Below are 57150 nucleotides of genomic sequence, written 5' to 3' on the forward strand. Positions count from 1 at the left end.
TTATTTATACAGTAAAGCACGCGAACGGGAACGATTCTAGAGCCCCACGTTGAAACCGGAGGTGTCACGGTGGTGTAGAAAATGGAGGGGCGGACGTGATGCTGCGGTGGTCGGCCTGCAGGACGCGGGGGATATTTCAGGAGGAGGAGTGTTTAGGTTCGGGTGTCTGTTCAGTTCATACGGAGTCTGCGAAAAACTACAAACAGACACCTTAACAGACACCAAGTTGAAGCGAGGAAGGCTGGAAGCCTTGAAAATAGTGGAGCGGGTGAAGGGAATCGAACCCTCGTTATCAGCTTGGGAAGCTGGAGTAATGCCATTATACGACACCCGCTCAGAGCGGCTGACTTTGTACCAGATGTGCGCCGGGATTTGAAGTTTTTCTTCGAAAAATGTGCAGGTTGCGTGTGTTTGCGTAGGCAACGCGCCGACCGACTGTAGGAGCGGGCATGCTCGCTCCTGCAGTCGGTTGTGTTTCAGAGTGCAAAGGCATGCTGCGTCTGGCCCTGGTGATAGCGCAATCGGCTGGTCTGCCGCGCAGGCTTCAGAAAGCCCACCACGGCGTCCCGGCTGTCGCGGCAGGCGGCTTTGTGTTCCATGTCCAGAAAATGCCCGGTCGCCTGGATTGTGCTGAAGCTGCTGTTCGCCACGTATTGCCCGAACAACTGGGCATCCTCGGCGCTGGTGTATTCGTCCCATTCGCCGTTCAAAAACAGCACCGGCACGCTGATCTGGCGCGCGGCCTTGAGGTAGCACAGCCGGTCGCTGTTGAGGACGTGGCTGATGTGGAAGTGCATCTGCCCGTACTCGTGCTCGGCCAGGCTGCTGACGTGGCGGTAGTTGAAGCGCTTGAACAGCGACGGCAGGTGTTTGCCGATGGTGCTGTTGACGAGGTGGCCGACGCGGTCGCGGTCGAGCTTGCCGAGGTAGTCGACGCCGCGTTCGAGGTAGTCGCGCATGGGCGCGTTGATCACCGGCGAGAACGAGCTGATCACGGCCTTTTCCACGCGGCGCGGGCGCTGGGCGAGGGCGACCAGGGTGGCGGCGCCGCCCCAGGAGAACGACAGCACGTGTTCGGCGGCGAAGTGGTCGATGAGTTCCAGGAGGATCTGGCCTTCGACTTCCTTCGTCAGCATTTGCTCGTGGCGGTTATGGATTTTGGAGCGACCGGCGTAGGGCTGGTCGTACAAAACCACATTGAACTGCGGGTACAGGCTTTTCACGGTTTGGGCGAAGGACGCCGTGGTGGCCATGGAGCCGTTGACCAGGATGATGGTCTTTTCGGCCGCGTCCGCGCGATAGAACTCCGTGTAAACCCGATACTGACCCTGTATATCCAACACAGCGATTTCTGGCCTCATGTCGTAAGACTCCTGGCAAGCGGGTAGTGCGCGCAGATCACTCTGCACGAGCTTTATGACAGGTAGGCATACGCCTGGAAGATGAGTGCCCATGTCGCGCCGATGACGGCTGGCCGACGGGTGTTACCAGGGCGGGCTGTTTGCCGGGGAGGCCCGTGGATCAAGCGCGGGCGGGGCAAGGTGTTTCTTGGAGGTTATAGGTGACTCGCCAGTCATAATGGGGCTGACGGTTTGATTCAAGCAGCACAGGCGCCAGCCTGCAAGGCGCCAAACGGGTTTTTAGCCATCCCCGGCCGAACGGTCATCAGACCAACGAAATTTCATCGGCGCTCAACGCTCGATACTCGCCGGGCGCCAGCGCGTCATCCAACGCCAGCGGCCCCATGCGTTCCCGATGCAAGCGCAGCACCTTGTTGTCGAAGTGCCCGAACATGCGCTTCACCTGGTGATAGCGACCTTCGATGATGCTCAAGCGGGCCAGGCGCGGTGCCAACAGTTCCAGCTCGGCCGGTTGAGTCGTCAGGTCTTCAAACGCAAAATACACCCCCGCCGCGAAGGTGGCGGCGTATTCCGGACCGATCTCCTGCTCGGTCTCCACACGGTAGACCTTGGGCAGTTTGGTCGTCGGTTGCGTCAGGCGCCGCGACCACTGGCCGTCGTTGGTGATCAACATCAGCCCGGTGGTGTTGAAGTCCAGGCGACCGGCGATATGCAGCTCGTCCTTGTCCGGTTCATCCAGCCAGTCCAGCACCGTCGGGTGCTGGGGGTCACAGGTGGCGCTGACGCAGCCCTGCGGTTTGTGCAGCATGAAATAGCGCGCCGGTTTACCCGCCTGCAGCACTTCATCGTCCACGCACACCCGGCTGAATTCGCGCACCTCGTGGTGAGGATCGCTGACGGGGACGCCGTCGACGCTCACCCGCCGTTCCACCAACAACAGGCGGACTTGCTGGCGATTGAAACGCGGCAGGTTGCTGAGGAATCGATCAACCCGCATTACAACGGCTCAGCCCCACGCAACTGCGCGTCCACCTGGGCACAGCGCGGGCACAGGCAGGCCTGGTTGCGTAATGCATCGGGCAGGGCTTCGAGCACCGCCGGGTCGATGGTGACGCTGTAGCACCAGCAGGCCTGGTCGGCGGTACGTGGGTCGGCCAGGGTGCAGTCGTTGCGGGCGCCGCAGGCGGGGCAGAGGGTGGCTGTGGTCATTGCTCGGTTCAGGCTGGATCGGGCAGGGTGCCGAAGGTCCCTGCACGATACAGCGCCGCTCAGTCGCGTTCCAGCACCACGACCCGCTGGCCGGCGCCAATCGCGCTGCCGGGCTGCACCGGGATTTCCCGCACCACGCCGGCAAACGGCGCCAGCAGTGGAATCTCCATTTTCATCGACTCCAGCACCACCAACACATCGCCGGCCGCGACACGTTCACCCGCAGCTACCTGGACCTGCCAGAGATTGCCCGCGATATGGCTGTCGATGCTGTACTCATTGGCCTTCAGCGGCGTGTCCTGCCCCAGCGGCGCTGGCGGTTCCTCGCTGTCGAAGTGCGCCTGGCCGCTGGCGATCCAGCGTTCGCGCTCGGCATTGAACGCCTGTTGCTGGTGCTCCCGAAACGCCTCGATACCGGTGGCTTCACGCGCCAGAAAATCCTGGTAATCCGCCAGGTTCAACACGCTGTCCTCGATGTTCAGCGCAAAGCGCCCCAGCGGAAAATCCCGACGAATCTTTACCAGCTCTTCGGCACTCACCGGGTAGAAGCGGATCTGGTCGAAAAACCGCAGCAGCCACGGCTTGCCGTCGAAGGCCGCGACTTCGCGATAGCGGTTCCACATCTGCAACGTGCGCCCGACAAACTGATAACCGCCGGGGCCTTCCATGCCGTACACGCACAAATACGCGCCGCCGATGCCCACCGAGTTCTCGGCGGTCCAGGTGCGGGCCGGGTTGTATTTGGTGGTCACCAGCCGATGACGCGGATCCAGCGGTGTGGCCACCGGGGCGCCGAGGTAGACGTCGCCCAGGCCCATCACCAGATAGCTCGCCTCGAACACGCAGTGGCGCACCGCGTCGACGTTGGTCAGGTCGTTGATGCGGCGGATGAACTCCAGGTTGCTCGGGCACCACGGCGCGTCCTTGCGCACGGTGGTCATGTATTTTTCGATGGCCAGTTGGCACGCCGGGTCATCCCAGGACAACGGCAAGTGGACGATGCGCGAAGGCACTTGCAGGTTGGGCGTGGCGCATACGGCCGTCCATTCGCCGCTGATCAGCGCCAGCAGGTCGGCCAGGGGCAACTGTTCCGGCTGGTAGTGGACCTGCAACGAGCGGATGCCCGGCGTCAGGTCGATCACGCCATGCAGTGCGCGGGTTTCGAGGGCCTGCATCAGCGCGTGGCCACGAAAACGCAGCACCAGGTCGAGCTCGGGCGCGCCGATTTCCAGCAGCAGGTGGGTGTCGCCGGCCAATCGGGCAACCAGACGCGTATCTTCCTGGCCGATATCCAACACCACAGGCGACGCGGGCCAATGTGGGAGCGGGCTTGCTCGCGATGGCATCTCCCCGGTGTTGCTGTGAGACCGCGTCGCCTGCACCGCGGGCAAGCCCGGCGCCCACAGTTGATCCCATTTCAGCGCGAGATCGCGGGCGGTCTTGAGGTCCACCGGTTCGAAGCGCAGCTTGTCGCCGGCCTTGAGTTGCCCAAGTTGCCACAGGTCGGCTTCGATCACCGTCACCGGGCACACGAACCCACCCAGGCTCGGCCCGTCCGGCCCGAGGATCACCGGCATGTCTCCAGTAAAATCTACCGCGCCGATTGCATAGGGGTTGTCGTGGATATTCGACGGATGCAGCCCGGCTTCGCCGCCATCGGTGCGTGCCCACACGGGCTTGGGGCCGATCAACCGCACGCCGGTGCGGCTGGAGTTGAAATGCACTTCCCACTGCGTGGCGAAGAACGTGTCGATGTACTCCGGCTGGAAGTATTCCGGCGCGCCGTGGGGGCCATAAATCACCCGCAGCGTGCGCACCTGCGCCAGCGGTTCAGCGAGCAACTGCTGGCCCGCGTTGACGTCGACCAGCGGCAACAGATGCAGCACGTCGCCTGCGCGCAAAGCCCGCCCGCCGTGCCCGCCGAACTGGCCCAGGGTGAAGGTGCTTTGGCTGCCCAGATAGTCCGGCACTTGCAGCCCGCCGCGCAGGCACAGGTAACTGCGCGCGCCGGCTCCGGCGAGGGCGCCGAGGCTCAGCACCGACCCGGCTTCGATCCGCAGCGCGGTGTTCATCGGCACGGGTTGATCGTTGAGCAGCAGCGCAATATCCGCGCCCGTCACCGCCACCACGGCGGCGCAATTGAAGCGCAACAGCGGCCCGCTCATGGTGATTTCCAACGCGGCGGCGCCTTCGCGATTGCCCAGCAGACGATTGCCCAGGCGCAGTGCGCGGCTGTCCATCGGCCCGGAAGGCGGTACGCCCACGGCCCAATAACCGAGGCGTCCGGGATAGTCCTGCACGCTGGTTTGCGTGCCCGCGCTGAGCACTTCGAACGTGTGGGCGACGTAGACCAGATCTTCCAGGCAGCGCGTCCACGGATGGCCACCGGCAAAGGGCGCGGCCAGCAGGATCTGGCGCAGGTAATCGCGGTTGGTTTCCACGCCGTAGAGCTGGCTGTCGCTCAGGGCGCGATGCAAATCCAGGCGCGCCTGTTCGCGGCTGGGCGCCCAGGTGATGAGCTTGGCGATCAGCGGGTCGAAGTACGGCGGGATCTCGCAACCGGCCTCGACCCACGTGTCGATGCGCAAGCCCTCGGCCAGTGGAAAGTCCACGTGGGTCAACAGGCCCGGGCTCGGCTGGAAATCGCGGCCAGGGTCTTCGGCATACAAGCGTGCCTGGATCGCATGGCCCTGGGGCTGCAAAGCCAGTTCACTCAACGGCGGCATTTCTCCCGCCGCCAGTTGCACCATCCAGCGCACCAGGTCCACGCCCCACACCTGTTCGGTGACGCCGTGTTCCACCTGCAACCGCGTGTTCACTTCGAGGAAGTAGAAGCGACTGTCTGCGCTATCGAAGATGAATTCCACGGTGCCGGCGCTGCGGTAATTGACCGCCTTGGCCAGGGTGATGGCGGCCGCGCACAGGGCCTCGGCCATGCCTTCCGGCAGGTTCGGCGCCGGGGTTTCTTCGAGGACTTTCTGGTTGCGCCGCTGCACCGAACAGTCGCGCACGCCGAGGGCGATCACCGCGCCCGCGCCGTCGCCGAACACCTGCACCTCCAGGTGGCGAGCGTGCTCGATGTACTTCTCGATAAACACCCCGGCATCGCTGAAATTGTTCTGCCCCAGGCGTTTGACGGCCTCGAAGCACTCGTTCAACTCCGCGACATGGCGGCACACGCGCATGCCGATGCCGCCACCGCCGGCGGTACTCTTGAGCATCACCGGGTAGCCCACACGGTCGGCGGCGAGCAAGGCGGCGTCGAGGCTGTCGAGCAGTTCGCTGCCTTCGAGCAAGGGAATCTGCTGTTGCTTGGCCAGCGCCCGGGCGGTGTGCTTGAGGCCGAATACGCGCAGCTGGTGCGGGGTCGGCCCGATAAAGGCGATGCCGGCGTTTTCGCAGGCTTGCGCGAAGGCGGCGTTTTCCGAGAGAAAACCGTAGCCGGGATGAATCGCCGTGGCGCCGCTGGCCTTGGCGATGGCGAGGATTTTGTCCACCGCCAGGTAGGTGCCGGCCGCCGCGCCTTCACCGAGGCTGTAGGCTTCGTCGGCGTGTTGGATGTGCAGGCTGGCCGCATCGGCTTCGGCGTACACGGCGACGCCCTTGACGTGCAGTTCGCGCAAGGTGCGCAGGATGCGGCAGGCGATGGCGCCACGGTTGGCAATCAGTAGTTTTTCGAACATGGCAAAACCCTGCGGGCCGTCCCGCAAAGTGAAGGAGCACTACGGTCGTCCGCAGTGCATGTCGTGAGTGTGGGAGGGGGGCTCCCGATGGTGGTGAGCCAGTGGGTGCGTGTTTGGCTGACTTGCCGCCATCGGGGGCAAGCCCCCTCCCACAGGGTTCAGCGGTTTTGAAGACACTGCCCGGCTCGGGCCTGGCAGAGTGCAAATAACCAACTGCGCAAGCGCTTGAGTGTCAGTTCCATACGAGTAACTCCGCCGGGGTCGGGTTGTAGGCGTTGCACGGGTTGTTCAATTGCGGGCAGTTGGAGATCAGCACGATCACGTCCATCTCGGCGCGCAGGTCGACGTATTTGCCGGGGGCGGAAATGCCGTCTTCGAAGGTCAGCCCGCCGTCGGCCGTGACCGGCACATTCATGAAGAAATTGATGTTCGGCCCGATGTCGCGTTTGCCCAGGCGACCGTCGTGGGCGCAGGCTCGCAGGTAGTTGTCGCGGCAGCTGTGCATGTAGCGTTTTTCCAGGGCGTAGCGCACGGCGTTGCTCTCTTGGGCGCAGGCGCCGCCGAGGGTGTCGTGGCGCTCGCAGGTGTCTGCGACGAGGGTCAGCATCGGCTGGCCGAGGTTGGAATAGAGCACGCTGCCGGTGCCCAGGTACACGTTGTTCTGGCGGCGCAAGGTGCGTTGCACGTCGTAGCGCTCGCGCGGGTTTTTTGCGCTGTAGAACAGCGTATCGACTGCCTGGTTGCCCTCCAGATCAAGGATGCGCAGGGTCTGTCCGGCCTTGACCTCCATCAGCCACGGCTCGCCGGCGGGGATGGTGGCGCGGTACACCGCCGTGTCGGGTTGTTTCAGTACGATAGACATGGCAGCTCCTCAGGCGAACAGGCGGTCGGTGTTGATAAAACCGCGCGCGTTTTCCGGGCGCGAGGTGCGGCAGTGTTCGGCGACGCTTGGGTCGGCGTTCATCCAGCTCAGTTTCAGCGGTTGTGGGGCGTATGCGGGGTTGGGGTCCATCGGGTGTTGCAGGGCGGTGAGCACCACCAGGGTGTCCATCGGCGCGTAGAGTTCGATGTAGTCGCCAGCCTTGGAGTTGCCCGGCACGAAGTGCAGGCCGCCGTCGTCGTCCACGCTGACTTTGCTGAACAGGTTGAGGGTCATCAGCAGGTCGGACAGGCCCAGGCCCCACTTGCCCAATTCCACCAGCAGGTTGTCGGTGCCGTTGCGGTAGAAGCCGTTGCGCAGTTCCTGGTAGCGGCCCTGGCCGTACTTCTCGGCCACCTCGGTCGCGCACAGCACGCCGCCGAGGCTGTCACTCCAACCGCAGGTGTCGGCGGTAATCGCCGCCAGTACGCGGCCCATGTCCGAGTACAGGCAATGGCCGCGGGTGAGCTTGGCGGTGTGTTGGCATTTGAGGCTGTCGGGCAGGTTCAGGCGTTCGGTTTTTTCGTTGGCGTTGAGCAGGGTCAGGCTGACGTTGGCGCCACCGCGCAGGTCGGTGAGGCGCAGCAGTTGACCGCGCTTGAGCACGAAGGAACGGTGGCCGCCGCCGGGCAGCATTTCTTCGGCGAACGGCGGGAACAGTTGAGTCGAATCGGTCATTGGGAAGTCGCTCCAAGTTTGGCAGCGAGCGCCTTGCGGCGTGCGCTGTTCAAAGGGATGTCGTAGGTGATACGCGCGCCATAGGCGCCGGGGGCGTGGGGGTCGACGCGGACTTTGTCGAACACCAGCAGGCGCGTGCCGAGGCTGAAGCCTTCGCTGAGGTCGTGGGTGACCATGAACACCGTCAGCCGGGTTTCGCGCCACAGCTCCAGCAGCAACTGGTGCATGTCTTTGCGAATGCCGGGGTCGAGGGCGCCGAAGGGTTCGTCCAGCAGCAATACGCGCGGTTTCATGATCAAGGCCTGGGCGATGGCCAGGCGTTGTTGCATGCCGCCGGAGAGTTGCGCCGGGTACTTGTCGAGGGCGTGGCCGAGGCCGACTGTGTGCAGCAGCGCGGCGGCCTGTTCGCGGGCGGCTTTTTTGGCCTTGCCGAACAACCGTCCGAGCAACGGCGAGCGCGGTAGCTCAAGGCCGAGGGTGACGTTGTCGAGCACGCTCAGGTGCGGGAACACCGAGTAGCGCTGGAACACCACGCCACGGCTGGCATCCGGTTCGCCGGCCAGCGGTTGGCCGTCCAGCAGGATCTGGCCCTTGCTCGCGGTTTCCTGGCCCAGCAGCAGGCGCAGAAACGTCGACTTGCCACAGCCCGAGGTGCCGACCAGGGTGCAAAATTCGCCCTCGGCGACCTGCAGATTCAAACCCTCCAGCACCACCTGATCGCCATAGCGCTGCCACACGTTGTTGACGCTGATAAAGCTCATGCTCGCGCTCCTTCGTACCAGGGGAACGCGCGCCGGGTCAGGGCCTTGAGGCCCCAGTCCATCAGCCAGGCGAGCAGGGTGATCCACACCACGTAGGGCAAGATCACGTCCATCGCCAGGTAGCGGCGCACCAGGAAGATCCGGTAGCCCAAGCCGTCGGTGGAGGCGATGGCTTCGGCGGCGATCAGGAACAGCCACGCCGAGCCCAGCATCAGCCGCAGCGAGATCAGCAGGCGCGGCAGCAATTGCGGCAACACCACGCGCAGCATCAGGGTCCAGGTCGAGGCGCCGAGGGTCTGTGCCTTCACCAGCAACTCCAGCGGAATCTCGCGTGCGCGCTGTTCCAGGTCGCGGGCCAGGCACGGGGTGACGCCGATGACGATGAGCATCACTTTGGACAATTCCCCCAGGCCAAACACGATGAACAGGATCGGCAGGATCGCCAGCGGCGGCACCATCGACAGTACCGTCAGCAACGGCGACAACGGCGCGCCGAACAATGGCAACGTCCCGGCGGCGATGCCCAGGCACAGGCCGGCGAGGGCACTGATGCCCAGGCCGAGCGCGAGGCGGCGCAGGCTCGACGCGCTGTCCTGCCACAGCACGTAGTCGCCGGTGCGGCTGTCGGCGCTGAATGCCAGGCGCTTGACCGCCTCGAACATTTGCCCGGCACTGGGCAGCAGCTTGTCGTTGGGGTTATCCGCCAGGCGCTCGGCCGAGCCCACGAAGTAGGCGAACAGCAGCAGGGCGAACGGCAGCAGCACCAACAACAGGCGGCTGGAGCGGTCCGGGTGACGGTTGATCAGGCGCATGGCCGGGTCCTCTTACAACGTGCCGTCGGCGGCCATCTGCACGTAGCGGGGGTCGAATTGCAGCTTGAGGTTGGCCTTGTCGCCGCTGGTCACGCCATTGGCGAAGCTCATGCCCACGGCGCTGGTGTCCTTGGCCCCTTCGCCGAGCAGGCCGTGTTCAAACGAGAACTCGGCGACCTTGCGCATGGTCGCGGGTAGCTGCGCGCTGGTGGCGAAGGCCAGGGCTTCCTTGGGGGTGGCGAACAGCTTGGTGGTGTCCAGTTGCGACTGGAAGCCCTTGAGGTCGGTGCCCGAGGCCTTGGCCATGTGTTCCAGGGCTTCGCTGCTGGCGGCGCCTTTGGCGTTCATCAGCGCGACCACTTCGAACCAGGCGCCGGTGAGGGCTTTGCCCAGGGCCGGGTTGTCTTTGAGGGTCTGGGTGTTGACCACCATCATGTCCATGATTTCGCCGGGCACTTTGCTGGAGTCGAACACTTGGGTGACGCCGGGTTTGGCGTTGATCGCGGAGAGCATCGGGTTCCAGGTCGTCACCGCTTGCACCTGGTCGGTGTTGAAGGCAGCGGCGATGTCGGCGTCGGAGGTGTTGACCACTTTCAGGTCTTTTTCCGTCAGGTCCGCCGACTCCAGCGCACGGGCCAGCAGGTAGTGCGACACCGACAGTTCCACCAGGTTGACGTTCATGCCCTTGAGGTCGGCCACGGTCTTGCCGCTGCCTTTGAGCACCACGCCGTCGTTGCCGTTGGAGAAGTCGCTGACGATCAGTGCGGTGCTGTCGACGCCACCGGCGGCGGGGATGGTCAGGGCGTCCATGTTGGTCATGGTGCAGCCGTCGAACTGGCCGGCGGTGTACTGGTTGATGGATTCGACGTAGTCATTGAGCTGCACCACGTCGATGCTGATGCCGTACTTCTTGGCCCACTTGTCGAGGATGCCTTGGCTGCCGGCGTACTCCCATGGCATCCAGCCGGCATAGATCGTCCAGCACACGCTGAAGTGGTCTTTGACGGCGGCTTGGGTCTGGACGCTCAGCACAGCGGCAAAGGCGGCGGCGAGCAGGGCGGGTAAACGGATTGCGGGCATGGGGCTTCTCCAGTTGATCGAGGGCGAGCAGGAGCAACGCGGCACCGTGAACGGTGGCTTGTCTCCCGGGCTTTTATCCCGCCGTGTAACCTCAACTGGAGGTCGCCAACTCTCGGACCAGCCACTCGCGTTTCGCGAGCCGGAACCCTAGTCGGCCATTGCAAATTGTGGTGCCGCGAACCTGTGATGAATCCTGCACGCAAGAGGCAAAGCGAGAGTCGTGCCAAGTAGGACGCGGGCGTGTAGATCGCGGGTTTGCGCGAAACGCCCCACGCCTGAGTGCGGGCGGGTGCGTTGCACTGGTGCGTCGCCGCACTGCAATGAGGCGCTTGGTTTGTCCGAAACAGATGTTTCAGTCTGTGTCGAAATCGCACCAGTTTCGCTTTTTGATGTCAGATGTTTCGTCATTCAGCAAAAGCTGAATGCCGCCCCCCAGCGTCGCTGGCGGTGCTCTTTCGCGGTCCAGGAGGCCGCCATGTATCGACGACTGTTTCTTATTGCTGTGCTCGGTCTGACCCTTTCTGCGTGCGTGCCCTATTACGATGGAGGCCAAAGTTATTACCGTTCCGAGGTCTATACCGCGCCCGCGCCGGTGTATTACTACGGCGGCGGCCCGGCGTATCAATATCGGCGTGACTATTACCCGGCGCCGCGTTACTACGCGCCGGCGCCGCGTTATTACCAGCCAGCACCGCGTTACTATCCAGGGCCCCGCATGGGTTACCGGCCTTATCCAAACCAGGGCTGGGGTGATCGCTGGGGCAATGGCGGGCGTGGTCGCGGTGGCGATCATGGCGGAGGCCGCGGTGGCCATCGTTGACAGGGCTTGAAGGTAAGCGGCGCAGGCAGCGCCGCTTTTTCGTAGCGTTTAGCGCTACTGTCAGATTTAACAGCTATTGTTTGGGGTTCTTGTGTATTTAACTGGGGGAGGCCGTTGCGCCTTTTCGATTGCCCAGTGAGCGAATGGAGCCCAGATGATCAGACAATTGGCGTGCGTTTTACTCCTGATGGTCGGTGGTGTTGCACACGTGCAAGCGGAGCAAGGCTGCCCTTATCCCTCGGCAATCAAATATGTCGACGGCTATTTCCAGGCGACGGCTGGAACATTGGTGTGGCAAAGCCCGAAGATCGGTCATCGGGCGTTTGTCGACCAGTTTATTGGCGCCATTTTTACCCCGGGCAGGGAGCAGGACCGGGACGGCGGCTATATCGACAAGTGCAGCTACCTCACCAACGAAGGGCAGAGGGTGGACTTGCGATACGGCAGATCGGGGGAGGTGGAGACGATGTCGCTGACCGGTACGTTGCATTGGCGCCTTGCCAACGACCCCTTCGACCTGCCGGTGTATATCTGCCAGGACAGTCAGCCGGACAATTGTTCATTCAGCGTTAAAAAGCCAAAAACCTGACTGTCAAAAGTAGGAGAAATCCGCAAGCGGATGGCGGCCTTCCCAGGCTTTGGTGAAGTGGGCCTGCACCACGGCCTGCGGAATGGCATTGATATCCGGCCAATGCCAATGAGGCTTCTGGTCTTTGTCGATCAACCGCGCGCGGACCCCTTCGCTGAATTCCGGGTGGCGGCAGCAATTCAGGCTCAGGGTGTAGTCCATCTGGAACACCTCGGCCAGCGACAGGTGACGGACGCGCTGCTGTTGTTCCCACACCAGGTGCGCGGTCAGCGGGCAGCCTTCGCTGAGGGTCGTGCCGGCGCGGCTGAACAATGGGTCTGCGTGGTCGCGCAACAGGCTCAAGGCACGCCAGGCACAGCGCACGTCACTGACATCCAGCCATTCATCGATCTGCGCTCGGCGTGGCAGCCATTGCGCCTCGGGTTGCTGGTCGATGGCTTCCTGGGCCAAGGCCTTGAGCAGGCTGTTGAGCTGCATCGCGCTCTGTTCCTGCCAGTTCAGTTGCAGCAGGCCTTCGAGCAGTTCGTCTTGCTGGTCCTCACGCAGGAAACGGTCGGCCAGGCCCAAATCCAGCGCGTCGCGGCCGTTGATGTGTGCGCCGGTCAGGCCGAGGAACATCCCCAGCTTGCCCGGCAGGCGCGACAGGAACCAACTGGCGCCCACGTCCGGGTACAGGCCGATGCTGATCTCGGGCATGGCCAAGCGACTGCTGGGGGTGACGATGCGCACCGAGGCGCTTTGCAGCAAGCCCATGCCGCCGCCCAGCACATAACCGTGGCCCCAGCAGATCAACGGTTTGGGGTAAGTGTGCAGGCGATAGTCGAGACGATATTCCGCGGCAAAAAACTGCGCGGCCAGCTCCGGCACCACGCCGGGTTGTTCGCGGCAGGCCTGGGCCAGGCTGCGCACTTCGCCGCCGGCGCAGAACGCTTTGGGCCCATTGCCGCGCAATAGCACGCAGACGATGTTCGGGTCTTTGGCCCAGACGTCCAGGCGTTCGCCCAGGGCCAGGATCATCGGCAGGGAGAGGGCGTTGAGGGACTTTTCGGCGTCCAGGCTGGCGATGCCGATGCGCGCGCCGCCGCTGCCGGTCAGCTCTTCGAAGTGCAGGTTCATCGTGACCTCAATCGGGAAGGTGAACGTTGAGTATGATCCCTTCATGGGAAAGCGCCGGTTGTGTGTCAGATCAATTGACAAGCGGGGTCGGCTTTCCTAGGGTTCGCCTCATTCTTTTTTACAAGACCAGTCAATCATGACCGAAGGCGACCGTATCAAACTCGAACCCAGCTGGAAACACGCCCTGCGCGATGAGTTCGAGCAGCCCTACATGGCCCAACTGCGTGAGTTCCTGCGCCAGGAACACGCGGCCGGCAAGGAGATTTACCCGCCTGGCCCGTTGATCTTCAACGCGCTCAATTCCACGCCGCTGGACAAGGTCAAGGTGGTGATCCTCGGCCAGGACCCCTACCACGGCCCCGGCCAGGCCCACGGTTTGTGCTTCTCGGTGCAACCGGGCGTGCCGACGCCGCCGTCGCTGGTCAATATCTATAAAGAGCTCAAGCGCGACCTGAACATCGACATCCCCAATCATGGCTGCCTGCAAAGCTGGGCCGACCAGGGCGTGTTGCTGCTCAACACCACCATGACCGTGGAGCGCGCCAACGCCAACGCCCATGCGGGCAAGGGCTGGCAGTTCTTTACCGACCGGATTATCGAGGTGGTCAGCGAACACCAGCCGCATCTGGTGTTCCTGTTGTGGGGCGCCCATGCGCAGAGCAAGCAGAAGCTGATCGATGCGACCAAGCACCTGGTGCTGACGTCGGTCCACCCGTCGCCGTTGTCGGCGTATCGCGGGTTTCTGGGCTGCGGGCATTTCAGCCGCACCAATAAGTTTCTTGAGCAGAATGGCGAGACGCCTATCGAGTGGCGGCTGCCGCCGCTCTAATCATTAGGGCAACCTGTTACTTTCGACAGTATCCAGAGGGTGTTTTTGCGCATTAAATGATCCACCTGGCTTTGTCGGTTGGGTGCGCTCCAGTCGGTGGTCAATGGCCAGTCATTGATCAATTGCACTAGGAGAGTGGACATGCCCAAGAACAAAGCCCCAACCCCTCGGATGCTGGATGCGCCCTGGATTCCAGCAGCCCTGCCATTTCTGGATGATGAGGTGGCTTACAAGATACACCGGTTGGATCAACTCGCCCCGTTGGCAGTGGAAGTGTCTGTACTTTGGCCAGGTGTAGATCTGCTTGACCCCGGTGAGGTGACACGTATTACCTGGCTATGGGATAACCAGCCGGTCGGCGATGTGAAGCAATTGGAAGCCCCCTATAATGAACTTGATCTACCGAAAGTGGCTACGGAGATACCGATCATCCTTCTGGACGTGCCCGGCTTGCACAGTTTGCAATACATCGTTGAGCTGGTCCCTGGCAACGATGCAGACCCTTCATTTCCGATCCAGGTTGACTTGGACAAGTTCGCGCCTAATCAAGGGCAGCAACCTAGCAGGTTGATGTTTGACGACTACATTCAAAATAACGGCGTCACTGATGAGTATTTAGCCGACCCCGCCAACAATGACGAAGTCGTGGCAATTGTGCCGCGATGGCCCGATATGCGCCTGGAGGATCGCGTTGACGGTAAGTTGACGCTGTTGCCGGCGCTCCGAGGCCCACATTCGCGCAACGACGACATAGTGGCATCGGTGGAAATCACTCAGGCTCATAAAAACGGTGCTCCCATCGAACTGGCATTTAGAGGCGAAACGTTTCGCTTACTGCCCAGCAATCGAGAGCTCTCCGCCCAATACTATTTGACTGACCGCACCGGTTGGCAGGGGCCAGCGTCGCGTACGTCCGTGGTGCTGAATGCCATCACGCCCTCGCCAATAGCTTTTCCCGCGCCAGAGGTGCCACAAGCCTTCGGCTTGGGAGCGAACGGGCTGATTGATCTGGAAGATGCCCGTGAAACTGGTGGCGTCTACATGAATATCCTAGAAATCGTTGGCGCAGATGAGGGCGACGTGGTGACGCCTTCCTGGAACTTGATTCCCCTTCCACAGATCATCGTGGGTCCTTTCCAGGTGTGGCCAGTGCGTGTGCCAATCCCTTGGCTGACCCTGGCCCAAGGCGGCTTCGAGCTGGCAGGCGGGATCATCCGGGCCAGCTACACCTGGCAGCGAGGAATCGGTGCTGCCCGGCCATCCGTCGTCAGGTTCGTCCCCGTAGACCTGACTGCAGTGGGCGAACTTAACCCGGAGAACCCCAATTTCATCAACCCTCTGCTTCTGCTTCCAACCGTCAAAGGTGTGACGGGCGATGATGTATTGACCATCCTCGACCGAGATAAGCCCGCTAATGTGGAATTGGTGTTGGGCGTTGACTTCAATGTGGGTGATCTGCTGGAGCTGATTTGGAATGACAACCCCGTGCCGGTGGATACCCACTCTGTAGCTATCGGTGAGAATCCGGGAGCGGTCATCCCGTTCCAGATTCCCTGGGCGCTCATCGACCCGGTTGGCAATGCACTGACCAATCTCTTCTACCGCACGTTCAATGGCGTGAATCGCCAGCGCTCAAACAACAAAGTCATCACTGTGGTGGTTTCGCCGATTTTGGGGCTAAAGTCCACCCGATACCCGGACGTGAACTACGCTCCAGGACCCGATTCCGGGTTTATTGGTTGCGCGCTCACTCCTCACCCCTCTTATGGCGTTCAGGTGTTTGTCCCGGGGGACGATACGCGCCTTCGGGTAGGCGATGTGTTGCGATTGAGCTGGGTGGGCTATGCCAGCCCCAATGGCAACCTCAGTCATGTGATCAGCGGCTCTGAAGGCGAGTGGGATTCTCCGCCCTTGACCTTGGAATGGGTGAAAAACGGTTACCCGTTCACGGTGCCGTTCAATCCCCATGTGTCGTTACCTGGGTTGGTCAAACCAGACGACTATCCCCATAAGCCGATCTACGGCTCAGCCACTACAAGTTACAAGGTGATTCGTGGTGGGGTGACAGTCGGCGGGTCGAATCCTAGCTTGGTGCTGGTCACTTTGATTCGCCCAAACAATGCACCGCCTTGTATTGCACCTGACTGAGTTAGCGTACGAAGGGGAAGGGCGCAATGCCCTTCCCCTTTGATCGGAACGCAGTTGAAAGCACTTTCTGATAGAACCATTTGTGCTTTTCAAAGCCTGGTAAATGCGCGCAGGTAGTGAAAAAAAGAAGGCTCACTGTTTTTAGCTGTTGATTGCGCAGCAGCATACTTTTTTGTCTTTGACAAGTTGTGAGTCTTGACAGTTACGCAATCACTGAGACCCCTGTTTAATGAGCCTACCGTCGTCAGGTTGTACTGATCTGCGGTGATGAAAAGCGATATCTCCAATAACAGGGTCGCAGGTCTGAGGGTGAAATGCCGTTGTCCGATCCTGATCCGTCCATTGATGCAAGGAGCTTAGGATCATGTCAAACAAACAGTCTTCAATGAGTGCCAAACCGCTCGCCGATGAGGGGGCGCGGCGTTCGCGTTACCGTCGAGTCGCCGACGACCCGTTGGCCCCCCCGCCTATTATTTTGAATGCGCTTCCTGATGTAGCAGGGGACGATCAACACAATGTGCTTTCCAGATCCGTTCAGCTCTTGGGTATGAAGATATCTATAGATCGATGGTTTCCTCTTGCTGATCCGGGTGAAGTCGATACCGCTTTTTTCTACGCCAATGGCAAGCTGGTCGGGTTCTACACCTATGACGGTGATGATCCTGCCCCACCTGATCCGGTCGAGATCACCCTTAACTCCGTCGCGGAGCTTCGCACCCACGGTATCAAGGAAATCACCTTTAAGATTGAGCATGCCAACGGCAATACCGCGTTCTCAGAGATAGAGACGGTGTTTGTCGACACTATCGATCCTAACTACAACAACCAGCCGCCTGCGATTGGTCTACCTGTCGATTTGACAGGAGACATCACGCCGGCATATTTGACCGGTAAGCCCGGGCTGATCTGCTCCATTCCACGGTTGGCAGACACCCGGCCGGGAGACACGTGGCAAGCGTTTTTCGGAGATGCCGATGAAATCGGCGTCAGCGGTGTTTTTCCCGACACTGGCAATGCCAGCTGTACGTTCATCACCGCTAATATCATGTCTGCCGGGCCTGGCGATTACGCTATCAGGTTTATCGCGACTGATCGTGCGGGTAACGCCACGCAGTTCTCCTTTCCCAGGACGGTCACTGTCAGAGTCAGCGAGCCGCCGGTGCTCGGTACGCTGTCAGTCGTGGAAGGGCCTTTGGTGAACAAGGAAGAGGCGCGTAACGGTGTTACGGTGCAGCTTTCGACGATTACAGATTTTTTGTCGGACGATATTGTTCGGGTGTTCTGGGAAGGCACGCCGGTCGCTTCAAGGCCGGTCGGATTGTTTCCGATTTTTCCTTTCGAGTTCCCTGTTTTGTTCGCCCAAATCGCCGAGCCCGGCGAGCTCTATACAGCCAATATTGAGTGTACGGTAAGCCGTGCAACTGCTCCCGTTACCACGACCGTGGAGGTGGACCTGGTTGAGCCCGGTACCGGCAACCCAGGCCCGGGGCCGGTGGATGACTTGCTTGATAAACCGGTTGTTCGCGGCGGCGTTGAAATGCTCGAAAACCAATTGGTGGAAAGTGATCGCAACACCGCCGCCACCGCCACTTTCACGATTCCAGAAAACCTGGGGGTCGGCGATTTCATTGACATTATTTACGGCACCATGGGAGGGATGGCGGGCTCCACCTATACTGTAACGGGAACCGAACTTCCGGATTTTGAGGTCGTACTGCCTATTGCTTGGTCGATTATCGAGCTGTACGGCAATGGAGATATCCCGTGTTATTACAGGATCCGCAACGCGAACAACTACAAGCATTCACCTAGTCAAGAGGTAGAAGTCAGCATCTACAGCCTCAATGGCCTGGCGGATGCAGAGTTCACGGTGAAAAGCCCGACACGAGGTACGCTCAATTGTGAAGCGGGGCTTAGCCCGCGGCCTTGGGTGGGGGTCCCTATCTTTATCAAAGACACCGTCACGCTGGCATTGAATGACGTGGTTACTGTTCATGCGGTCCGCTATGCCTTTGCCGATAACACCACACCGGTAGGCGATCCCATAGAGTCGCCGGAGCAAGAGGTCTCGTTCAACGATATCCAGAGTGGCTTCACTGTAACGCTCGACCTTGGGGCGTGGTTCAGGGCTCACACCGCCAGTGGGGGGCGCGGGTGGGTGGGCGTCACTTGGAGCATTTTCCGACCAAGTACAGGCGATCGAGGCACCTCGGACGAAGTGCAAATCCAGTGGGATTTCCGTGTCGCGGCTCCACCGCTGAACACGTGTGTACCTGGTGCGACGCGGGCCGGTACGCTTTGATCGACCCGTTGACCCTGTGACCCGCCTCGGCAGCCACAGGGTTAATGAGATGGTCACCCCTTACACCCTGTGATGGCTACGCCTTCACAGGGTGTTTTTGTTTTCGCAGGTCATCATCATGAGCAAGTCAGCACTGATCGGTATCAGCAACCGATGTCAGCGCGATTCAGGTTGAAAAGGAGCAGTTAAGGAAAGTCCTACATAACGCGGTAACTCCAGTCTTTAGTCTTCGCGCCGTGGAAAACGGAAGCCTAGTCGGTAGGGCCTCCGGGTTCGAACTGGTACTTTTACTGAGGTTAACTGGACATGCATACGCCTGACTCTTCCCGTTTTAAATACTCTCGTTTATCGACAGCGATTAAGCTGATCGCCGTCGCACCCCTCTACTTCATGAGCTCCCAGGCCATGGCGCTGGAGGATCTTGATGGTAAAACCAAAAACGTCTACGCCGGCGACTTTGCGGACTCTTTCACGCTGAGAAACAATGCCACGCTGAATCTTTATGAAGGCGCATTGGCACGTGGTGTTGTGGCGGCCAACTCGACCTTGAACATGGAGGGTGCGCGGGTTGCGTCGACCACCGCTGGCACCGCGGTCGTGTTGACCAACAGCAAGGCGCAGATCAACAACTCGCTGATCACCAGCTCCGTGGCGGGCGGCCTGGATGTCGTGCGCAATTCGACTACCTCTACGGGCAGCGAAGCGTACCTTAACTTCAGCGAAGTACGTGGTGCCACCTACGGCGCCAATGTGACCTCGCACAGCACGCTGTATCTCAACGACTCGAAACTGTTCGGCGGTAGCCAGGCCGGTCTGATCTTGCGCGGTGGTGCGGCTGAGGCGTTCAACAGCGAAATCACCGGTGCTACCAACGGCATCCGCATGACTCGCGAACACAGCACTGTACCCAACTCTCCGCAATTGCGCTTGGAAGGTACACGCGTAGAAGGGCTTGCAGGTGCTGCGATCAGGGTCGATACGCCGATCACTGCTGAAATCGATGTGAATAACGGCTCCACGCTTATTGGCAGTGACGGCACGATGGTCGAACTGGCCAATAGCGGCAACGCCAACATGCGTGTTAACAGCAGCATGCTGGCCGGTAACATCCTGGTCGGTATGGACAGCACACTGGACCTGAGCCTTGACCGCGCCATCATGAACGGCGACGTGATCAACACTGGCGGCAACGCGAGTGTCGGTCTCAACAACGGCTCGATCCTCACCGGCCGCCTGGAGAACGTCGACAAACTGGCGATCAACAGCGACGCCACCTGGGTGATGGTCGACCACCAGCAGGTCGGCGACTTGTCCCTGAGCGGCGGTAACGTCAAGTTCGGCGAGACCGGTACGTTCTACCAGTTGGACGTGGCCAACCTGTCGGGTAACGGCACCTTCATCATGAGCGCGGACTTTGCCACCCTGGCCGGCGATTTCCTTAACGTGACCGGCACCTCGTCGGGCGACCACAAACTGCTGATCGCCAGCAGCGGCGCTGACCCGTTGAGCGATGACCGCCTGCACGTGGTACACACCGCCGACGGTGGCGCCCAGTTCAGCCTGATCGGCGACCGCGTGGATGTGGGTACCTACTCCTACAGCCTGATCAATGAAAACGACGGCCAGGATTGGCTGCTCGATCCGGACAGCAAGGTGATCAGCCCGAGCACCAACTCGGTGTTGGCATTGTTCAACGCAGCCCCCACTGTGCTCTTGGGTGAAATGACCACCCTGCGTACCCGCATGGGCGAACTGCGCTTCAGCGAAGGCCAGTCGGCCGGGTTCTGGACCCGCGCCTATGGCAACAAGTATGAGGTGTCCAACGACAAGACCGGCCTGGGCTACAACCAGTCGCAACGCGGCTTTACCCTCGGTGCCGACGCGCCGGTGTCGGGCGGCGATGGCCAGTGGTTGATCGGTGCAATGGTCGGTCACAGCACCTCGGACCTGGACTTGAACCGTGGCAGCAGTGCAACCGTCAACAGCTACTATGTCGGCGGTTACGCCACCTGGCTGGATGCCGAGAGCGGCTTCTACTTCGACGGCGTGCTCAAGTTCAACCGCTTGCACAACGAGTCCAATGTGGCCATGAGCGACGGCAAGAAAGCCAAGGGCAACTACACGCAAAACGCGGTGGGCGCGTCGGCAGAAGTCGGTCGCCACATCACGCTGGACGACGGTTTCTTCGTTGAACCGTATGGTCAACTTGCTGCTGTGATCACCCAGGCGCAGAGCTACACGCTGGACAATGGCCTGGATGCCAAGGGTGACCGCTCCAGCACGGTGATCGGTGAGCTCGGTACCACCGTGGGGCGCACTATCCAGCTGGAAAGCGGCGGTGTATTGCAGCCGTACTTGAAGGCGGCGGTGGCCCACGAGTTCGACCAGAGCAACAAAGTGTTCGTCAACGACAACGCGTTCAACAACGACTTGTCGGGTTCGCGCCTGAAGCTGGGTGCGGGTGTGGCGATGTCGGTGTCGCAGAACGTGAAGCTGCATGCGGATCTGGAACACAGCACGGGCAAGAACATCAAACAGCCGTTTGGGATGAATGTGGGGTTGCGGTATGATTTTTAAGCCGCTTCACAGGCTTGTTATTCAGGTTGGCGATTGTGCATGAATAAACATAAGGCCGGTTTCAAAAGAAACCGGCCTTATGGTTTGGGCGCGCATTAAATATAATCGCGTAAGCGTCTTTTATAGCGCTATAACGGACACTTTGTTACTGCCTGAATTGCAAACATAAGCGAAGGCGCCGTTCTTGCTTACACCAATGCCTTCGGGGGCGTTGAAGCCACTGATGCTGCTGATAACAGTGTCCGTGCTGGTGTCAATAATGTGCACCCTGTTACCAGTGGCTTCAGATATGTAGGCTCTCTCTGTAATCGGATTCATTGCAACTCCATTGGGTGCGTTGAAGCCGGTCAGTATTTTGCTGATTGTATTGGTGACCATATTTAGCACTAGAACAGTGGTGCCAGCGTTGTTTAGCCCGCGGTTGGTAATATAAGCTTTTGGTGCGTGGAAGTTATGCGGGCTGGTGGCGATATCTCTTGGGTAAGAGGTGCCTGGAATGTCGCCAATGAGACTTCCATTGCCTACCGGGTTGATCATCGTAATGACACTTTGGGAGGGAGCATACAGTCGAGTATATTCAGGGTTGAATGCTAGTCCAGTGGGGTAGATGACTTTCAGGCTGTTCAGGCGTGCTCCTGTTTGGGCATTGTGAACATATACAAATGCATCGTAATTGCAGGAAAGGTATACTTTTGTTCCGTCTTCGTTGAAAGCTATCCCAAAAATACGGTTAAAGCCGGTTATGGTCTGGATGATGGTGTTTGTCGCGAGGTTGACGACCGAAGCGGTTTTTGTGCCCAGGTTGCCCACGAAGAGGCGTGCGCCATCAGGGTGAATGGCAAGCCTGTAGGGGTTTGAGAACCCTGAGATGGTGTCAATCACTGTGTTGGTACGAGTGTTGATAACGGATACTGTGTGCGAGGTATAATTCGTTACATAGGCACGAGCGCCATCTGCACTCAGTGCAATGTGATGCGGGGAAGTGCCGACAGTGATCTCTTTTATTACGCCTGTTTCTCTTTTAACAATATAGCGAGGTATTTTTAGCTCAGTTGCAGTATTGAACAGGTTGGTGCCATCAAGAGAAACCCTGACTTTGACATCTAGCGTCGTCCCAGCGGACAGTGGCAGTTGATAGTCAAGTGGAATAGGCTCGTTGATCTCTTTCGCATTTGCCTCTGCTATCGTTACGCGTCTTCCATCGGCCAATTCAGTGTCGTTCTCACCGTCCAACGCGATCCATAGGCTTTGGCCCGAGCTCATGAATGGATAGCCCAGAATCCGCACAGTGTTATTCGTATGCGTATCGAATTGATTTTCGACTGCCTCGGGTACTGATACGACGTCCACGGACGCGTCTGGAAGTGGCTGCACCTCTAGGTCCAGTATATTGGAAGGTATAGTGGAACTCGCACGTTCCACTGTGTACCCCACTTGCGCATGTTGATTGAGGGTGGCAGCAATAGCGCTGTTGGTGACCTGAAAATCGACGAATCCCGCATTGGCGTTACCGCTTTTCGGCGAAATTGATGGGGTACCCGCGCCAGACGGTCCTCTGAAGTAAGGTTTGATCAAATCGGTGTTGAGCATGTCGTACCTCACACGAAGCGTAAACACCGGCGGGTTTAGCACGTGTGTGGGGTTTATCGTAGCGCTTTGCCCGGGCACTATGACGGTCGCCTCAAGAATTTCCGGAACATCAAGATTCAGTGGTGCGCCGACCCGCATATCCACCGGGAAGGAAAGGCGATCACGCTGGCCATCTTTCTTCAGTATGTAATATATTTTCGCCGAGTAGTTGAGGTTTGCTAAGACAATAGTTCGAGGGACGTCGAAATAGAGGTCTTGGTTTAACCATAGATCTGTCATAGGGAATGGTTTGTTGTAGCTGCCGCCCGCTGCAGATCCTTCGAAGTACAGGGTGATGGTGGAGCCAGCGACGAACGCCGCATTCCGTGGGACGATAATAGTTGCTCCGAAGTGACTGACTTCCGGATTGAATACATGATCCGGTGGTGGAGCTTCTTCGATCCGTACTATCGGCATTGACTCGACAAGGTTACCGACATTGAAGTTGGCAATCTGGGAGTGACGAGTACCTTCAGAGTTTGTTACTTCATAACTGACATCCAATGTGCCGCCTTCCAGTTGAGCAATCTCTCCATTGGGGCCATTTGTAATATTGAAGGTTATATTACCGTCGCCGGCCGGCCGGGGACCGATGGGTCGGTAGTAGTTGCCGCCAGTGGGATAGGTACCAATCAGATGTACCAGTACCGCGTCAAAATAATCTTGACCGGTATAGGCGTTGATTTTGATGGTTACGTTTAAAGACTCCGCTGGTATATTGCCGTCGGGTGCCTGAAGTATATATGCGGGAGGTAGCTCGACTGGAGTGGAGTTGCCGATCACCTCCAGTACATTGACTCGTGAACGGCGATTGGGTGTAACGCCGGTACGCACACGTTCGAAGCGCACGCGCCAGGAGCCTCCAACCACTTCCTGCAGGTCTGCGAACGGAATGGTGATATGTAAATTTACGAAAATTGAGTTGATGGTGCCGAAGTATTCTTTAACCACAACCGAGCCTCCGGCAGTGTGTCCTTCGGCGCGAACTTTGATTTCATCGAATTTCAAGTAATCCTTACCGGGGACGTTGATGACAAGTGTCGCGGGTTCCCCCTCGAGCAAATTAATGTCTACGCGGCCATTATCGTCAACCTCAGCAATAAAGGGCTTGTCCAGCAGTGGATGTGGGTTACCGATCAGCGATTGAATGATTGTGACGGGGGAAGCACCGTCCATTCTGTTTCCTGCCTCGTCAATCACAAAGTACTGAGAGACGATATCGCCGTAGCCGACGTTGATCCAGGTACTGTTGTAAACCATTATGACGATAGGCTCCGTGCCCGCCGCTTCACCTTCCGTTACCGAATGCTTGACGACATGACCGTTGAGAAGGAGCCATATAACGTCTCGAGCGGCCCAGTTATAGCGAGGTGAAAGACCTGTTCGATTAGGGTACCTGTTGATGCTGACGGCGACACCTGTTCCTGCATCTTCATCAGTAACGCCGTCGTCAATAATGTGCTGTTCAAATTGGGGCGCATCGACATTCTGATTATACGAAAGATCCTGATCCGGGTCCGGTCCGCCAGGCTTGAAATCGTCGACAAAAAATCTGAAGTGCGCTGTCTCGTCAGTTCCGCCGCCTGCTCGGGTAACCCTAAAGAAACAAGGGGCTACCGCACCATAGTCCAGCCAGGCCTGAGATACATACAGCGGTATTGATAGTCCCCGATCCGCCTGAATATCGGTAACCGTCGTTGAGTCTGCCGGGATTTCACTTTTTCCAAAAAAGAGCTCAATGAAGTCAAACTCTTGCATGAGTAGGTAGGGGCGCAGAATGCAGAGCAAACCTTTTTCCGGGTTGAGGTTTTTCGCCGATTCATTGATGGCCCCGTCATAACCGATATAGGGCTGCCTGAGGCCCGGAATATCGAGGACCAGGTCGGAGAAGGGGATCGGGGTTCGAACCTCGGGGTTTTCAAGGTCGAATTCATAGATGTTCCCTGTTTCAGGCGAGGGGCGAGGTGTCGGTCCGGGCGTTGGCACAGATATAGGCACAATCTCCGGACATTGGCAGTCGTACTCACTTTGGAAGGGGGCGTTGGGTACGTTTGGCATGGTCGTGGTCCTTGAGTGGAAGATGAAGGCCTCGCCACCATCACTAAATGAGACCTCATATCCATTCAATGCCAAAGAAAAGTACGGCGACAGCTGTGAGAATTGACAGTGCCGACTAACGGTCAGGGCTGGCGGTTCCAATGCCTGAACAGCGGCTCCGCCAGAAACAACACGAACAACAAGCGCATCACCTGCATCGCCGTCACCAACGGCACTGACAGTTGCAGGGTTTCAGCGGTCAAACTCATCTCGGCAATACCGCCGGGCATCATGCCCAGGGTCAATGAGCGCAGGTCCAGTTGGGTCAGCGCACTCAAGCCCACGGCGGCCAGCGTCGCCAGCACCATGGTCAAGGCTGTGCCGATCAAGGTGCGCGCCATGAACGACGGCGCACTGCGAAAGAACTGACGATTGAAGTGGCAACCCAAGCCGCTGCCGATCAGCCACTGGCCGAGCTGGCTGCCACCGTCGGGCAGGCCGATGTGCAGGTCCCACACCACACTGGCGGTGGCACTCACCAGCAGCGGCCCGAACAACCATGGGTTCGGCTGACGCAAGCGCTGCCAGCCCCAGGCCACCAGCGCGCCGGCGGGAAACAGCAGCGCCAGCCAGGCCCAGCTCACGGGTGCTGGATGAAACTGCGGCGCGCCACCGTCGAGCACATACTTGAAGATCGCCGGTACGCACAGCACCACCACCAACACTCGCAGACTCTGCCCCGCCGCGACCCGGCTGAGCACCGCGCCATTGCGCGCGCCGAGGTTGACCATCTCGCCGGAACCGCCCGGCATGCTGGAGAAAAACGCGGTGGCGCGGTCTTCACCGCTGCGGCGCATCAACCACACGCCGACCACGCTCGACAGGCTGGTAACCAGCGCGCCGAAGAAGATCAAACCGAAGTGGCTCATCACCTGTTCGATCACCAGCGGGGTGAAGTGCAGGCCGATGCCGATGCCCACCACCCATTGCCCGCATTTGCGCCCGCCGGGAATCTCCGCCAACTGCCACGGCGTGAGGCAACGCACGAGGATGATCGCCAGCAATGAACCGACCATATACGGCAATGGCCAGCCGATCAGGCTGGCCAGGTAACCGCCGGCCAGACCGACCAGCGGTGTTCCCCACCAATGTTTAAAGGTGACTTCAGACATCGGCCACGGCACGCCGCTGCAGCGCACGTTTGCGGTAGATGCGTACCAGCGGCAACAGCAGCATCACGGCGGTCAATACCCAGACGCCGAAGGTGATCGGGCTCGACCACAGGATCTCCAGCGCACCGTTGGAGATCGACAGCGCACGGCGCAGGTTCTGTTCCATCAGGCCGCCGAGGATAAAGCCCAGCAACACCGGCGACAGCGGGAAGTCGAGCTTGCGCAGGATGTAGCCGAAGATGCCGATCCCGATCATCAGGAACAGATCGAACGTGGTGGCGTGAACCGCGTACACCCCGATTGCGGTGATGATGGCGATCACCGGCACCAGCGCCCAGTTCGGCACGGCAAGGATGCGCGTGAAGAGGCGGATCATCGGGATGTTGAGGATCACCAGCATGGTGTTGGCGATGAACAGCGAGGCGATCAGGCCCCAGACGATATCCGGTTGCTGTTGGAACAACAGCGGGCCGGGCGTGATGTTGTACAGCGACAGGGCGCCGATCATCACCGCCGTGGTGCCCGAACCCGGTACGCCCAGGGTCAGCATCGGCACCAGTGCGCCGCAGGCGGAGGCGCCGATGGCGGTTTCCGGTGCTGCCAGACCGCGCATGTCACCCTGTCCGAATTTACCGCTGGCCCCGGCCAGGCGTTTCTCGGTCATGTAGGCCACCGCCGACGCCAAGGTCGCACCGGCGCCCGGTAATACGCCCATGATGAAACCGAGCAGGCCGCAACGGATGTTCACCACAAACACCGACGAGGCTTCCTTCAGGTTAAACATCATCCGTCCGGTGGCTTTTACCGCTTCCTGGCCACGGTGGGTTTTTTCCAGCAGCAACAGGATCTCGCTGATGGAGAACAGGCCCAGCACCAACACCACGAACTGGATGCCGTCGGTCAGGTGGATATTATCGCCGGTAAAACGGTACACGCCGCTGTTGGCGTCGATGCCCACCGCCGACAGGAACAGGCCGATCAGCGCCGCGACAAAGGTCTTCAGCGGTTTGTCACCGGCCATGCCGCCGAGGCAGACAATCGCGAACACCATCAGTACGAAATATTCCGCCGGGCCAAAAGCAATCGCCCATTTGGCCAGCAGCGGGGCAAACAGCACCATGCCGCAGGTGGCGATAAACGCGCCGATGAACGAACTCCACGCCGACAACGACAAGGCCACACCGGCCAGGCCTTTGCGGGCCATCGGGTAACCGTCGAGGGTGGTCATCACGGTGGAGGCTTCGCCCGGGATGTTCAGCAGGATCGAGCTGATACGCCCGCCGTATTCGCAGCCCAGGTACACGGCCGCCAGCAGGATCAGCGCCGACTCCGGCGGCAGGCCCAGGGCGAACGCGATGGGGATCAACAGCGCCACGCCGTTGATCGGGCCCAGGCCCGGCAGCAGGCCGACCACGGTGCCGATCAAGGTGCCGCACAACGCGGTCACCAGATTGTAGGGGGACAGTGCCACGCCGAAGCCCTGGCCCAAATAGCCGAAAGTATCCATATCAGTTCTCCAGAACGTCGAGCAGGCCGAGGGGCAGCGGAACGTCCATGGCTTTATCGAACAGCAGATAAAGGCCGACGCTCATCAAGGTGATGATCACCGCACCGGGCAACCAGCGGCCGCCATACAGCCGTGCCATCGGAATACCGATCAACATGCTGCTGAGAATGAAACCCAGGGATTCGAAGGTGCCGGCAAACACGATCAACAGTGCGACGCAGATGCCGATCTTGATCAGGGTGGCGCGGTCCAGCGCGGGTTCTTCTTCGGTGTGTTTGGTCGGCTGCGGGCGAAACAGCATGTAGATCAGCGCCAGGCTCATCAGCCCGAGCATCAGCAGTGGAAAGGCCCGAGGCCCCACGGGTTCGTAGGAAAACGACGCCTGGTAGGGCCAGGCCATCAATGCCAGGACCGCGCAGGCCAGCAGCAGCACGGCGGCGAATATGCGTTGTAAGAGCATCTAGAACTCCTGGGTCACGCCCCGGGTTCAGCAGGGCGTGGCCGAACGGCAGAGGGGGCGATTACTGGATCAGGCCGAACTCTTTGGCCAGCACTTTGTAGTCCGCCACCTGTTTCTTCACGTAGGTGTCCAGCTCCGGGCCGGTCATGGCGAATGGGAACAGCTCGCGCTGGTCACGCAGCTTGGCGAAGTCTTCGGAGGCCAGCAGTTTGTCGAAGGCATCTTTCCACCAGGCGTAGTCGGCATCGCTGACTTTTGGCCCGAGGTAGAAGCCGCGTACCACCGGCCAGACGATGTCGTAGCCTTGCTCTTTGGCGGTGGGAATATTCTTCATTTCCGGCTCGTCCAGGCGCTCGTCAGAGAACACCGCGAGCAGACGCATGTCACCGCTGAGGATGTGCGGCATGGAGTCGGAGATGTCGGTACTGCCCACTTGGATATGCCCACCGAGCAGGGCGGTGGCGATTTCACCGCCGCCTTCCAGCGCCACATAACGCAGGTCGCGTGGGTTGATCCCGGCGGCTTTGGCGATCAGGGCGGTTTGCATCCAGTCCTGGCTACCCACGGTGCCGCCGGAACCGATGACCACTTTGCTCGGATCTTTCTTCAGTGCTTGCACCAGATCGTCGAGATTTTTGTAAGGCGAATCACTTTTTACCGCAATCGCGCCGTAGCTGGTGCCGACTGCCGCCAGCCACCGCACGGCGCTTTCATCGAAACGCCCGAACTTGCCCTGGGCCAGGTTCAGCAGCGAACCGCTGGACCAGGCCACCAGGGTCCCACCGTCCGCCGGGCGCTGTGCGACCACGGCGTTGTAGGCCACCGCGCCGACGCCGCCGGGCATGTAGGTCACGCGCATCGGTTTGCTCAGCAGCTTCTCGTTGACCAGCGCGCTTTGCGCCAGTTTGCAGGTCAGGTCAAAACCGCCGCCGGGGGAGGCCGGCGCGATGCATTCCGGACGCTTGGGTTCGTCGGCGGCCAGCAGTTGGCCAGCGAACAGCATGCAGCCAGCGGCGAGGGCGAATTTACGCAATGAAAGGGTCATGGTGATCTCCGTCGTTGTTGTTATGAGTGGCTATTACCAGGCACTGCTTACCAGAGCGCGACGCTGTAACTGACCAGCAGGCGTACTTCATCTGCATCACGGGCTGAATAGTTGGAGCGATACGTCGCATTGCGCAGGCGCACGGCCACATCCTTGAACGTGCCGCTTTGCACCACGTACTTGATCTCGCTGTTGCGCTCCCACTCCTTGCCGGTTTCGCCGTTCTTGAGCTTGATATTGTCACCCGAGAGGTAACGGCTCATGAAACTCAGGCCGGGAATGCCCAGCTTGGCGAAGTCGAAGTCGTAGCGTGCCTGCCAGGAGCGCTCTTCGGCGCCGGCAAAGTCGTTGATCTGCACGAAGTTGACCAGGTACGGGTCGCTGCCATCCACATACGGAAACGCGCTGTCGCCGGACATGTGCTGGTAGCCGGCGCTGAGCTTATGGCCATTGAGGGCATAGCTGAACAGGCCGTTGAGGGAGGTGTTGTCGATTTTACCGCCACGGGCGGCGCCGGTGTCATCGCTGATCGCCAGGCGCAGGTCGGCGCCGAAGGTGCCGGGGCCCATCGGGCGCGCGGCCACCAGGCCGAGGAAGTGCTGACGGTACACGTCATCGAGCTGGGCGAAGTGGTAGCTGCCGGTGATCTTGTCGGCGAACTTGTAGTCGACGCCGCCGAAGTTGAAATGCTTACCGGTGGCGCCGCTGAGGAAGCGGCTGTTCTTGTTGTTGAGGGCGATGTCCTCGTAGTTGGTGTCGTCGCGGTCCTTGGCTTTATCCAGGCGGCCGCCGGTGAACACCAGGTTCTTGAATTCTTTCGAGGTGACCAGGCCGCCGTTGAAGGTTTGCGGCAGGATGCGCCCGTCGTTGGGCTTGAGGATCGGCAGCTCGGGGATCAGCGCGCCGATCTTCAGCTCGGTGGCGGAAATCTTCACTTTGCCGGTCAGGCCCAGCTTGGAATACTCGTTGGCGGCGCGGCCATCGTCATGCGTGGGCAGCAGGCCGGTGCCGGTGCGGTCGGGGCTGGAGTCGAGCTTGACGCCGAGCATGCCCAGCGCATCCACGCCAAAGCCGACGGTGCCGTCGGTGTAGCCCGATTGCAGGTTGAGCATGAAGCCCTGGGCCCATTCGTCACGTTTGGATTGCTGCGCGCTGGTGCCGTCGCGAAAGTCGCGGTTGAAGTACATGTTGCGGGTTTCCAGGGTCGCGCTGCTGTCTTCGAAGAAGGCGGCTTGGGCAAGCGGCGAAAAGCCGGCAAGGGCGGCGGCACTGGCAAGGGCGGTCTGGGTCAGGCGGGAAAAACGCACAGGCGGGTAAGCCTGGGGCTGTGTCGACAGCATCGTTGAGTACTCCGTTATTGTTCTTATTTTGGCGAAAACGCTTCGAGGCGTTTTTCGGGCGCTACGGGTCAGGTAGCTCGGCGGGCATGGCCTACCGTGGCTGGATGCTAAACGGCGAAGCTTTCACTAACCTTTCAGTTGCCTTTCAATGTTTTCGGGCTTCACAGGCCAGGCCGCGCCTGTAAACTGCCTCGCAAAGCGTGGCGCCGACCACCCCCGAATGAGGTAAAAATCCATGCGCGTCCTCCTGGTTGAAGACCATTTGCAACTGGCCGAAAGTGTCGCCCAGGCGCTCAAGAGCACGGGGTTGACCGTCGACGTGTTGCACGATGGCGTGTCCGCTGACCTGGCCTTGAGCAGTGAGGAATACGCGGTGGCGATCCTTGATGTGGGCTTGCCGCGCATGGATGGTTTCGAGGTGCTGGCGCGTTTGCGAGCGCGTGGGAAAAATCTGCCAGTGCTGATGCTGACGGCGCGCAGTGATGTGAAAGACCGCGTGCATGGCCTGAACCTGGGCGCCGACGACTACCTGGCCAAGCCGTTCGAGCTGACGGAGCTGGAGGCGCGGGTCAAGGCGCTGTTGCGGCGCAGCGTGCTCGGCGGCGAGCGCCAGCAGGCGTGCGGCGTGCTGGTCTACGACCTTGACACCCGCCGCTTCACGGTCGGCGGCGAGTTGATGACCCTCACGTCCCGCGAGCAAGCCGTGCTTGAAGCGCTGATCGCGCGGCCGGGCCGGGTGATGAGTAAGGAGCAACTGGCTTCCCAGGTGTTCGGCCTCGACGAAGAGGCCAGCCCGGATGCCATCGAAATCTACATACATCGCCTGCGCAAGAAACTCGACGGCCAGCCCATCGCCATCGTGACGTTCCGTGGCCTCGGCTACCTGCTGGAAGCCCGCGATGCATAAGCCCAGCAGCCTGCGCTGGCGGCTGTTATGGAACCTGGCGCTGTTGCTGGTGCTGTTGATGGTCGCCAGCGGCATGAGCGCCTACTGGAACGGCCGCGAAGCCGCCGACACCGCCTATGACCGCACCTTGTTGGCCTCGGCACGCACGATTGCCGCCGGCCTGACCCAGGTCGACGGCACCTTGAGCGCGAATGTGCCGTATGTGGCCCTGGACACGTTTGCCTACGACAGCGCCGGGCGTATTTATTACCAGGTCAATGACATCAATCAGAAGCTGATTTCCGGTTATGAAAACCTGCCCGGCCCGCCGCCTGGCACGCCGCGCACCGATGACTACCCGGCGTTGGCACGTTTTTACGACGCTACGTACCAGGGCCAGGCAGTGCGCGTAGTGAGCCTGCTCAAGGCGGTCTCCGAACCAAACATGAATGGCATGGCGGAAATCCGCGTGGCCGAGACCGATGAAGCGCGCGTCAGCATGGCCCGCGGCCTGATGGCCGACACCTTGCTGCGCCTGGGCATGCTCGCCATCGGCGCATTGTTGCTGGTGTGGTTTGCCGTGAGCGCGGCGTTGCGCCCGCTGGAGCGCCTGCGCACGGCCGTGGAAGAGCGCCAGCCCGATGACCTGCGGCCATTACCACTGGTCGAAGTGCAGCTTGAGTTCGGCCCGCTGGTGCGTTCCCTCAACCATTTCACCGAACGCCTGCGGGGCCAGTTCGAGCGTCAGGCGCAGTTTATCGCCGACGCTGCCCACGAACTGCGCACGCCACTGGCCGCGCTCAAGGCGCGCCTGGAACTCGGCCTGCGCGCCGAAGACCCGGCCATCTGGCGCAGCACCCTGGAAACCGCCGCGCAAGGCACCGACCGCCTGACCCATCTGGCCAATCAATTGCTGTCCCTGGCGCGCATCGAAAACGGCGCACGGGCGATTGCCGAAGGTGGCGCGCAATTGCTCGACCTCAGCCAGTTGGCCCGCGAGCTGGGCATGGCCATGGCGCCGTTGGCCCATGCGCGTGGGGTGGCGCTGGCGTTGGAGGCGGATACTCCCGTGTGGCTGCGCGGGGAACCGACGCTGCTCAACGAGCTGCTGAGCAACCTGGTGGATAACGCCCTGGCCCATACGCCGCCCGGCGGCAATGTGATCCTGCGCGTGACGGCTCCGGCGGTGCTGGAAGTGGAAGATGATGGCCCGGGCATTCCGCTGGGCGAGCGCGACCGCGTGTTCGAGCGCTTCTATCGCCGCAGCCAGCAGGGCATGGGCTCTGGCCTGGGCCTGGCGATTGTCGGTGAAATCTGTCGCGCGCATCTCGCCCAGATCAGCCTGCATGATGGCGAATCGGCAGGCTTGAAAGTGCGGGTCAGTTTTATCGCTGGTTGATCAGTAGAACATCGACCGTGCTTCGTCCAGCTCTGCACGCACGCTGTCGCTGTAAGGGTCCAGGCGCAGTTTCTTGATCGCCGGCAGGCTGGAGACCGGCACATCCGCCAGCGGATGCGCGGTGCCACGATGGCAATACAGCACGGCAACTTGGACCAGGTCGATATAGTCGAGGCTCGCAGAGTCGCGTTCCAGGTCGAGGTATTGGCCTGGCAGTTTCGCCAGCATTTCCGGGAAGTCCCAGACAGCCAGCAGTTTGTCGCCGAGCATCGGGTGGATGCTCTCGATCATGTGGTTGAGGCTGACCGGGTCAGAGAGCAATTCGTAATGGTCTTCGGCGTAGGTCAGGATCGGCAGCACACCGATCTGATGCACCAGCCCGCCGAGTGCTGCCTGGTCCGGCTTGAGCTGGCTGTGGCTGCGGCACAAGGCATAGCTGACGCCGGCCACTTCCAGGCTGCGGCGCCAGACGTCGCGCATTTTCTGTTCGACCACTTCGGAGCGGGCGTGGAAGATCTGCTCCATCACCAGGCCGATCGCCAGGTTGCTGCTGTAGTTGGTGCCCAGCCGGGTGATGGCGGTGTGCAGGTCGGTGACTTCCTGCGTGGCCCGCAACAGCGGGCTGTTGACCACTTTGATCAAGCGCGCCGACAACGCGGTGTCGCGACCGATCACTTTGCTCAAGTGGCTGATGCCGATCTCCGGGTCTTCGGCGGCCTGACGAATGTTCAGGGCCACTTCCGGTAATGTCGGTAGCACCAGGTCATCGTTGTTGATGGCCGCAATCAAAGCCTGTTGGACTTTTTCCGCCAGCTCGTTCATTCATGCTCTCTAAGGTGTTGCAAAGGGGTGCGGCGATCAGTGCTGGATCTCTCGATCCCGGTCCAGTTGGTACGGCAGCTCAAGCAGTTGCAAGCCGGGACCTTCGAGGGTGCCTAAATGCACATCGCCACTCTCGGCAGCTTCGGCTTGCAGTACGGCCAGAAGTTCAACCCCTTGGTCAGCTTTTGCCGCGATCACCACTTCGCCGATCGAACTGTTGTGGCTGGGAGAAAACAGTGGGGTGCCGGGCTCGGGCAATTCAGCGGCATTCAGGCTCAGGCGGTACAGGCGACGCTTGAGTTTGCCCAGGTATTGCATGCGCGCGACGATTTCCTGGCCGGTGTAGCAGCCTTTCTTGAAGCTGACGCCGCCCACGGCCTGCAGGTTGAGCATCTGTGGGATAAACAGCTCGCGGGTCTGCGGCATGACCTGGCCGATGCCGGCGCGGACTTGGCCCAGCAGCCATTCATTCAAGTCAGCCTGTTGCAACTGCGCGGCCAATTGGCTGCGCACGGCTTCGGCTTGCTCGGCGGGCGCCCACAGTTCGATGCGACCTGGGGATACGCGGATAGCGATCAACTGTTCGCTGCGGGCGACGCTGTCGGTCGCGGCCGGCAGTTCCAGACCGAGGCTTGCCAGCGCCTGATCCGCGTCCGCCAGGCCGAAACGCGCCCAGGCGGCGCTTTCGTCGGTGAGTTTGGATTTGGAGAACACCGCGTACTTCTTCAGGTCCGCCAGTTGCGGTTCCAGCAACTCGGTGGCCATGGCAAGCAGCACGCCATCACTTTGCAACAGGATGCGAAAGCTCGACTGCATGCGGCCTTTCTGCGTGCAGCGCGCGCCGAGGCTGGCCTGGGTGTCGCTCAGGTAATTAAGGTTACAGGTGAGTTGGCCTTGCAGGAACTTGGCAGCGTCGGCGCCGCGGACGGCCAGAACGCCTTCGTGGGTGAGGGGGCAGAAGAAAGCAGAGTCAGCCATGGGTCATCGCAGGTCAAAAAGTCATAGGTGCATCATAGAGGGGCGCCCGACAAATGGATAGTTTCTGTAGGGGGCGACCAAAGCCGACTGTTCCGGCGCCTTAGGGCCTGTATACTTGCAATCTATTTGAGGAGCGTTCCATGGTCGAAGATGTAGAACTTAATCGCCTCTACTGGCACAGCCGTCGCGGCATGCTTGAGCTGGATGTGTTGTTGGTGCCGTTCGTCCGAGAGGTTTACTCGACGCTCAACCAAGTGGATCGCGACTGTTACGTCCGCCTGCTGGAATGCGAAGACCAGGACATGTTTGGCTGGTTCATGGAACGCGCCGAATCGGAAGATCCGGAGCTGCAGCGCATGGTTCGGATGATTCTGGATCGTGTCCAGCCCAAGTAATCCCGTCTTCGAATGCCGCTGGCAGGCCTCGCGGCTGTTGCTGGCGGCCTATCTCCTTGCCCAGTCGTTCGCGCTGGGTGCGCTGCTGCTGCTCGACCTGCCTTATTCAAGCCTTGGCCTGTTGCTGTGCCTGGCTCACGCCGCCTGGGTTGTTCCGCGCCATATCCGGCTGACTCACCGTTCGTCGATTCGCGGCCTGCGCCGTGATGAAAACGGGTGGCAGCTATGGAGCGCTGCGCGTGGCTGGCACCGCGTGCAGCTACGTCCCGACAGCCTGGCGCTGCCGTTGATCGTAGTGCTGCGCTATCGGGTACAGGGCGAATGGGCGGTGCGCTCGATCTGCGTGCCCAGCGATTCGCAGGCCGCCGATGTCCACCGGCGCCTGCGGGTTCGCCTGAAGTTCAGTCGCCGTAGGTGGTTGGCACCAGAATAGTATCGCGGGCCTCGGGCAGCATCTGCGGGTAGTCGAGGGTGTAATGCAGGCCCCGGCTTTCCTTGCGCTCCATGGCCGAGCGGATCATCAGTTCCGCCACTTGGGCCAGGTTGCGCAACTCAATCAAGTCGCGGCTGACTTTATAGTTGCTGTAGAACTCGTCGATCTCATCCAGCAACAGTCGCACGCGGTGTTGTGCGCGTTGCAGGCGTTTGTTGGTGCGCACGATGCCTACATAGTCCCACATGAAGCGCCGCAGTTCGTCCCAGTTGTGGGCGATGATCACGTCTTCGTCCGAATCGGTCACCTGGCTGGCGTCCCAGCGGGGCAGGGCGGCGGGTACGGGGATGTGCGGCAGTTGTTCAAGAATGTCTGCCGCCGCCGAACGCGCATAGACGAAACATTCGAGCAGCGAGTTGCTGGCCATGCGGTTGGCACCGTGCAGGCCGGTGAAGCTGGTTTCGCCGATCGCGTACAGGCCGGGCACGTCGGTGCGCCCGTGTTGGTCGACCATCACGCCGCCGCAGGTATAGTGCGCGGCCGGCACCACCGGGATCGGGCCTTTGGTGATGTCGATGTTGAAGGTCAGGCAGCGCTCGTAGACCGTCGGGAAGTGGGTCTTGATGAATGCTTCGGGTTTGTGGCTGATGTCCAGGTAGACGCAGTCGATGCCCAGGCGCTTCATTTCATGGTCGATGGCGCGGGCGACGATGTCGCGTGGGGCCAGTTCGGCGCGCGGGTCGAAGCGCTGCATGAAGCGCTCGCCATTCGGCAGTTTCAGGTGTGCGCCTTCGCCACGCAGGGCTTCGGTGATCAGGAAACTCTTGGCCTGCGGGTGGTACAGGCAGGTGGGGTGGAACTGGTTGAACTCCAGGTTGGCTACCCGGCAGCCCGAGCGCCAGGCCATGGCGATGCCGTCGCCACAGGCACCGTCGGGGTTGCTGGTATAGAGATAGACCTTGGCCGCGCCGCCCGAGGCGAGAAGGGTGAAGCGGGCGCCGTAGGTGTCGACTTCGCCGCTGTTGCGGTTGAGCACGTAGGCGCCGAGGCAGCGCTCGCCCGGCAGGCCCAGGCGTTTCTCGGTGATCAGGTCGACGGCGACCCGTTGCTCGAGCAGTTCGATGTTCGGGCGTTGGCGGGCTTGTTCGAGCAGGGTCTTGAAGATCGCGGCACCGGTGGCGTCGGCGGCGTGGATGATGCGCCGATGGCTGTGCCCGCCTTCGCGGGTCAGGTGGAACTCGAAGCCGCCGTCATCACTGCCCGCGTGATCGTCACGGGTAAACGGCACACCCTGGTCGATCAGCCATTGAATCGCTTCGCGGCTATGCTCGACGGTAAAGCGCACCGCGTCTTCGTGGCACAGGCCGCCGCCGGCGTTGAGGGTGTCTTCGACGTGGGACTGCACCGTGTCGGTGTCGTCCAGCACGGCGGCAACACCGCCCTGGGCCCAGAACGTCGAGCCATTGGCCAGGTCGCCTTTACTCAGCACTGCAATGCGCAGGTGGCTGGGGAGGGTCAGCGCAAGGCTTAAGCCGGCCGCGCCGCTGCCAATCACCAGGACATCGTGTTGAAACTGTTGGCTCATTTGAAGGATTCCGCAAAAAGCGATCCACAGGGGCTGGCGCAAACAGGACGCCTGGATCGGCGAATCAAAGGGTCACACGGGCTACTAGTATATAGAGGGGGGGAGCGGCACAATAGCCGCGCATTCGTGGCAGTGTGAAATTACGGTGCACGGCCAAGGTAAATAGACCGGTTATTGAAGTGGGAACTTTTTGCATAAGCCCCGACTCAATAGCAGGTTGCCCGAAAGCTGGGAAAACGTTGAGTTTATTGGCCCGTCGGGAGCATTGGACGCGTCAGGGAACCGGCGACAAGATTATTCGCGCAGCCGGCATTGCCCGTGCTGCGTTTTTCGTGTGTGCCAAATCAGTGCATGCCGGAAACTTGCTTGGAGGGGAGAACTTTTGCGGAAAGTCCGAGTCTATGTTTGCAAGCCTGATCGTTCAGTTATGCAAGCCTCCTTCAAGTACAACGAGGAGTGTTCATGCTAACCCAGGAAGAGGATCAGCAGCTGGTCGAGCGCGTTCAACGCGGCGACAAGCGAGCTTTTGATCTGCTAGTGCTGAAATACCAGCACAAAATTCTCGGGTTGATCGTGCGGTTTGTGCACGACACCCATGAAGCGCAGGACGTTGCACAGGAAGCCTTTATCAAGGCATACCGTGCACTGGGCAATTTTCGCGGTGACAGTGCGTTTTACACGTGGCTCTACCGCATCGCCATCAACACGGCGAAGAACTATCTGGTGTCTCGCGGACGCCGCCCACCGGATAGTGATGTCAGTTCGGAAGATGCAGAATTTTACGATGGTGATCACGGCCTCAAAGATCTCGAGTCGCCGGAGCGTGCATTGCTGCGCGACGAGATCGAAGGCACCGTTCATCGCACTATTCAGCAACTGCCAGAAGATTTGCGTACTGCGTTAACTTTACGTGAATTCGATGGTCTGAGTTATGAAGACATTGCGAGCGTCATGCAGTGTCCGGTGGGGACTGTAAGGTCACGGATTTTCCGGGCCCGGGAAGCCATCGATAAAGCCTTGCAACCGTTGTTGCAGGAAAACTAAAGACAGCGGCGACAGCCAAGAGAGGAACCGCCATGAGTCGTGATGCCCTGCAGGAATCGCTGTCCGCAGTGATGGATAACGAAGCGGATGAACTGGAACTTCGTCGGGTGCTCAATGCATTCGGTGATGCCGAAACCCGTGATACCTGGTCTCGTTACCAAGTCGCTCGGGCGGTGATGCACAAGGATCTTCTAATCCCTCGTCTGGATATTGCTGCGGCCGTTTCTGCTGCACTGGCTGATGAAGCCGTTCCGGCAAAAGCTGCACGGGGTCCATGGCGTAGCCTGGGTCGCCTGGCAGTGGCCGCCTCGGTGACTGTTGCCGTACTGGCCGGTGTTCGCCTGTACAACCAGGACGAAATCGCCGGTGCCGAACTGGCCCAGCAGACTCAGCAACCGATCATGGCTGGCCCGCAAGTCAAAGGCCCCGCCGTACTGGCAGGCTACAAGGAAAGCTCCGACACTACCGGCCCGATGGCGAACGGTGTGCTTCAAGGGCAATCCGGCTGGCAGGATCAGCGTCTTCCAGGCTACCTGCGTCAACACGCACAGGAATCGGCCTTGAAAGGCACTGAAAGCGCTCTGCCATATGCTCGCGCGGCAAGCCTGGAAAACCGCTAAACCGTTGAGGAGCCCTATGCGCGCCATACCGCTCCTTACGCTTTTGCTCAGTGGTTGGTTTGCACTCCCCGCCCATGCTGATGAAGCCCAAGACTGGCTGACTCGACTTGGGCGTGCAGAGCAACAGCAAAGTTTTCAAGGTACGTTCGTCTACGAGCGTAACGGCAATTTCTCTACCCATGACATCTGGCATCGTGTCCAGGACGGTCAGGTCCGCGAGCGGCTTTTGCAGCTCGATGGTTCGGCTCAGGAAGTCGTGCGGGTAGACGGTCGGACGCAATGCGTCAGCGGTACCCTTGTCGCCGGCCTCGGCAATTCGCGTGATGCTCCGTCACGTGCGCTTGATCCGCAAAAACTCACGCAATTCTACGAACTGGCCGTCATCGGCAAATCTCGCGTGGCCGGTCGAAATGCGGTGATTGTATCGATCACCCCACGTGACCAATACCGCTATGGCTTTGAGTTGCACCTGGACCGGGATACCGCGTTGCCCCTTAAGTCCCTGCTGTTGAACGATCAGGGGCAGTTGCTGGAGCGTTTCCAGTTCACCCGATTGAACACCTCGGTCACGCCGGATGATCGCGACTTGCAACCTACTGGCGATTGCACGCCGATTGCAGTCGCTACGGCTAAAACGCCAGAGGTGCAACCTACCGAAGAATGGCACCTGGAATGGCTGCCGCCGGGTTTTCAGCTAACCAACAGCAGTGCGCGCAAAGACACCCAGACCAAAGCGACGGTCGACAGCCGGATGTATGAAGATGGGTTGGCACGGTTTTCGGTGTTCCTTGAGCCGATCAGCGGGGCAAGCGTTACGGAGACCCGTACCCAGTTGGGCCCGACGGTGGCGGTGTCGCGTCGGCTGAATACGGTGGATGGCGAAATGATGGTCACTGTGGTTGGCGAAATTCCCATCGGCACCGCTGAGCGCATCGCGCTGTCGGTGCGCGTTGAAAAAATGCCTGCCACCAAGCCGTGAATTGTTAATCTTATGTTCATCCTGGCCTTTCACTCTAATTCCATGCGAGGTTGGTTGCCGATAGACATGAAATGTCTGGACCAGCATTTTCACTTGCAAAAATCTCTCATGTTTTTTATAGGTCAGGGCTTGTCGGCGCTGACCTTGTTTTGTTCGCGGAACAGAGAAGTCGGTCGCAGTTTCCGGCGTTTCTTGAACCCTGTCGCTCAACCCTGCACGTCGTAACGGGAGCTGTATGTCGATACCACGCTTGAAGTCTTACTTATCCATAGTCGCTACGGTGCTGGTGCTGGGGCAGGCCGTGCCCGCGCTAGCGGCCGAACTGCCTGATTTCACCCAATTGGTCGAGCAGGCCTCGCCGGCCGTGGTGAACATCAGTACCACGCAAAAACTGCCGGAGCGCAAAGTCTCCGACCAGCAGATGCCGGACCTGGAAGGCCTGCCGCCGATGCTGCGCGAGTTCTTCGAACGTGGCATGCCGCAACAACGCGCCCCCCGTGGTGGTGGCGGTGGCCAGCGCGAAGCGCAGTCCCTGGGCTCGGGCTTCATCATCTCGCCCGATGGCTACATCCTGACCAACAACCACGTGATTGCCGACGCTGACGAGATCCTCGTCCGCCTGGCTGACCGTAGTGAATTGAAAGCCAAGCTGGTTGGCACCGACCCACGTTCCGACGTGGCGTTGCTGAAAATCGACGGCAAAGACCTGCCTGTACTCAAACTGGGCAAGTCCCAGGACCTGAAGGCCGGGCAATGGGTCGTGGCGATCGGTTCGCCGTTTGGCTTTGACCACACTGTGACCCAAGGCATCGTCAGCGCCATCGGCCGCAGCCTGCCCAACGAAAACTACGTGCCGTTCATCCAGACCGACGTGCCGATCAACCCGGGTAACTCCGGTGGTCCGTTGTTCAACCTGAACGGTGAAGTAGTCGGCATCAACTCCCAGATCTACACGCGCTCCGGTGGCTTCATGGGCGTGTCGTTCGCCATCCCGATCGACGTGGCCATGGACGTTTCCAACCAACTGAAAAGCGGCGGCAAGGTCAGCCGTGGCTGGTTGGGCGTGGTGATCCAGGAAGTGAACAAGGACCTGGCTGAATCCTTCGGCCTCGACAAGCCGGCCGGTGCGCTGGTTGCACAGATCCAGGACGGCGGCCCGGCGGCCAAGGGTGGTCTGCAAGTCGGCGACGTGATTCTGAGCATGAACGGCCAGCCGATCGTCATGTCGGCAGACCTGCCGCACCTGGTGGGCGCGCTCAAGGCGGGCAGCAAGGCCAAGCTGGAAGTGATCCGCGAAGGCAAGCGCCAGAACGTTGAGCTGACCGTTGGTGCCATCCCTGAAGAAGGCGCGACCCTGGATGCCCTGGGCAATACCAAGCCGAGCGCCGAGCGCAGCAGCAACCGCCTGGGCATTGCCGTGGCCGAGCTGACGGATGAGCAGAAGAAAACCTTCGACCTGAAAAACGGCGTGGTGATCAAGGAAGTGCAGGACGGTCCTGCTGCCTTGATTGGCCTACAGCCAGGCGATGTGATTACTCACCTGAACAATCAGGCCATCGACACCACCAAGCAGTTCACCGACATCGCCAAGGCGCTGCCGAAGAACCGTTCGGTATCGATGCGTGTCCTGCGTCAGGGCCGTGCCAGCTTCATTACCTTCAAGCTGGCCGAGTAACCGGCCAATAAAAAGCCCCGCCTTCGTTTAACGAGGGCGGGGCTTTTTTGTAGGCGATGGGTTTAGCTCATCATCCCTTTCACCAGGCGTTCCTGTTCGATCAACTCACGCTGGCGTGCGTCGATACGCGACGACAGTGGGAAGTTGCTGCCGGCACGGCGCTTAGCGAAGTCCAGTTGTTGAATGGCTTGCTGGAAATCGCCGACCAGGGCGAAGTACTCGGCGCGTGCCTGATGCAGGCCGATGATGTTGCCGGACAAGCCGCGCGTCTCGGCGACTTGGTACCACACGTCCGGATCGTCCGGGCGCGACTTGAGCAAGCCGTCCAGGGCCTTTTCCGCATCGGCGGTACGGTTCTGTTTAAGCAAAAGGTCTACTCGCACCTGGTTCAGCGGATAGTTGCCGGGGTACTGGGTGAGCATCCGGTCAGTGCGCTGCTGGGCTTCCGGCAAGCGGTTGTTGGTGATGTCCAGTTCGATCTGCGCCAGATTGTAGGTAATGTCGTTGGGCGACTTGGCCAACAATGGGGCCAGGTTTTCCCGGGCGTCCTTGAGTTTGGTGCCCTTGATTTGGGCGATGGCCAGACCATAGCGCGCCACGTCGTTTTTCGGATTTTCGTCCAGTTGGGCCTGGAAGCGCTTGGCGGCGAGGCCTGGCGTGTCTTCGTATTTCAACTGCACCCGTGCGCGAATCAATTGATAGCGCAAGCTGTCTTCCGTGCCGCCGAGCTTGGCCTGTTCGGCGCGGTTGCGGGTGTCGGCGATGCGCGATTCGGTCACCGGGTGAGTCAGCAGGAATTCCGGCGGTTTGGCATCGAAGCGGTATTGACGCATCAGGCGTTCGAACATGGTCGGCATGGAACGTGGGTCGTAACCGGCTTTCTCCAGGTTGAGGATGCCGATGCGGTCCGCCTCTTGTTCGTTCTGGCGTGAGAACCGTCGTTGTTCCTGGATCGCCGCGGCCTGGGTGCCGGCAATCGCGGCAATGCCGGCGTCGCCCGCACCGGCTGCGGCGGCAATGATGCCGCCGAGCATCGCGGCCATCATCGGGAGCTGCATGCGCTGTTGCGCTTCGACGCCCCGGGCGAAGTGGCGCTGAGACAAGTGAGCCAATTCGTGGGCCAGCACCGAGGCGTATTCACCTTCGGTCTGGGCGTTGAGGAACAGCCCGCCATTGACCCCGACGATACCGCCAGGCGCGGCAAAGGCGTTGAGCTGCGGGCTATCGATCAGGATGAACTCCAGGCGGCGGTCATTGACCTGGCTGGTCTCCACCAGCTTGTACACGCTGGTTTCGACGTAATCCTTGAGCTGCGGATCGTTGAGCTGCGAGACCTGGCCGCGCAAGTAGGCAAGCCAGGCGCGACCCAGTTGGTATTCCTGTTGTGGCGAGACAATGGCAGAACTGGCGTCGCCAAGAGACGGCAGGTCGTCAGCGAAGCCCGGGGAGGCCAGCAGGCAGGCCAGCGTCAGCAGGGTGGGGCGCAAAAAAGTCATGCACAGAGCCTTTCGACAAAGAGCTTACTGTAGCCGGACACTGAGCTTCGGACCAGATATTCTAAGCAGCCTGAACGCTTGCCCGGAGTAAAACCATGACCGACGCTGTAGCCTTTGATGCCGAACTCGATGCCAGCGGCCTCAATTGCCCGTTGCCCTTGCTCAAGGCCAAGCTGGAGCTCAATCGATTGGCCAGCGGCGCAGTGCTCAAGGTCATCGCCACGGATGCCGGTTCCCAGCGTGATTTCCGCACCTTTGCCAGGTTGGCCGGTCACACCCTGGTGCATGAAGAAGACGCCGCAGGTGTCTATTGTTATTGGTTGCGCAAGGCCTGAAGCGTCCGCCCCCACCACCTGAGGTTGATTGATGTTCAAAGTGTTACGAGACTGGATTCAGCGCTACTTCTCCGACGAGGAGGCCGTGGTGCTGGCGGTCCTGCTGTTCCTGGCCTTTACCGCCGTCCTCACCCTGGGTGGCATGCTTGCCCCGGTGCTGGCAGGGATGGTGCTGGCCTACCTGATGCAGGGGCTGGTCACCACCCTGGAGCGTCTGCGTTTACCGGGTGCGGCGGCAGTGGGGCTGGTATTCGCCTTGTTCATGGGGCTGTTGCTGGTGTTTATCGTGGTGGTCGTGCCGCTGCTATGGCATCAGTTGATCACCTTGTTCAACGAGTTGCCCGGCATGCTCGCCAAATGGCAGTCGCTGTTGCTGCTGTTGCCGGAGCGCTACCCGCACTTGGTGTCGGATGAGCAGGTACTGCAAGCCATCGAAGTGGCGCGCGGCGAGATCGGAAAGTTCGGGCAATGGGCGCTGACCTTTTCCCTGTCCAGCCTGCCGTTGCTGGTCAACATCATGATTTATCTGGTGCTGGTGCCGATCCTGGTGTTTTTCTTCCTCAAGGACCGCGCGATGATCGGCCGCTGGGTCAGTGGCTATCTGCCGCGTGAGCGGGCGCTGATCACCCGGGTAGCCGAGGAGATGAACCGGCAGATCGCCAACTACATCCGTGGCAAGGTCATCGAGATCATCATCTGTGGCGGGGTTACCTACGTCGCCTTTATTGCCCTGGACCTGAACTACGCGGCCCTGCTGGCATTGTTGGTCGGTATTTCAGTGGTGGTGCCGTATGTCGGCGCCGTGGTGGTGACGGTGCCGGTCACGTTGATCGCCTTGTTCCAGTGGGGCTGGAGCGATCAGTTCATCTACCTGATGGCGGTGTACGGCATCATCCAGACCCTGGACGGCAATGTGCTGGTGCCGCTGCTGTTCTCGGAGGCGGTCAACCTGCATCCGGTAGCGATTATCTGCGCGGTGTTGTTGTTTGGCGGGTTGTGGGGATTCTGGGGGGTGTTCTTTGCGATCCCCCTGGCGACGCTGTTCAAGGCGGTGCTGGATGCGTGGCCGCGGCAGGAACCGGTGGTGGCGCCTTTACTCTGATGAGAGGAGAGGGCGCGTGCGCCCTCTCCCTATAATGCTCAGGCGCTGTGCAACGCTTGGGCTGCCGCCAGCACCGCGTCCACATGCCCCGGCACTTTCACGCCACGCCATTCCTGGCGCAGCACGCCATCCTTGTCGATCAGGAAGGTGCTGCGATCCACGCCCAGGTATTCCTTGCCGTACAGCTTCTTCAGCTTGATCACGTCAAACAGCTGGCAAACCGCTTCGTCCTTGTCGCTGATCAGCTCGAAAGGAAACGCCTGCTTGGCCTTGAAGTTCTCGTGGGACTTCACGCTGTCGCGCGACACGCCAAACACTTCGGTATTGGCGGCCTTGAACGCCGCGTACTGGTCACGGAAACCCTGGCCCTCGGTGGTGCACCCCGGGGTGCTGTCCTTCGGGTAGAAGTAAATCACCACTTGCTTGCCCTTGAGGGCTTTGATGCTGAAGGTTTGGCCGCTGGTGGCCTGGGCTTCGAAATCGGCTACGGGTTTGTCGATGACTACCGCCATGGGGGCTTCCTTACATTGGGTTCTGTGGGCGCCACGGCTCGATCAGGGCGTCGAGGTTCAGCGCATCGGCGAAGTCCAGGAACTGATCGCGCAGCCAACTGATCTGCACGCCGGCCGGCAAGGTCACGGTGAACGTGGCGTTGAGCATGGTGCCGCCGGTTTGCGGGGCCTGGTAGGTGTCGCAGGTGAGGTTTTCCAGTTCGACGTTTTGGTCGATAAAGAACTGGCACAACTCGTTGACGATGTCCGAGCGGTAGGCAGAACTGACATACGCCACATAAGGCAGGGCCTGTGGGCGATTTTCCAGCGCGGCACTGCGTACCACATTGACGGTGAAGTTGTGCTTCTTGGCCAGGCCCGGCAAGCCGGTCTCCAGGCGCGCCAAGGCATCCCAGGTGCCGGAAATCTGCAGCACCAGCGCGCTGCACTCGCCATGGCGCGTGAGGCGGGAGGTTACGACGGCGCAGCGGTTTTCATGGCTGGCGCGGCACAGGACGTTGGTCAGCTCCATGGGGTTGGCGCCGAGGGCACTGATAACAAGGAATTGTTCGCGAACTGTGGGGGTGGACATGCAGCCTTCCTAAAACGATGAGCGGTCGATACGGTGAGGGCTGTATCGATCAAAGCATGAAGGGTAGCGAAAAGCGTCGCCAAGGGATAGGAGGTGGCGTTTTCATTGCGTAATCAGCGGGTTTTTACCCCGCCTCGACCGGTACTTTCACGCAATGATGGCATTGCCCGTCGTTTAGTTGATCCAGAACGCGTCCTCAGGCGGTACTTCGCTTGTACAAGCATCTTGGCGCCAGTACCATTACGGCTCTCTTTTTCCGGCAGGAGCGGTTGCATGATTGCGGGCAGTATGGTGGCACTGGTCACACCCATGGATGCACAAGGTCGTCTCGACTGGGATAGCCTGGGCAAACTGGTGGACTTCCACCTGCAAGAGGGCACCAACGCCATTGTGGCGGTCGGCACCACAGGTGAGTCGGCCACCCTCGACGTGGAAGAACACATCCAGGTCATCGAGTTCGTGGTCAAGCGTGTCGCGGGCCGTATCGCCGTGATCGCCGGTACGGGCGCCAACTCGACGCGCGAAGCGATCGAGCTGACCAAAAACGCCAAGAAGGCCGGCGCCGACGCCTGCCTGCTGGTGACCCCGTACTACAACAAACCGACCCAGGAAGGCCTGTACCAGCACTTCCGCACCATTGCCGAAGCGGTCGATATCCCGCAGATCCTCTACAACGTGCCGGGTCGCACTGCGTGCGACATGAAGGCCGAGACGGTGATCCGCCTGTCCACCGTGCCAAACATCATCGGTATCAAGGAAGCCACCGGCGACCTGCAACGCGCCAAGGACATCCTGGCCGGCGTGAGCAGCGACTTCCTGGTGTATTCCGGTGACGATGCCACTGCTGTCGAGCTGATCCTGCTGGGTGGCAAGGGCAACATCTCGGTGACCGCCAACGTGGCCCCGCGCGCCATGAGTGATATGTGCGCCGCCGCCCTCGCCGGCGATGCCGTGACCGCGCGTGCGATCCACGAGAAGTTGATGCCGCTCAACAAGACACTGTTTATCGAATCCAACCCTATCCCCGTGAAATGGGCGCTGTTTGAAATGGGCATGATGCCGGACGGTATCCGTCTGCCGCTCACCCGTCTCAGCGAAGCCTGTCACGAACCGCTGCGACAGGCCCTGCGCCAGTCCGGCGTCCTGGTTTAATTGAGGAAGCACTACGCATGAAGCGATTGGCCGGACTTTCCGCACTTGCCTTGATTATCTCCAGCACCAGTGGCTGCGGTTGGATCTGGGGCCCGGAAGGCTACTTCCGTGACCGCGGCAGCGATTACCTGGAAGCACAAGCAACCAAACCGATGCAACTGCCGCCGGACGTCAGCGTCGCCAAGCGCCTTGATCCGTTGCTGCCGATCCCGCGCAACGTCGCCGACGACACCACCAAAGGTGAGTACGTGGTGCCGCGTCCACAGCCGATCTCGGCCGTGGCGGATGCCAGCGACTACAGCCTGCAGAAGAGCGGCGACTCGCGCTGGATCGTGGCGCAGCGCCCACCTGCCGAAGTCTGGCCGGTGGCGGTGCAGTTCTTCCAGGACAACGGCTTCCGTATCGACGAGCAGCGCCCGCAGACGGGTGAGTTCACTACAGCGTGGCAGCAAGGCAGCGAGCTGTCGGCCAGCATGGCCAAGCGCCTGCAGTCCGGTGGTGTCGCCGCTGACGCCGAAGCCCGCGTGCGTGTACGCATCGAGCCTGGTGTGCAGCGCAATACCAGTGAAGTCTATGTGGTCAGTGCCGAGCGTCCTGCCGGCAGCACCTCCAACGTCGAGTTCACCAATCGCTCGGTCAACACCGGCGTCGATGCCGCACTGGTCGACGAGATGCTGGCCAGCATGAGCCGTATCTCCGAGAAGGGCGGTTCCATCTCCCTGCTCGCCGCGCGTGATTACGACACCCCGAGCCGCGTCAGCCTCACCGAAGACGGCAGCGGCAACGTGGTGCTGAACCTGGGTGAAGACCTGGACCGTGCCTGGGCCAGTGTTGGTCGCGCGTTGGAACAAGGCCCTTGGCGTGTTGAAGACATCAACCGCAGCCTGGGCCTGTACTACATCAACGTGGCGGAAAAAGCCGAGAAGAAAGACGACGAGCCAGGTTTCTTCAGCAAGTTGTTCGGCAGCGCCCCGACCAAGGAAGAGATCGAAACCCGCGCCGAGCGTTATCAGATTCGCTTGAGCAAGGTTGGCGACAGCGTGCAAGTCACCGTCGAGAAGAACATCAACACCGTTGCGCCGGCTGAAACAGCGCGCAAAGTGTTGGGCGTGATTCAGGACAACCTGGGCTGATCCGATGCGTTTTGCCGTTCTCGGCAGCGGTAGCCAAGGGAACGGCACGCTGGTCGCTCATGACGACACGTATGTGCTGGTGGATTGTGGTTTCTCGTTAAGAGAAACCGAGCGGCGCCTGTTGCGCTTGGGGGTTCACCCCTCGCAGCTGAGCGCGATTCTGGTGACCCACGAACATGCAGACCATGTGCATGGCGTGGGTTTGCTGTCTCGGCGCTACAATCTTCCGGTGTACCTGAGTCGCGGCACCTTGCGCGGGATGCGCAAACCCATTGAACCCGCAGGCTTCCTGGCCGGTGGCGAGCAACTGCAGATCGGTGCCTTGAGCATTGATGTGATTGCCGTGGCGCATGACGCCCAGGAGCCGACGCAGTATGTATTCAGTGGCGGTGAGCGACGTTTCGGCGTACTCACCGACCTGGGTTCCTACTGCGCCAAGGTGCTGGACGGTTACCGGGATCTCGATGCATTGATGATCGAGTCCAACCACTGCCGAGACCTGTTGGCTCGCGGTCATTACCCGTACTTTCTCAAGCAACGGGTGGGCGGCGAACTCGGGCATTTGAACAACCACCAGGCGGCGTACCTGGTGTATGAGTTGGGCTGGCAAGACCTGCAACACCTGGTCCTGGCCCATCTGAGCAGCAAGAACAACCTGCCGCAGCTGGCCCGGCAATGTTTTGTCGATACCCTTGGGTGCGACCCGGACTGGCTGCAACTGGCCGATCAAGATTCAGGGCTCGACTGGCGACACATCGCCTAGCCCACCTCACTCAAAGCGGAGCCCATCATGGAAAAACGTGAAGAACTCTACCGCGGCAAAGCCAAGTCGGTATACAAAACCGACGACGCCAACCGCCTGATCCTGCTGTTTCGCAACGACACTTCGGCGTTCGACGGCAAGCGCATCGAACAACTTGATCGCAAGGGCATGGTGAACAACAAGTTCAACGCGTTCATCATGCAGAAACTCGAAGCGGCCGGCATTCCGACCCAATTCGACAAACTGCTGAGCGACAACGAGTGCCTGGTCAAGAAGCTGGACATGATCCCGGTTGAATGCGTCGTGCGTAACTACGCCGCCGGCAGCCTGGTCAAGCGCCTGGGCGTGGAAGAGGGCATCAAGCTCAACCCTTACACCTTCGAATTGTTCCTCAAGGACGACGCCAAGGGCGACCCGTTCATCAACGAATCCCACGTTGTGGCGTTCGGCTGGGGCACCGCCGAGCAACTGGCGCGCATGAAGGAATTGTCCCTCAAGGTCAACGACGTCCTGAGCAAACTGTTCGACGACGCCGGCCTCTTGCTGGTCGACTTCAAGCTTGAATTCGGCGTGTTCCACGATGGCTCCATCGTCCTGGGCGACGAATTCAGCCCGGACGGCTGCCGCCTGTGGGACAAGGACACCAAGAAGAAGATGGACAAAGACCGCTTCCGCCAAGGCCTCGGTGATGTGATCGAAGCCTACGAAGAAGTCGCCAAGCGCCTCGGCGTACCGCTGTAATCGACGCAAGCATCTGATAGCACGGAAAAAAATCGCTTCTGCGCTTTGCTTTCCTGAGATGGGCTGTTATGATGCGCGCCGTTGGAGAGATGCCAGAGTGGCCGAATGGGACGGATTCGAAATCCGTTGTACCTTCACCGGTACCTAGGGTTCGAATCCCTATCTCTCCGCCATTACATAGAAAAAGCCCCGTAGCTGAACAAGCTACGGGGCTTTTTTGTGGTGACTGTCGAGCAGAGTGCGAGCTTTCCATGCTTACCTACCCCCTCTGATCTTTTCAAGAGAGTCAGCCAATAGCAGGCGTTCGCAGCAAACGCTTTAGGGACAGAGACCGGGCACGATCTGATTTGCCATAAATCCCGAAGCTGCTCGTTCGTTGGCCTACCGCCAACCACCAACGACTAAACCTTGCCTTTCCAGGGTACCAGCTTGCGTTCGAGCCAGCGCATACCTAGGTCGAACAGCAGTGCCATGGCGCCAATTACCAGAATGCCCATGATTACCACGTCGGTGGCCATGAACTTGGAAGCGGTCAGCACCATAAAACCCAAGCCGGCGGTGGCGGCAACCATTTCAGCGGCAACCAGAGTAGTCCATCCAAAGCCGATGGCGATGCGCATCCCCGTTAGCACTTCAGGCAACGCCGCTGGCATGATCACGTGCTTGAGTACCTGGGCGCGACTGGCACCCATGGAGTACGCTGCGTGAATCTGTTCGATGGCCACAGACTTCACACCAGCCCGCGCACTCAGGGCTAGCGGAGCGAACATGGCGAGATAGATCAGCAGAATTTTTGAGCCCTCGCCGATGCCCATCCAGATGACCACCAATGGCAAATAAGCCAGCGGTGGCAGTGGACGATAGAACTCAACCAGCGGATCGAAGATCCCGCGAGCCACACGATTGACTCCCATCAGGATGCCGACTGGAATAGCGGTTAGCACAGCCAGCACAAACGCACCAAACACCCGCAAGGCGCTCCAGCCAATGTGCTTGAGCAAGGTGGCGTCGGCAAAGCCTTCCTGAAACACATCTATCAATTGCGCCCACACAGCCTGTGGCGATGGTAGGAACAGCGGTTTAACCCAGCCGCCGTTGGTGGCGATGTACCATGTGCAAAACACTACGCAGATGGTTGCCAGGCTCAATGTCAGACTCGAGCCGTTACCTGGCGCGCCATATTGCTCGCCGGGCTTGGCAGGAGCTGCGCGACGCAGCTCGTTCCAGGTGCGTATTACCGCGCGGCGTTGTTTTTCATCGAGCAGGCTCATGCGGCCACCTCGTCACCATGAATGATGCTCAGAATTTGCTCGCGCAGCGCGATGAAGTCCGGGCTGGACTTTACTGATCGAGCGTTGCGACATGCGAGGAACTGCTTACCGAAGTCCACCGGGAATTCGTGGGTGATACGGCCGGGACGCGGCGACATAATGATCAGTCGGGTAGCCATGAACAGCGCTTCCTCGACATCGTGGGTGATGAAAAACATCATTTTTTGCGTGCTGTGCCAGATGTCGAGAATCAGCTCCTGTAAGCGCTCGCGAGTCAGTGCGTCGAGCGCGCCTAGCGGTTCGTCAAGCAGCAGCATTTGTGGATCGTTGGTCAGCGCGCGAGCGATGCCAACCCGTTGTTGCATGCCACCGGACAACTGATAGATCGCATGCCCGCTAAAATCCGCCAGCCCGGTCAGCTCAAGAAAATACATGGCCCGCTCTTCACGCTCGATCTTTGACACGCCGCGCAGCTTCAGGCCAAAAGCGACGTTGTCGAGCACATTTAGCCACGGCAACAGCGCATGCTTCTGGAACACCACCCCACGCTCGGCACCGGGGCCGGAGACTTGATCGCGCAACTCTGCGCCTGCGCCGTACTTTTCTGGCACCTGTCCTTGATAGTCGCCCAAGGTGATAAGGCCGCTACTGGGCTGGATGAACCCCGCCATCAAATTTAGCAGCGTGGTTTTTCCACACCCTGATGCGCCCAGCGCAACGACAAAATCACCGGCGGCAATGTTCAGGTTAACTCCGGCCAGGGCGCTGACCTGTTGGCCTTTCTGTTGCCCCGGATAGAGCACCGAGACATCGTGGATTTTGAGGCTCAGGGTCATGGCAGTTTCCTCATGCTGGGGTCGGCATCGTCCGATCATTGGCGGGTCGGACGATGCAGGGGTTGCGTCGGACTACTCGGCGGCTTGAACAAAGTCGGGGATGATGGCGACGCTGTAGTCCGGCAGCACAGCCGAGATTTTTTTCTGCGTTTTGAGGAACTCCGCCGTTGCTGCCAGCGCCTTGGCTGCGCCGCTGTCTTTACCGTTGCCCAGCCACTTGTTGCTGGCCTGTTCGGACGCAAGCGGGAACTGATACAGCGCCAGCACCAGCGGAACTTCATCAGGCTTGGCGCCAGACTGTTTGGCGATATTGATCACTTGCGGCGAGCTGGCCGTCCAGGTGGCCGGAGCCTTGACGTAATCGCCCGTGCTGGCCTGCAAAACTTTGGTGAACGAGGTCATGCCATCCTTGTTTTCGGCCGCAAATTTCTTGTCGACGACAATGCCGTCGAAGGTGGCTTTGCCCCAGTTGGTCAGTTCGCCCGAGGTTAGTAACACGTGACCGCTCTGTTTCAGTCGACCCAGCGCCGGGTCCCAGATAAAGGCAGCGTCAATGTCGCCACGCTCCCACGCCGCCGGAATGTCCGAGGGTTGCAGATTGATAACCTTGACCTTACCGGTCAGGCCAAACTGCTCGAGGGCAAACAAGGCATGAAAATGCGTCGTGGACACGAACGGCACCGCGAGGGTTTTACCTACCAAGTCCTGCGGTGCGACGATGCCGCTGCCATTGCGTACTACCAATGCTTCAGCGCTGGCAATGTTGTCGAGAATCCAGAACAACTGCGCGTCGACGCCACGGCTGACCGCTGCGGCGATCGGGCTACTGCCCGCCACCCCGATCTGCACGTCACCGGAGGCCATCGCCAGCATCACATCGCCGCCGCTGTCGAAGTTGCGCCACTGGATATCCCAGCCGGTAGCTTTCTCGAATTCCTTCTCGGCTATAGCGTTCTTCCACGGCGCAAACATGCTCTGCACGCCGATGGTAACGGTTTGGGCATTAACGGTGGCGGCGAAGCCAATAGTCAGCGGCAACAGGAGTGATCGGCGAATCCATTTATGCAGGGGCTTGAGCATGGTGGAACTCCAGGGTGGGATGACATGTTTAAAGTTCATGCGATCTTAGTGCCGGCTCGAAGCTTGCTTTAGATCCAGTTGCTACGGCCTTTAGTGCCAGCGGGTTTCACACCCCTTGTACAATAAGGCCTGTAGCGTTTTTGGTGCGTCATTAGGGGGCGCCAAAGCGGGAGTTTGGGCTATGTTGGAGCGCTATTTTCATCCGTTCGAAGCAGGTAGGGGCTTGCAGGAACAATTGCGCGAGCGGCTGCTCAACGCGATCCTTGATGGCGCGATGCCGCCCAGCGAGGCGATGCCGTCATCGCGCAAGCTCAGCCAACTGCTGAAGGTCTCGCGCAACACCGTGGTTCTCGTTTACGAGCAACTGGCGCAGGACGGTTATCTGACTCCATCCGACCGACGGGGTTACTTCATCAACGAGAAATTCCTGCGCCAGCAACTGAACATCAGTCTGCGTCCTTCCACTCAGAAACTGTTCGACCGGCCGGACCACGCGCCGGACTGGGGAAGTCGCATGCAAACCGAATCGGCGCAGATGCGTGCGATCGTCAAACCGCGCAATTGGCGTGAGTACCGTTACCCATTTATATATGGGCAGATTGAAGCAGACGAGCAAACTGTAGCGCGCTGGCGTGACTGTGCGCGCATCGCGGCCATGGGCGCGCACATGCGTTCTTGGGTCGACGATCAGGTGACGCTGGATGATCCGTTGTTGGTGGAACAGATCATTCAACGTGTGCTGCCCAAGCGCGGAATAAAGGCCAGGCCGGAAGAGATTCTGGTGACCATCGGAACACAAAACTCGCTGTACATGCTTGCACAACTGCTGGGACGACCGGGGCTGATCATGGGCCTGGAAGATCCAGGCTACGTAGACGCTCGCAATATTTTCGGCTTGATTGGTTGTGAGTTAAGACCCTTGCGCATCGACGGCCAAGGTCTCGTAGTGGACGAGCAACTTGATGGCTGTGAAATGTTGTTTTGCACGCCCAGCCACCAATCGCCCACGGGCGTGACGATGCCGGTGTATCGTCGTTTGGAATTGCTGGCCAGCGCCCGAGAGCGTGATTTCCTGGTGATCGAGGACGATTACGAAAGCGAGCAAAACTATCTGGGAAGCAACCATCCCTCGTTAAAAAGTTTCGATGACAGCGGTCGAGTGATCTATCTAGGCAGTCTGACCAAAAACTTGCTGCCTGGGCTGCGCCTGGGATTTATTGCCGCAGATCCGGAGTTGATTCACGAACTGCGGGCGTTACGGCGTTACATCTACCGTCATCCCCCCTCCAACAATCAGCGCACGCTGGCGCTGTTTCTGTCGATGGGACACTACGACGCCCATGCCCGCCGCCAGCGGGATCGTTTGGCTCGCAAGTGGCTATTGATCAGCCGTGCATTGGCCGAGCATTTGCCCGATTGTCACGCAAGCGGCATGGCCGGCGGTTCGTCTATGTGGGTGACCTGCCCAGCGGAACTGGATGCGTGGGTATTACAGCGTTTGGTGGCCAAGCGCGGCGTTTTGATCGAGCCGGGGGATATCCATTTTTTGGGAAGTGAACGCCCGCAATACCATTTCAGGCTGGGGTTTGGGGCGATTGCAGAGGAGTTGATCGAGCCGGGGATTACCGCGCTGGGAGATGCTTGGCGAGAGATGAAATGCAGCTTGCAGGTTGAGTCCACCGCGAGCCTGTAAACACTGCCAAAAGGCTGAGACTGTCCATCAGAGCAGATTGCAGCCTTCGGCAGTTACACCGCTTTGGGACCCGATCAGACGTTACAGATTCTCCTGACCCAACGTGCTCTTGAGGATCTCAATCATCGCATCCACATGCTGCCGCTCAGCCACCAATGCTGGGGCGAAGATGATCGCGTCCCCAGTGGTTTTTACGTGTAGGCCTGCTTCATATAAGGCTCGTTGCACGCGGTTTCCTTTCGCTCCTGGTGCTTCTCCCGGGGTCAGCTGAATACCGCTGAGCATGCCGTAACCACGCAGGTCGCTGACCTGCGGCAGACCGCGCAAACCACTCACGCATTCAAGGAAGTATGGCGACAGTTTCTCGCCTTTGGCGAACAGGCCTTCATTGCGGTAGATGTCCAGCGAAGCCAGCGCTGCCGCACACGCCACGGGATGCCCCGAGTAAGTGTAGCCATGGAAGAACTCTGGTCCAGAGCCTTTGCTGGCGCCGACGACGGTGTCAAAAATTGCCTGATCCACTGCCACCGCTCCCATCGGAATCGCACCGTTGGTGAGAGCCTTGGCCATGGTGATGATGTCTGGCTTCACGTTGAAGCTCTGCGCGGCGAACGCCTTACCCGTTCGACCGATCCCAGTGATGACCTCGTCGAACACCAGCAGAATACCGTGCTTGTCGCAGATGTCCCGCAGACGCTTCAGGTAACCGGCTGGCGGCACGTAAACGCCAATGGAGCCGGCAATCGGTTCGACGAAACAAGCCGCGATACTGTCGGCACCGTGGGTGGCGATGATGCGCTCCAGATCGCTGGCCAGATCAATGTCGCTGTTTGGCTCGCCCAGTTGAAAGCGCTGCTCTTCCTGCCAAGTGTGCCGCATGTGGCTAACATGAGGCAGTCCGCCCGCCGCGAAGGCCTGACGGTTGCGCATCATTCCGGACAAGGCCACGCCGCCAAAGTTGACACCGTGATACGCCCACTCACGAGACACAAATCGTGTGCGCTGCCCCTCGCCGCGAGCGCGATGATAGGCCAGGGCAATCTTCATCGCGCTGTCCACTGATTCGGAACCTGAGTTGGTGAAGAACAGCTTGTTCAGGCCTTCAGGCAGCAATTCGCTCAGTCGCTCGGCCAGTTCGAACGAAAGCGGCGAACCGCGCTGAAAATGAGGGGTGAAGTCTAGGGTCATCAATTGTTTCGACACGGCCTCGGCGATTTCCGAACGACCATGCCCCGCTGCGCTGCAAAAAAGACCTGAACTGCCATCCAGTAGTTCGCGACCATCGGCGGTCCAGTAGCTCAGTCCCTCGGCCCGAACAAACAGCTGCGGCGCACGCTGAAACTCACGGTTGTCAGTGAAAGGCATCCATTGATGATCAAGATTCGTTGTCATGGGTTCACTCCTGAAGGTGGACACGGTAAAGGCCGATGGTCATCAGCCTAGCCATGCACGTCTTCAGGCCTTAGATCCAGATGGGGGATTTTATGGAGCCAGGATGGGGCGCAGTGCTAGGTCTATACGCCACTCTGGCTCCATCGAAATGCCTGTCTGGATCTAAAGTGAGACCTGGCGCTTGAATAGAGTGGCGTCATTCTACTGGGGAAGCCGGCCTTGAATCCTGAACTGAGCTTTGTCCTTAACGTGCTGTGTGTACTGGTCGCGGCAGTCATTCGCGGCCTCACCGGATTCGGCTTTGCCGCCATCGCCGTTGTCGGTCTGGCAATGCTCGGCCCTCTGAATCAGGCCGTACCGCTGGTGCTGTGTCTGGAAGTCTTGTCGAGTCTGATGCTCTTGCGCGGTGCCGTGCCACAAGCCGACTACCCGCAACTCAAGCGCTTGCTGATTGCCGCCGCTTGCGGTGTGCCCTGCGGCATCTGGTTGCTGACCGGAATGAACAGCGACTGGTTGAGCATTGGCGTCTATTTACTCGTCGGGCTGCTGGCGTTACTCGGACTGGTCCGGGTCACGCTGCCAATGGGCAAAGGACAAGTAGGCGGCTGGATGGTCGGTGCCAGTAGTGGCGCGTTGATCGCGGCGTTTTCCATCGGCGGTCCGCTGGTTGTGGCTTGGCTCAGTCATATCGGGCTGAGCGCTGTGGCCTTGCGCGCCACCCTTATCCTGTTTTTTTTCGTCGTGGACCTGGCAGCGATTTTGGGGCTGGGACTGGCCGGGGCGATCCCTAACCAGACACAAACTCACGTTTTGTACCTGATGCCTGCCTTGCTGGTTGGCCTGTGGATCGGCCAACAGTTGTTCATCTGCATACGTGCCGAAGCGGCGGCACGTTTTACTCAATGGCTGTTGCTGGCGCTGGCAGGCTTCGGTTTGCTCGGTCATGTATGGTCCTGAATCAAAGGAAGTCCCAATGACCCCGACACTTTTTATCACTGGCGCCACATCCGGTTTTGGCGAGGCTTGTGCACGACGTTTTGCCGCAGCAGGCTGGTCGCTGATCCTGACCGGTCGCCGCGAAGATCGTCTGACGGCGTTAGCGGATGAACTCTCGGCACAGATTGACGTGCTGCCACTGGTGGTGGATGTGCGTGACCGACAGGCCATGCAAGAGGCCATCCTCAGTTTGCCACCGGGGTTCAGTAAGCTTCGCGGATTGATCAACAACGCTGGACTGGCGCTCGGCACCTCGCCGACGCAGGACTGCGATCTGGATGACTGGGACATCATGGTCGACACCAACATCAAAGGCCTGCTGTATTCGACACGTCTGCTGCTACCGCGATTGATCGCCCATGGCGCGGGCGCCAGCATCGTCAATCTAGGTTCAATAGCCGGCAACTGGCCGTACCCTGGCAGCCATGTATATGGCGCCAGTAAGGCATTTGTCCGTCAGTTCTCGCTTAACTTGCGCTGCGACCTGCAAGGCACAGGCGTCCGGGTGACCAACCTCGAGCCGGGCCTGTGCGAGAGCGAATTCTCCCTGGTGCGCTTCTCGGGCGATCAGTCGAAATGCGATGCGGTGTATGCAGGCGCCAATCCGATCCAGCCAAAGGACATCGCCGAAACTATCTTCTGGGTCCTCAGCCAGCCTGCCCACATCAACATTAATAGCCTGGAATTGATGCCTATCACCCAATCCTGGAACAATTTTGCGATCACGCGGGGCTCGTCAAATGGCGCGTAAGTGTGGATCAACGAAGCTAAGGGTTTAGGGATGTCAATGAAGCATTCCGGGAAATTTCAGATCCCCTTCAGCGACTCTAGAGTACGTGCGCTTTAGACACTCCAAGCACTGATCGCTAGCGTGTGCAACGGCTATTCCTGAGCCTGTCACCGGATCGCGCGGTCCGTCTCACCCGGCTACAAATACCTGGCAGGCATGGGCCTGAAGGGGCGGGCAGGGTCATGACGAATCCGCCCTTTCGGGGCACGCCGCCTGATGCACTCGTTTATGCATCGTATCGGTGCGTCGGCCCTCTAGCACCACCCTTGAACGGGCGCGTAAACATGAGCTCCACGGGCCTACACATCGGGAGTCATTAACTCATCTACGCCAAACCCACGGTACCGCAGGCCCACACACTGGCTCTATCGAAACTCTAATCTGGCACCACGCATTG

At 59.9% G+C, this 57150-nt stretch carries 49 protein-coding genes, 2 tRNA genes and 1 riboswitch; of the genes, 24 read left to right on the forward strand and 27 right to left on the reverse strand.

Annotated elements, in window-relative coordinates:
- Positions 1-260 precede the first annotated feature (260 nt).
- From J2Y83_RS06615 to J2Y83_RS06660, 10 genes are all read right to left on the reverse strand, one after another.
- A tRNA-Gly gene (locus J2Y83_RS06615) sits at positions 261-334 on the reverse strand.
- Positions 335-476: 142 nt separating this feature from the next.
- On the reverse strand, positions 477-1361 hold the full coding sequence (locus J2Y83_RS06620) for an alpha/beta fold hydrolase (protein ID WP_253393955.1): 885 nt from the start codon (positions 1359-1361) through the stop codon (positions 477-479).
- Between the two features lie 304 nt (positions 1362-1665).
- Entirely contained in the window at positions 1666-2358 is a 693-nt protein-coding gene (locus J2Y83_RS06625) for a pseudouridine synthase (RefSeq protein WP_253393957.1), read from the reverse strand.
- A complete protein-coding gene (locus J2Y83_RS06630) occupies positions 2358-2570 on the reverse strand; it encodes a cysteine-rich CWC family protein (protein ID WP_017844882.1) in 213 nt (70 codons plus the stop codon). Before J2Y83_RS06630 ends, J2Y83_RS06625 begins: the two co-directional genes overlap by 1 nt.
- 59 nt (positions 2571-2629) lie before the next feature.
- Positions 2630-6253: an urea carboxylase gene (gene uca, locus J2Y83_RS06635; RefSeq protein ID WP_253393959.1), complete on the reverse strand. Its 3624-nt coding sequence runs from the start codon at positions 6251-6253 to the stop codon at positions 2630-2632.
- Positions 6254-6485: 232 nt separating this feature from the next.
- Entirely contained in the window at positions 6486-7115 is a 630-nt protein-coding gene (locus J2Y83_RS06640; RefSeq protein WP_253393961.1) for an urea amidolyase associated protein UAAP2, read from the reverse strand.
- Positions 7116-7124: 9 nt separating this feature from the next.
- Positions 7125-7850, reverse strand: a complete 726-nt coding sequence (locus J2Y83_RS06645; protein ID WP_253393963.1) for an urea amidolyase associated protein UAAP1 — start codon at positions 7848-7850, stop codon at positions 7125-7127.
- Positions 7847-8611 (reverse strand): ABC transporter ATP-binding protein, encoded by a 765-nt coding sequence (locus tag J2Y83_RS06650; protein WP_253393965.1) that lies wholly within the window; start codon positions 8609-8611, stop codon positions 7847-7849. The genes J2Y83_RS06645 and J2Y83_RS06650 overlap by 4 nt, the downstream gene beginning before the upstream one ends.
- Positions 8608-9423 (reverse strand): ABC transporter permease, encoded by an 816-nt coding sequence (locus tag J2Y83_RS06655; RefSeq protein WP_253393967.1) that lies wholly within the window; start codon positions 9421-9423, stop codon positions 8608-8610. The genes J2Y83_RS06650 and J2Y83_RS06655 overlap by 4 nt, the downstream gene beginning before the upstream one ends.
- A 12-nt stretch (positions 9424-9435) precedes the next feature.
- Positions 9436-10503: a putative urea ABC transporter substrate-binding protein gene (locus tag J2Y83_RS06660; RefSeq protein ID WP_253393969.1), complete on the reverse strand. Its 1068-nt coding sequence runs from the start codon at positions 10501-10503 to the stop codon at positions 9436-9438.
- Between the two features lie 60 nt (positions 10504-10563).
- Positions 10564-10665, reverse strand: a riboswitch (guanidine-I (ykkC/yxkD leader).
- Positions 10666-10978: 313 nt separating this feature from the next.
- Between J2Y83_RS06660 and J2Y83_RS06665 the strand changes: the two genes are divergently transcribed.
- Positions 10979-11323, forward strand: coding sequence for a hypothetical protein (locus J2Y83_RS06665; RefSeq protein ID WP_253393972.1), 345 nt, complete (start codon positions 10979-10981; stop codon positions 11321-11323).
- A 154-nt stretch (positions 11324-11477) separates the two neighbouring features.
- A complete protein-coding gene (locus J2Y83_RS06670) occupies positions 11478-11912 on the forward strand; it encodes a DUF3757 domain-containing protein (RefSeq protein WP_253393974.1) in 435 nt (144 codons plus the stop codon).
- Between the two features lie 3 nt (positions 11913-11915).
- Here J2Y83_RS06670 and J2Y83_RS06675 read toward each other — a convergent pair whose 3' ends face one another.
- Complete coding sequence (locus J2Y83_RS06675) at positions 11916-13028, reverse strand: enoyl-CoA hydratase/isomerase family protein (protein WP_253393976.1); 1113 nt, start codon at positions 13026-13028, stop codon at positions 11916-11918.
- A 136-nt stretch (positions 13029-13164) separates the two neighbouring features.
- Here J2Y83_RS06675 and ung point away from each other — a divergent pair, with 136 nt between their 5' ends.
- The 4 genes from ung (at position 13165) to J2Y83_RS06695 (ending at position 20884) form a co-directional block, all read left to right on the forward strand.
- Positions 13165-13857 carry a uracil-DNA glycosylase gene (ung, locus tag J2Y83_RS06680; RefSeq protein ID WP_253393978.1) on the forward strand — a complete coding sequence of 231 codons (693 nt, stop codon included), beginning with the start codon at positions 13165-13167 and terminating at the stop codon, positions 13855-13857.
- A gap of 141 nt (positions 13858-13998) precedes the next feature.
- Positions 13999-16005: a hypothetical protein gene (locus J2Y83_RS06685; RefSeq protein ID WP_253393980.1), complete on the forward strand. Its 2007-nt coding sequence runs from the start codon at positions 13999-14001 to the stop codon at positions 16003-16005.
- Positions 16006-16369: 364 nt separating this feature from the next.
- Positions 16370-18307, forward strand: a complete 1938-nt coding sequence (locus tag J2Y83_RS06690; protein ID WP_253393982.1) for a hypothetical protein — start codon at positions 16370-16372, stop codon at positions 18305-18307.
- 306 nt (positions 18308-18613) lie between these two features.
- A complete protein-coding gene (locus tag J2Y83_RS06695; protein WP_253393984.1) occupies positions 18614-20884 on the forward strand; it encodes an autotransporter outer membrane beta-barrel domain-containing protein in 2271 nt (756 codons plus the stop codon).
- Between the two features lie 120 nt (positions 20885-21004).
- Here J2Y83_RS06695 and J2Y83_RS06700 read toward each other — a convergent pair whose 3' ends face one another.
- The 6 genes from J2Y83_RS06700 to J2Y83_RS06725 all read right to left on the reverse strand — a co-directional run bounded on the left by J2Y83_RS06700 (position 21005) and on the right by J2Y83_RS06725 (position 30074).
- Positions 21005-24571: a YncE family protein gene (locus J2Y83_RS06700; protein WP_253393986.1), complete on the reverse strand. Its 3567-nt coding sequence runs from the start codon at positions 24569-24571 to the stop codon at positions 21005-21007.
- A gap of 122 nt (positions 24572-24693) precedes the next feature.
- Positions 24694-25722 carry an AbrB family transcriptional regulator gene (locus J2Y83_RS06705; RefSeq protein WP_253393989.1) on the reverse strand — a complete coding sequence of 343 codons (1029 nt, stop codon included), beginning with the start codon at positions 25720-25722 and terminating at the stop codon, positions 24694-24696.
- Positions 25715-27229 carry a tripartite tricarboxylate transporter permease gene (locus tag J2Y83_RS06710; RefSeq protein ID WP_253393991.1) on the reverse strand — a complete coding sequence of 505 codons (1515 nt, stop codon included), beginning with the start codon at positions 27227-27229 and terminating at the stop codon, positions 25715-25717. The genes J2Y83_RS06705 and J2Y83_RS06710 overlap by 8 nt, the downstream gene beginning before the upstream one ends.
- A gap of 1 nt (position 27230) precedes the next feature.
- Positions 27231-27689, reverse strand: coding sequence for a tripartite tricarboxylate transporter TctB family protein (locus tag J2Y83_RS06715; RefSeq protein WP_253393993.1), 459 nt, complete (start codon positions 27687-27689; stop codon positions 27231-27233).
- 61 nt (positions 27690-27750) lie between these two features.
- A complete protein-coding gene (locus tag J2Y83_RS06720) occupies positions 27751-28740 on the reverse strand; it encodes a Bug family tripartite tricarboxylate transporter substrate binding protein (protein ID WP_253400351.1) in 990 nt (329 codons plus the stop codon).
- A 41-nt stretch (positions 28741-28781) separates the two neighbouring features.
- Positions 28782-30074, reverse strand: a complete 1293-nt coding sequence (locus tag J2Y83_RS06725; RefSeq protein WP_253393995.1) for an OprD family porin — start codon at positions 30072-30074, stop codon at positions 28782-28784.
- 235 nt (positions 30075-30309) lie between these two features.
- Between J2Y83_RS06725 and J2Y83_RS06730 the strand changes: the two genes are divergently transcribed.
- Both J2Y83_RS06730 and J2Y83_RS06735 read left to right on the forward strand, forming a co-directional pair.
- Complete coding sequence (locus tag J2Y83_RS06730; protein WP_253393997.1) at positions 30310-30981, forward strand: response regulator; 672 nt, start codon at positions 30310-30312, stop codon at positions 30979-30981.
- The gene (locus J2Y83_RS06735; protein ID WP_253393999.1) at positions 30974-32359 is read left to right on the forward strand and encodes a sensor histidine kinase; all 1386 of its coding nucleotides are present in this window, start codon (positions 30974-30976) and stop codon (positions 32357-32359) included. Before J2Y83_RS06730 ends, J2Y83_RS06735 begins: the two co-directional genes overlap by 8 nt.
- Here the strand turns inward: J2Y83_RS06735 and J2Y83_RS06740 are convergent, their stop codons facing one another.
- Together J2Y83_RS06740 and ygfZ are read right to left on the reverse strand one after the other, a co-directional pair.
- Entirely contained in the window at positions 32360-33181 is an 822-nt protein-coding gene (locus tag J2Y83_RS06740) for an HDOD domain-containing protein (protein ID WP_253394001.1), read from the reverse strand.
- Positions 33182-33217: 36 nt separating this feature from the next.
- Positions 33218-34159, reverse strand: coding sequence for a CAF17-like 4Fe-4S cluster assembly/insertion protein YgfZ (ygfZ, locus tag J2Y83_RS06745; RefSeq protein WP_253394002.1), 942 nt, complete (start codon positions 34157-34159; stop codon positions 33218-33220).
- 140 nt (positions 34160-34299) lie between these two features.
- Between ygfZ and J2Y83_RS06750 the strand changes: the two genes are divergently transcribed.
- Both J2Y83_RS06750 and J2Y83_RS06755 read left to right on the forward strand, forming a co-directional pair.
- A complete protein-coding gene (locus tag J2Y83_RS06750; protein WP_247400426.1) occupies positions 34300-34554 on the forward strand; it encodes a succinate dehydrogenase assembly factor 2 in 255 nt (84 codons plus the stop codon).
- The gene (locus tag J2Y83_RS06755; RefSeq protein ID WP_253394003.1) at positions 34538-34987 is read left to right on the forward strand and encodes a protein YgfX; all 450 of its coding nucleotides are present in this window, start codon (positions 34538-34540) and stop codon (positions 34985-34987) included. The genes J2Y83_RS06750 and J2Y83_RS06755 overlap by 17 nt, the downstream gene beginning before the upstream one ends.
- Here the strand turns inward: J2Y83_RS06755 and nadB are convergent.
- On the reverse strand, positions 34956-36572 hold the full coding sequence (gene nadB / locus J2Y83_RS06760; protein WP_253394004.1) for an L-aspartate oxidase: 1617 nt from the start codon (positions 36570-36572) through the stop codon (positions 34956-34958). The genes J2Y83_RS06755 and nadB overlap by 32 nt on opposite strands.
- Before the next feature lie 462 nt (positions 36573-37034).
- On the opposite strand from nadB, the gene rpoE reads away from it, so the two are divergent.
- The 4 genes from rpoE (at position 37035) to J2Y83_RS06780 (ending at position 40890) form a co-directional block, all read left to right on the forward strand.
- The gene (gene rpoE, locus J2Y83_RS06765; protein WP_003172477.1) at positions 37035-37616 is read left to right on the forward strand and encodes an RNA polymerase sigma factor RpoE; all 582 of its coding nucleotides are present in this window, start codon (positions 37035-37037) and stop codon (positions 37614-37616) included.
- A 32-nt stretch (positions 37617-37648) separates the two neighbouring features.
- Positions 37649-38236 (forward strand): sigma-E factor negative regulatory protein, encoded by a 588-nt coding sequence (locus J2Y83_RS06770; RefSeq protein ID WP_046384370.1) that lies wholly within the window; start codon positions 37649-37651, stop codon positions 38234-38236.
- A 16-nt stretch (positions 38237-38252) separates the two neighbouring features.
- Complete coding sequence (locus J2Y83_RS06775) at positions 38253-39215, forward strand: MucB/RseB C-terminal domain-containing protein (RefSeq protein WP_253394005.1); 963 nt, start codon at positions 38253-38255, stop codon at positions 39213-39215.
- Positions 39216-39450: 235 nt separating this feature from the next.
- A complete protein-coding gene (locus J2Y83_RS06780) occupies positions 39451-40890 on the forward strand; it encodes a DegQ family serine endoprotease (protein WP_253394006.1) in 1440 nt (479 codons plus the stop codon).
- Positions 40891-40952: 62 nt separating this feature from the next.
- Here the strand turns inward: J2Y83_RS06780 and J2Y83_RS06785 are convergent, their stop codons facing one another.
- Entirely contained in the window at positions 40953-42386 is a 1434-nt protein-coding gene (locus J2Y83_RS06785) for a M48 family metalloprotease (protein ID WP_253394007.1), read from the reverse strand.
- Positions 42387-42481: 95 nt separating this feature from the next.
- Here J2Y83_RS06785 and J2Y83_RS06790 point away from each other — a divergent pair, with 95 nt between their 5' ends.
- On the forward strand, positions 42482-42721 hold the full coding sequence (locus J2Y83_RS06790; protein WP_253394009.1) for a sulfurtransferase TusA family protein: 240 nt from the start codon (positions 42482-42484) through the stop codon (positions 42719-42721).
- 31 nt (positions 42722-42752) lie between these two features.
- Positions 42753-43823, forward strand: a complete 1071-nt coding sequence (locus J2Y83_RS06795; protein ID WP_253394011.1) for an AI-2E family transporter — start codon at positions 42753-42755, stop codon at positions 43821-43823.
- Positions 43824-43861: 38 nt separating this feature from the next.
- Here J2Y83_RS06795 and J2Y83_RS06800 read toward each other — a convergent pair whose 3' ends face one another.
- Together J2Y83_RS06800 and J2Y83_RS06805 are read right to left on the reverse strand one after the other, a co-directional pair.
- Entirely contained in the window at positions 43862-44335 is a 474-nt protein-coding gene (locus J2Y83_RS06800; RefSeq protein ID WP_253394013.1) for a peroxiredoxin, read from the reverse strand.
- 10 nt (positions 44336-44345) lie between these two features.
- Positions 44346-44906 carry a glycine cleavage system protein R gene (locus J2Y83_RS06805; RefSeq protein ID WP_247400444.1) on the reverse strand — a complete coding sequence of 187 codons (561 nt, stop codon included), beginning with the start codon at positions 44904-44906 and terminating at the stop codon, positions 44346-44348.
- 273 nt (positions 44907-45179) lie between these two features.
- On the opposite strand from J2Y83_RS06805, the gene dapA reads away from it, so the two are divergent.
- The 5 genes from dapA to J2Y83_RS06830 all read left to right on the forward strand — a co-directional run bounded on the left by dapA (position 45180) and on the right by J2Y83_RS06830 (position 48868).
- Entirely contained in the window at positions 45180-46058 is an 879-nt protein-coding gene (gene dapA, locus J2Y83_RS06810) for a 4-hydroxy-tetrahydrodipicolinate synthase (RefSeq protein ID WP_247400446.1), read from the forward strand.
- A gap of 17 nt (positions 46059-46075) precedes the next feature.
- A complete protein-coding gene (bamC, locus tag J2Y83_RS06815) occupies positions 46076-47191 on the forward strand; it encodes an outer membrane protein assembly factor BamC (RefSeq protein WP_253394015.1) in 1116 nt (371 codons plus the stop codon).
- Positions 47192-47195: 4 nt separating this feature from the next.
- Positions 47196-47954: an MBL fold metallo-hydrolase gene (locus tag J2Y83_RS06820; protein ID WP_253394016.1), complete on the forward strand. Its 759-nt coding sequence runs from the start codon at positions 47196-47198 to the stop codon at positions 47952-47954.
- Positions 47955-47981: 27 nt separating this feature from the next.
- Positions 47982-48695: a phosphoribosylaminoimidazolesuccinocarboxamide synthase gene (gene purC / locus J2Y83_RS06825; protein WP_253394017.1), complete on the forward strand. Its 714-nt coding sequence runs from the start codon at positions 47982-47984 to the stop codon at positions 48693-48695.
- An 83-nt stretch (positions 48696-48778) separates the two neighbouring features.
- A tRNA-Ser gene (locus J2Y83_RS06830) sits at positions 48779-48868 on the forward strand.
- Between the two features lie 228 nt (positions 48869-49096).
- On the opposite strand, the gene J2Y83_RS06835 is transcribed toward J2Y83_RS06830, so the two are convergent.
- The 3 genes from J2Y83_RS06835 to tauA all read right to left on the reverse strand — a co-directional run bounded on the left by J2Y83_RS06835 (position 49097) and on the right by tauA (position 51882).
- Positions 49097-49966, reverse strand: a complete 870-nt coding sequence (locus J2Y83_RS06835) for an ABC transporter permease subunit (protein ID WP_253394018.1) — start codon at positions 49964-49966, stop codon at positions 49097-49099.
- Complete coding sequence (locus tag J2Y83_RS06840) at positions 49963-50802, reverse strand: taurine ABC transporter ATP-binding protein (protein WP_253394019.1); 840 nt, start codon at positions 50800-50802, stop codon at positions 49963-49965. Before J2Y83_RS06840 ends, J2Y83_RS06835 begins: the two co-directional genes overlap by 4 nt.
- A 72-nt stretch (positions 50803-50874) precedes the next feature.
- Positions 50875-51882, reverse strand: a complete 1008-nt coding sequence (gene tauA, locus J2Y83_RS06845) for a taurine ABC transporter substrate-binding protein (RefSeq protein ID WP_253394020.1) — start codon at positions 51880-51882, stop codon at positions 50875-50877.
- Positions 51883-52063: 181 nt separating this feature from the next.
- On the opposite strand from tauA, the gene J2Y83_RS06850 reads away from it, so the two are divergent.
- The gene (locus J2Y83_RS06850) at positions 52064-53575 is read left to right on the forward strand and encodes a PLP-dependent aminotransferase family protein (RefSeq protein ID WP_253394021.1); all 1512 of its coding nucleotides are present in this window, start codon (positions 52064-52066) and stop codon (positions 53573-53575) included.
- A gap of 81 nt (positions 53576-53656) precedes the next feature.
- Here J2Y83_RS06850 and J2Y83_RS06855 read toward each other — a convergent pair whose 3' ends face one another.
- Positions 53657-54967 carry an aminotransferase class III-fold pyridoxal phosphate-dependent enzyme gene (locus J2Y83_RS06855; RefSeq protein ID WP_253394024.1) on the reverse strand — a complete coding sequence of 437 codons (1311 nt, stop codon included), beginning with the start codon at positions 54965-54967 and terminating at the stop codon, positions 53657-53659.
- A 219-nt stretch (positions 54968-55186) separates the two neighbouring features.
- Between J2Y83_RS06855 and J2Y83_RS06860 the strand changes: the two genes are divergently transcribed.
- Both J2Y83_RS06860 and J2Y83_RS06865 read left to right on the forward strand, forming a co-directional pair.
- A complete protein-coding gene (locus J2Y83_RS06860; RefSeq protein WP_253394026.1) occupies positions 55187-55924 on the forward strand; it encodes a sulfite exporter TauE/SafE family protein in 738 nt (245 codons plus the stop codon).
- 16 nt (positions 55925-55940) lie between these two features.
- Complete coding sequence (locus J2Y83_RS06865) at positions 55941-56714, forward strand: SDR family oxidoreductase (RefSeq protein WP_253394028.1); 774 nt, start codon at positions 55941-55943, stop codon at positions 56712-56714.
- Positions 56715-57150: the final 436 nt, after the last annotated feature.

It is taken from the genome of Pseudomonas marginalis (assembly GCF_024169655.1).
Taxonomy (GTDB): Bacteria; Pseudomonadota; Gammaproteobacteria; order Pseudomonadales; family Pseudomonadaceae; genus Aquipseudomonas; species Aquipseudomonas paraveronii.

Coding starts and splice junctions, on each gene's coding strand:
- J2Y83_RS06620 (WP_253393955.1), bottom strand. CDS start 1,361: ATGAGGCCAGAAATCGCTGTGTTGGATATACAGGGTCAGTATCGGGTT.
- J2Y83_RS06625 (WP_253393957.1), bottom strand. CDS start 2,358: ATGCGGGTTGATCGATTCCTCAGCAACCTGCCGCGTTTCAATCGCCAG.
- J2Y83_RS06630 (WP_017844882.1), bottom strand. CDS start 2,570: ATGACCACAGCCACCCTCTGCCCCGCCTGCGGCGCCCGCAACGACTGC.
- uca (WP_253393959.1), bottom strand. CDS start 6,253: ATGTTCGAAAAACTACTGATTGCCAACCGTGGCGCCATCGCCTGCCGC.
- J2Y83_RS06640 (WP_253393961.1), bottom strand. CDS start 7,115: ATGTCTATCGTACTGAAACAACCCGACACGGCGGTGTACCGCGCCACC.
- J2Y83_RS06645 (WP_253393963.1), bottom strand. CDS start 7,850: ATGACCGATTCGACTCAACTGTTCCCGCCGTTCGCCGAAGAAATGCTG.
- J2Y83_RS06650 (WP_253393965.1), bottom strand. CDS start 8,611: ATGAGCTTTATCAGCGTCAACAACGTGTGGCAGCGCTATGGCGATCAG.
- J2Y83_RS06655 (WP_253393967.1), bottom strand. CDS start 9,423: ATGCGCCTGATCAACCGTCACCCGGACCGCTCCAGCCGCCTGTTGTTG.
- J2Y83_RS06660 (WP_253393969.1), bottom strand. CDS start 10,503: ATGCCCGCAATCCGTTTACCCGCCCTGCTCGCCGCCGCCTTTGCCGCT.
- J2Y83_RS06665 (WP_253393972.1), top strand. CDS start 10,979: ATGTATCGACGACTGTTTCTTATTGCTGTGCTCGGTCTGACCCTTTCT.
- J2Y83_RS06670 (WP_253393974.1), top strand. CDS start 11,478: ATGATCAGACAATTGGCGTGCGTTTTACTCCTGATGGTCGGTGGTGTT.
- J2Y83_RS06675 (WP_253393976.1), bottom strand. CDS start 13,028: ATGAACCTGCACTTCGAAGAGCTGACCGGCAGCGGCGGCGCGCGCATC.
- ung (WP_253393978.1), top strand. CDS start 13,165: ATGACCGAAGGCGACCGTATCAAACTCGAACCCAGCTGGAAACACGCC.
- J2Y83_RS06685 (WP_253393980.1), top strand. CDS start 13,999: ATGCCCAAGAACAAAGCCCCAACCCCTCGGATGCTGGATGCGCCCTGG.
- J2Y83_RS06690 (WP_253393982.1), top strand. CDS start 16,370: ATGTCAAACAAACAGTCTTCAATGAGTGCCAAACCGCTCGCCGATGAG.
- J2Y83_RS06695 (WP_253393984.1), top strand. CDS start 18,614: ATGCATACGCCTGACTCTTCCCGTTTTAAATACTCTCGTTTATCGACA.
- J2Y83_RS06700 (WP_253393986.1), bottom strand. CDS start 24,571: ATGCCAAACGTACCCAACGCCCCCTTCCAAAGTGAGTACGACTGCCAA.
- J2Y83_RS06705 (WP_253393989.1), bottom strand. CDS start 25,722: ATGTCTGAAGTCACCTTTAAACATTGGTGGGGAACACCGCTGGTCGGT.
- J2Y83_RS06710 (WP_253393991.1), bottom strand. CDS start 27,229: ATGGATACTTTCGGCTATTTGGGCCAGGGCTTCGGCGTGGCACTGTCC.
- J2Y83_RS06715 (WP_253393993.1), bottom strand. CDS start 27,689: ATGCTCTTACAACGCATATTCGCCGCCGTGCTGCTGCTGGCCTGCGCG.
- J2Y83_RS06725 (WP_253393995.1), bottom strand. CDS start 30,074: ATGCTGTCGACACAGCCCCAGGCTTACCCGCCTGTGCGTTTTTCCCGC.
- J2Y83_RS06730 (WP_253393997.1), top strand. CDS start 30,310: ATGCGCGTCCTCCTGGTTGAAGACCATTTGCAACTGGCCGAAAGTGTC.
- J2Y83_RS06735 (WP_253393999.1), top strand. CDS start 30,974: ATGCATAAGCCCAGCAGCCTGCGCTGGCGGCTGTTATGGAACCTGGCG.
- J2Y83_RS06740 (WP_253394001.1), bottom strand. CDS start 33,181: ATGAACGAGCTGGCGGAAAAAGTCCAACAGGCTTTGATTGCGGCCATC.
- ygfZ (WP_253394002.1), bottom strand. CDS start 34,159: ATGGCTGACTCTGCTTTCTTCTGCCCCCTCACCCACGAAGGCGTTCTG.
- J2Y83_RS06750 (WP_247400426.1), top strand. CDS start 34,300: ATGGTCGAAGATGTAGAACTTAATCGCCTCTACTGGCACAGCCGTCGC.
- nadB (WP_253394004.1), bottom strand. CDS start 36,572: ATGAGCCAACAGTTTCAACACGATGTCCTGGTGATTGGCAGCGGCGCG.
- rpoE (WP_003172477.1), top strand. CDS start 37,035: ATGCTAACCCAGGAAGAGGATCAGCAGCTGGTCGAGCGCGTTCAACGC.
- J2Y83_RS06770 (WP_046384370.1), top strand. CDS start 37,649: ATGAGTCGTGATGCCCTGCAGGAATCGCTGTCCGCAGTGATGGATAAC.
- J2Y83_RS06775 (WP_253394005.1), top strand. CDS start 38,253: ATGCGCGCCATACCGCTCCTTACGCTTTTGCTCAGTGGTTGGTTTGCA.
- J2Y83_RS06780 (WP_253394006.1), top strand. CDS start 39,451: ATGTCGATACCACGCTTGAAGTCTTACTTATCCATAGTCGCTACGGTG.
- J2Y83_RS06785 (WP_253394007.1), bottom strand. CDS start 42,386: ATGACTTTTTTGCGCCCCACCCTGCTGACGCTGGCCTGCCTGCTGGCC.
- J2Y83_RS06790 (WP_253394009.1), top strand. CDS start 42,482: ATGACCGACGCTGTAGCCTTTGATGCCGAACTCGATGCCAGCGGCCTC.
- J2Y83_RS06795 (WP_253394011.1), top strand. CDS start 42,753: ATGTTCAAAGTGTTACGAGACTGGATTCAGCGCTACTTCTCCGACGAG.
- J2Y83_RS06800 (WP_253394013.1), bottom strand. CDS start 44,335: ATGGCGGTAGTCATCGACAAACCCGTAGCCGATTTCGAAGCCCAGGCC.
- J2Y83_RS06805 (WP_247400444.1), bottom strand. CDS start 44,906: ATGTCCACCCCCACAGTTCGCGAACAATTCCTTGTTATCAGTGCCCTC.
- dapA (WP_247400446.1), top strand. CDS start 45,180: ATGATTGCGGGCAGTATGGTGGCACTGGTCACACCCATGGATGCACAA.
- bamC (WP_253394015.1), top strand. CDS start 46,076: ATGAAGCGATTGGCCGGACTTTCCGCACTTGCCTTGATTATCTCCAGC.
- J2Y83_RS06820 (WP_253394016.1), top strand. CDS start 47,196: ATGCGTTTTGCCGTTCTCGGCAGCGGTAGCCAAGGGAACGGCACGCTG.
- purC (WP_253394017.1), top strand. CDS start 47,982: ATGGAAAAACGTGAAGAACTCTACCGCGGCAAAGCCAAGTCGGTATAC.
- J2Y83_RS06835 (WP_253394018.1), bottom strand. CDS start 49,966: ATGAGCCTGCTCGATGAAAAACAACGCCGCGCGGTAATACGCACCTGG.
- J2Y83_RS06840 (WP_253394019.1), bottom strand. CDS start 50,802: ATGACCCTGAGCCTCAAAATCCACGATGTCTCGGTGCTCTATCCGGGG.
- tauA (WP_253394020.1), bottom strand. CDS start 51,882: ATGCTCAAGCCCCTGCATAAATGGATTCGCCGATCACTCCTGTTGCCG.
- J2Y83_RS06850 (WP_253394021.1), top strand. CDS start 52,064: ATGTTGGAGCGCTATTTTCATCCGTTCGAAGCAGGTAGGGGCTTGCAG.
- J2Y83_RS06855 (WP_253394024.1), bottom strand. CDS start 54,967: ATGACAACGAATCTTGATCATCAATGGATGCCTTTCACTGACAACCGT.
- J2Y83_RS06865 (WP_253394028.1), top strand. CDS start 55,941: ATGACCCCGACACTTTTTATCACTGGCGCCACATCCGGTTTTGGCGAG.